Genomic DNA, 56,129 nt, shown 5'->3' on the forward strand with positions numbered 1-56,129 from the left:
TGTATCTCGGCCAGATCGTCGAGACCGGGACTCGCGATCAGATTTTCTCCAACCCCCGGCATCCCTATACCCGTCGGCTGATCGAAGCAGTCCCGGTGCCGGATCCGACGCGGCGGCGGCCGCATTTTCCTCGCCTCGACCAGGAGATCCCGAGCCCCGTGAGGAAGCTGGGCGATGCGCCGGCGCGATTGGTGCTGGTCGATCGCGGCGCCGGCCATCTGGTGGCGGCATGAGCCAGGTCAGCGCCATGTCATCGGCAGATTCCGAAACCGTCCTGACGCTCGAAAACTTTGCGCTGCGCTTCCAGCCGGGCAAGAACCTTGTCGATGGTGTCGGCTTTTCCGTCCGCCGCCGCGAGACGCTGGCGATTGTCGGCGAATCCGGCTGCGGCAAGAGCGTCACGGCGCTCGCCTTGATGGGGCTTTTACCGGTGCCGCCAGCTCAAATCGTCTCGGGAACTGCGCTGTTCGAGAACAAGGACCTGTTTGCGATGGGCTCAGCCGAACGGGCTAATCTGCGGGGCAATCACATTTCGATGATCTTCCAGGAGCCGATGACCTCGCTGAACCCGGCCTTCACTGTCGGTGATCAGATCATCGAGGGCATCCGTCGGCATCGAAAAATCGGCAAGGCAGCGGCGCGGCAGGTCGCGCTGGAGATGCTGCGCAAGGTGCGCATTCCGGCGCCCGAAAGCCGGCTCGATGCCTATCCGCACCAACTCTCCGGCGGCATGCGCCAGCGCGTGATGATCGCGATGGCGCTCGCTAATGCGCCGCAGCTTCTCATCGCCGACGAGCCGACGACGGCGCTCGACGTGACCATCCAGGCGCAGATCCTGGCTCTGATCGACGAGTTGCGGCGCGAAACCGGCACGGCGGTGATCCTGATCACCCACGATCTCGGGGTCGTTGCCGAAAGCGCGGACCGGGTGGCGGTGATGTATGCCGGTCACGTCGTCGAGACCGGCCCGGTCGCCAAGGTCTTCGGCGATCCGCAGCATCCCTATACGATTGGCCTCATGGGGGCGATCCCGTCGTTGGGCACCCGCGTCGCACGTCTCGCAACGATTCCCGGCACCGTACCGTCGATCGAGCACATGCCGGACGGCTGCCGCTTCGCGCCCCGCTGTCCATTCGCGCAAGAGCGCTGCCGTGTCGCCCCGCCGCCGCTCGACGTCGTTGGTGGAAACGATGACCACAGAGCCGCCTGCTTCTTCGCGCCGATCGAAAACCATTTCGCGGAGGTCGCCTGATGGCCGGTGTCTCTCCCATCCTGGAAACCACCGACCTTGTGAAACATTTCGGCGGGGGACGGCAATGGTTGAAGCGCTCACCGTTGGTGCAAGCGGTGAACGGGATTTCGATCCGCGTCTTCGAGGGCGAGACGCTGGCCGTCGTCGGTGAATCCGGCTGCGGCAAGTCGACACTCGGCCGTCTGCTCATCCGTCTCCTGTCACCGACCTCCGGCGACGTGATCTATCGCGGGCGCAATCTCGGCAATCTGTCTTCGACCGAGATGCGCAACCTGCGTCGCGAGCTGCAGATCGTTTTCCAGGATCCATTTGCCTCCCTGAACCCAAGAATGAGCGTTGCCGACATCGTCGGCGAGCCGATCTGGCTGCACGAGGCCCTGTCCACGGCCGAACGGCGCGACCGTGTGCTGGAGATATTCGAGATCGTGGGCCTTCGCCCCGACATGGCCGACCGTTACCCGCACGAATTCTCAGGCGGCCAGCGCCAGCGCATCGGCGTCGCACGGGCATTGGCGGCGAAGCCCACGCTGATCCTCGGCGACGAGCCGGTCTCGGCCCTTGACGTCTCGATCCAGGCGCAGATCGTCAATCTGCTGGAAGAGCTGAAGGATCGGTTGAGGCTGACGCTCGTCATCGTCGCTCACGACCTCGCGGTCATCAAGCACATGAGCGATCGGGTCGCGGTGATGTATCTCGGCGAGATTGTCGAGCTCGCCACGACCGAGGACCTCTACGCCGACCCGCTCCACCCCTACACGCGGGCACTTCTGGCGGCGATCCCACAGGCGAGCGCGGCGGCCAGAGGAACGATCGAGCCGCTGGAAGGCGATGTTCCGAGTCCGACGGCGCCTCCCTCCGGTTGCCGGTTCCACACTCGTTGCCCGCATGCGCGCCCGGTCTGCTCGGTGGAATCGCCGGTCCTCGAGGCCGTCGGCGCCAGCGAGCGCCGGGTCGCTTGTCATTTCTGGAAGGAGATTCAGGATGCTGGCGGCAGCCCGCGGATCATCGCACGGCAAAGCGAGCCACTGAAGCGACGACTTGCCCTCTTCACCGCGTGCCAGACTGGCCGCGCTGAACTGACCACCCCTCTTACCGCAACCGAACAGGGAACCTGACCATGAAGACCTCGATGAAACTGGCGCTGTTCGCCACGGCGTTGTTGACGTCGACCTCCGCCTACGCCCAGGCGTTTCGCATAGGTCTGGCGGAAGATCCGGACGTGCTCGATCCCGACCGCGCCCGCACCTATGTCGGCCGCATCGTCTTCACCTCGCTCTGCGACAAGCTGGTCGACATCACGCCGAAGCTTGATTTCGTGCCGCAACTGGCGACGGAATGGTCGTGGAACGACGACAAGACGGCGCTCACCTTCAAGCTGCGGGACGGCGTCACCTTCCACGACGGCACGACATTCGATGCCGAGGCGGTCAAGGCGAATATCGAGCGCTCGACGACACTCTCGGATTCCAACCGCAAGAGCGAACTGAACGCGGTCGAGAGCGTCACCGTCGACGATCCGCTGACGGTAACGATCAATCTCAAGCATCCCGACGCGCCGTTGCTCGCCACGCTTTCGGACCGCGCCGGCATGATGATGTCGCCGCAGGCCTTCGCCGAGGGCAAGGAATTCTCGCAAGCTCCGGTGTGCTCCGGACCTTACGAGTTCGTTCGCCGCGTCCAGAACGACCGGATCGAGCTGAAGAAGTACGAAAACTATTGGAACGCCGCCGAGTATCCGATCGAGGCCGTAACCTTCCAGCCGATCACCGACGCTACCGTGAAACTCGCCAATCTGCGCGCCGGCGACCTCGATATGCTGGAGCGCCTCGCTCCGTCGGACGTGCCGTCGGTCAAGGACGATACGAGCCTGCAATTCGTGCCGGTCACCGGCCTCGGCTACGGGTCGATCCGCTTCAACGTCAACAATGGCGATAGGGCGAAGCAACCGATCGGCGCCGACAAGCGGGTGCGCCAGGCGTTCCAATACGCCGTCGGCCGCGACATCATCGATCAGGTCGCGGGCAATGGGATCTTTCCCCCGGCCCAGCAGCCGTTCCCACCGTCGAGCCCGTTTCTGAGCGACAAGTTCCCGGTCACCGAGCGCAATCTCGACAAGGCCAAGGAACTCCTGAAGGAGGCGGGCGTCGAGAATCCGTCCTTCGAACTCGTCTTCGGCACCGGCTCGGCCAACCAGCAGCTCGCCGAACTGATCCAGGCGATGGCGGCGGAAGCGGGCTTCCAAATCAATCTGCGCGCCACCGAGTTCGCGGCCATGCAGCAGGAGATGGAGCAGGGCAATTTCGATGCAGCGATCATCAACTGGTCCGGCCGTGTCGATCCGGATGGCAATATCTACACATTCGTTGCCTGCGACGGAAATCTCAACGACTCGAAATACTGCAACGAAGAGGTCGACAAGAATCTCAATGCGGCACGACTCGAGACTGATGTCGCCACGCGAAAGCCGCTCTACGATGCCGCGCAGGCGATCCTGCAGGACGATCTGCCGCTGATGTACACCTACTATCAGCCCTGGCCCTTCGTGCTGGCCACGAACGTCAAGGGCTTCGAGCCCTATCCCGACGGCATGATCCGCCTGAAGGGCATGAGCGTCGAGAAGTAGGCCCAGGCACACCGCGACCGGCGGCGGGCGAGGATCGCCCGCCGCCTCTTTCATGGAGCTTTTCATGGGCCAGTTGATCCTCAGGCGCATCCTCGTCGCCATCCCGACGATCATCATCGTGTCGATGCTGGTCTTTGCCCTGCAGAAGCTTCTGCCGGGCGACCCGGCGCTGATGATCGCCGGCGAGGAACGCGATCCCAAGGTGGTGGAGTTCATTCGCGAGAAATATCGCCTCAACGACCCGCTGCCCGTGCAGTATGGCGCCTGGGTGACGCAGATAGCGCAGGGCGATTTCGGCACGTCGCTCCGCACCGACGTGCCGGTGACGACGCTGATCGCCCAAAAGCTGCCGGTCACCATCCAACTCGCCGTCATGGCCATGATCGTCGCGATACTGGTCGGAGTTCCCGCCGGCATATTAGCGGCCGTTAAAAAGGGCACGATCACCGACTATCTCGCCAACTTCTTCGCCTTGTCGGGCTTGTCGATTCCGAACTTCTGGCTCGGAATCCTCCTGATCTTTCTGGTCTCGGTGCAACTCGGCTGGCTACCGGCGTCCGGCTATGTTTCGCCGGCGCGCGATCTCGGGTTGTCGATCAAGACCATGCTGATGCCGGCGTTTGTCCTGGGCACGGCCCTTGCAGCGACCTTGATGCGCCACACGCGCTCGGCGATGATCGAGGTCCTGGGCGCCGACTATATCCGCACGGCGCGGGCCAAGGGTCTTTATGAGCGCACCGTGATCATGAAGCACGCGATGCGCAACGCCCTGGTGCCGATCGTCACCTTGATGACGCTGCTCTTCGGCGAACTCCTCGGCGGCGCTGTGCTGACCGAGCAGATCTTCTCCATCCCCGGCTTCGGGAAGCTCGTCGTCGACGCGGTGTTCACGCGCGACTATGCCGTCGTCCAGGGCATTGTCCTGTGCACCGCGATCGGCTTCATCGTCATGAATCTCCTCGCCGACGTCGTCTACATTCTGATCAACCCGCGGCTGAGGGGCGCCTGACATGTCCGATGCGCTTCCGATCACGGCCGCAGACGTCAAGGTGCCGGAGATAAATGCCCCGGACGCGGCGTTGCCGAAGGCCGGAAACAGGGCACTGAAGAAATTCCTTGCCAGCAAGGCGGCGATCTTCGGCGGCCTCGTCGTCCTTGTCTTCGTAGCGGTCGCGATCCTCGCGCCGCTGATCGCCACCGACGACCCGTTGAAGACGAGCTTCCTGACGATCCGCAAGGCGCCGTCGCTGGCGAATTATTTCGGTACCGACGAACTTGGGCGCGACGTCTTCAGCCGCATGGCCTTCGGCGCTCGGGCGTCGTTGCTGGCAGGCGTCGTGTCCGTGGCGATCGCGGTGGTCGTCGGGGTGCCCTTGGGCATCCTTGCCGGCTTCTTCGGCGGCTGGACCGACATGGCGATCTCGCGGGTCGCCGACGCGCTCCTGTCGATCCCCTTCCTGATCCTCGCCATCGCGCTCGCCGCCTTCCTGGGACCGAGCCTCACCAATGCGATGATCGCTATCGGCTTCTCGCAGACGCCGATCTTCATCAGGTTGGCGCGCGCGCAGACGCTGTCGGTCAAGTCTGAGGACTATGTCGAGGGTGCCGAGGCGATCGGCTTGCCGAATCGGTGGATCTTGATCCGTTACGTCTTCCCGAACATCCTGCCGCCGCTGATCGTCCAGGCGACGCTGACCATCGCGACCGCCATCATCGCCGAGGCCAGCCTGTCCTTCCTGGGGCTTGGCCAGCAGCCACCTGACCCGTCTTGGGGTTCGATGCTCAACACGGCGAAAAACTACATGGGCCAGGCGCCCTGGATGTCGATTTTCCCCGGCGTCGCCATCTTCCTTCTTGTCCTGGGATTCAATCTCCTCGGGGACGGTTTGCGGGACGCGCTCGATCCGCGTCAGAGCTGATCAGCCTTTATACCAACCTGCGGTGATAGGAACCCATTCGACCGGGACGATCGCCGCAGGTTGGTATGAGGCCGCCAGGAGCCGCCCAAGTGACGTGCGGGCCGGTTTTATCGATCTCGGCTGCCTATCGGGTCTTCGTCGGCGGTGTTACGGCATCTGCAGCGCGGCAATTGCGTCTCGGCGGACAGGCTTTCTCCCTTTTCGGGAAAGGCCAGCGCCATATCTCGGGATGTCTAGTCAATCGTTCGGCCAGTCTTTCGGTCGGCGCGTGAGTCGGACAGGTGATTTGACATTGGACGAGAACCTTGAGGTCGGGCGGTTGCGGCATTCATGATCCGCCTCCTGTCCTACAACATCCACCGCTGCATCGGGACGGATCGCAAGCTGTCGCCGGAGCGGATCGCCGAGGTCATTGCCGAGTGCGACGCGGATATCGTCGCGCTTCAGGAGGTCGATGTCGGCCGCAGGCGGACGGGGGCGGCCGATCAGGCTGCTGACATCGCGCGCCTCCTCGGCATGATGACCCACTTCCATCCGGCGCTCACCGTCCAGGAAGAACAGTATGGCGATGCGATCCTGACGCGGCGTCCGTCACGGTTGATGCAAGCCGGGCCGCTGCCGGGACTTGCGGGGCGGCCGAATCTGGAGCCCCGTGGCGCGTTATGGGTGTCCGTGGATGTGGCGGGAAAGGAGTTGCAGGTGATCAACACCCATTTCGGTCTCAATGGCGGCGAACGCTTGCGTCAGGCCGAGACCGTGCTGGGCGACGATTGGCTGGCGCATCCCCGGTGCCAGGATCCCGCTGTCCTGATAGGCGACTTTAATGCGGTCCCACGGTCCCGAGCCTACCGGCGGTTGGCGCAAGATCTGTCGGAAGCCCGCCATCTGGCCGGGAATTGCGATCCGGGCGCGACCTTCCCGAGCCGGCTGCCGCTACTGCGTATCGATCACGCCTTCCTGCGTGGCGCCGTCTCCGTTCGATCCGTGAGGAGCATCCGGACGCCGCTGACGCGGATCGCGTCCGATCACCTGCCGCTGCTGCTCGAACTCGAGCTGACACCGCTGCCGCCCGCCAACGGAGCCACCTGATGACCGACACCGTCAACGAGGATCGCGCAGTTGCGGGATCGGATGAAGACTCGCAGGGCGACGCGATCTCGTGGCGCATATGGCTGATGCGCGGGATGGTCGTGGCGGGAATGCTGCTGGCGGGTTGGCTGCTCTACCGCACGCTCGGTCGCTACAGCTTCGACGAGCTTGTCCAATCTGTCACGTCGTTTCCGCTCGGTCGGCTCGCGAGCGCCGGACTATTCGCCGCCGCGAGCTATCTTTGTCTCACCGGCTTCGACGCCCTCGCGGTTCGTTACGTCGGCAAGCGCCTGGCTTATCCGCGTGTCGCGCTTACCTCGTTCGTCTCATTGTCATTGGGGCACAGCATCGGCTTCGCCGGCCTCAGCAGCGGTGCGATCCGCTACCGTTTTTATTCCAGATGGGGCCTTTCGGCCGGAGATGTTTCCAAGATCATTCTATTTTCGGGAATGACGGTCGGGGTCGGCCTGGCTACGCTCGGCGGGGTGTCGATCCTCTTACGCCCGGCGCTGGCGGCCAAGCTGATCGGTGTCTCGCAACCGCTTGTCCTGGCATTGGGCATCGGATCCTTGGCTGCGACAGCGCTCTATCTCGTTGCTGCGGCCTTCGTCAAAGGCCGTCTGCGCATCCGGAAATGGACGCTGGAGATGCCCGATCTTCGGCTTGCGCTGGCCCAGGTCGCTGTCGGCAGCCTGAATTTCGCACTGGTGGCGGCATGCCTTCACCAAGCGCTCAGCGCGGTGACCGAGATTCCCTATCTGACCGCCGCCACGGCGTTCGTTCTGGCCAATATGGGCGTCCTCATCACGCATGTGCCCGGCGGGCTCGGCATTATCGAGGCCGTGGTTATGTACCTGCTGCCGCAGGCCAACGTGATCGGGGCGCTTCTGGTCTTCCGCTTCGTCTATTTTCTCGCCCCGCTCGTGATCGGCAGCATCGTGTTCGCGGTGACCGAACTGGTCTGGCGCGGCAAAGCACCGACGGATTCACCGTCCGGCCGATGATCCCCGCTTGTGCCACAGCCAGCTTGACAGGTTGAACGGCCGGGTCGGGTCGAGCAAGCTGGTGAAGGGAATGCGCCGCGACGGTCCGCGATCCGACATCGCCGCGAAGGGACGGAGCCGTCCGGCATCATTCAAGCGGTCGATCGCCCGGACCAGCGATCCCTCCGCCGCGATCGCTTCGGCGACACGTGGGGGATCGACTGCAAGATGTTCGCCCACAAGCTGGTTTCGTAGCCGCTCGATCGCCTGGCGGGACGGCGTGTCGTTTGCCTCGACGCCGATATCGCATTCGGTGTCGAGGCCGAGCGAGCGGTTGTTGAGATTGGAAGAGCCGACCCTGAGAAAGCTGTCGTCAACGACGATCAGCTTGGCGTGGATCAGGATTTCAGCGTCATCGCGGCTTCCATCCGACAGCGGATAGAAGACCCGCAGCCGCTTGAACCGATCGGCCTTGCGCAGGCGGCGAATGAGCCGATCGCGATTCAAGCCCATGGCGATCTGTTCGATGAAACCGTTGAGGGTCTGTGTCGTCACGATCACGATTTCGGGGCCGTCGGCTCGCGCCAGCGCCTTCGCCAGGATGCCGGCGACCATCGGTGCCGCGAGATATTGCGTCTCAATGTAGATGGTATGCCGCGCGGCCGACAGCGCGTCGGCGATCAGTGCCGCCACCTCATGCACCGGTGAATGCCCGTTCCAGCCGGGCAGGGTACAGGCGACGCCGAGGGGAACGTCTTCGAAGACGGGAACCACGTCCTTCGGCCAGAGGTCGACCCGGTCGCTCAGTGGGGCAAGGTCTTCCTTCGTCGCTCGGCACCAACGCAACCGAGCGATGTCGGCCACCTGCGCCGCGGCATCCGAATCGACCACCATCTGCATGTCGTGAACCGGCCTGTAGTTCTCGCCATCGGCACGGCGTGCCGGATCGTCCGGCGCATGACCGGGACTGTCCCAGCGCTCGACGGTGAGGTCGATGCCCCCGGCGAATGCCAGGCTGTCGTCGATGCTGACGATCTTCTGGTGATGCGCGGCATAGAGCGGGTGATCGCTGTCGAGACGCACCGAAATGCGGGGGTGGTCTTGCCAGTCCGCGCCGAAGATCAGATCCATCGAACTGCCGGGCGCGTGCGCCAGCGCCACGCTCCACACGAGGATGCGGACTTCCAGGTCCGGGTTGGCTTCCACCAGCTCCCGCAGCAGGGGACCCAGGGCATCGTGCCCATTCCCGTCTTCGTCGCGCCGCAAGTGAATATGCCCGTCGAAATCCCAGCCGACGATGAAGATCGACCGCCGCGCCATGCGCAGAGATTCCGCGAGACGCGGAAAATATTCGCTGCCATCGACCAGAAGCGCGGCGCGGCGGGTGAGCGTGACATCGCGGCAATTGCGCCCCGCCTTCAGAATCCGGGTCACGGGTTTGCTCGTTTGGCCGGAAGCGATAGATTGTCCTGTGTCGTCGAGATACTGCATGAGTTCCTGAGCCGTGCCATTGTCCGCTTCGCTCATAACAGCCGCTGCGCCCTCTGCCATCCCGGATGCGCCATTTTCAGCGATTTGCAGTGAAGCTCCGATAGTCAGCCATGACATCGGTTCTCTCGCTGGGATCGATCATGCGAAGGCGGAGCGGTCCGCCGCCACGATCTCGCGGATGAAATCCGCCACGGCGGCGATGCGGCGGACGTCCCGGACGCTCTCGTGATAGACCAGCCAGTAGGCCCGGTGGATGGTCTGCTCCGGCAGCACGCGGACAAGGTCCGCGCGCCCAGCGGCCATGAAGCCGTGCAGAATGCCGATGCCGGCGCCGGCCGCCACCGCCTCGGTCTGGCCCAGCGCGCTCGACACCTCGAAACGCGACGGCCACTCGGCGGTGATGTCGCCGTAATAGGCCAGTTTCGAACTGTACAAGAGGTCCTCGACGGCGCCGACAAGGCGGTGAACGGTGAGGTCCGCGAGCGTGCGCGGCTCTCCCCGTTCGGCGAGATAGGCCCGGGCGGCGTAAAGCCCGAGCGCATAGTGGGTGAGCTTGGCGGCGACGAGACGCCCGGTCTCGGGTCGTTCGATGGTGATGGCGATGTCGGCTTCGCGGCGCGAGATCGAAAAGGCGCGGGGCACCGGGACGAGTTGCACGGTGAGGTTCGGATGGCGCTCGGTCAACCGCCAGAGTCGGGGGGCGAGGAACGCAGTGCCGAAGCCGTCCGGCGCGCCGACGCGCACGGTGCCAGACAGCGCGATGTCGGTGCCACCGACTGCGGCCCGGGCGGTCAGCATGGCCGCTTCCATCCGTTCGGCCTGTTCCAGAAATGCCCGGCCGGTGTCGGTGAGTTCGCAGCCGTTCGGCCGGCGGATGAGAAGCCGGGCGCCGAAGGCCGTCTCCAGCGCTGTCAGCCGCCGCCCGACGGTTGCGTGGTTCAGTTCCAGCCGCCGCGCGGCGGCCAGAATCTGCCCGGCCCGCGCCACCGCCAGAAACAGCCGGACGTCATCCCAATTCATGCCCATTCGCTCCGCTCCGGCCTGATGGACGTTACTTTTCGCACAATGGATGCGCGATGCGAAGGATTGGCTTTTCGCCCGCGCCGCGCGAGATAGACGGCAAGGCGAATTCATGAGGAGGAACGACATGGAACAGATCGGTCATTACATTGGCGGCAAGCGCATAGCCGGCACCAGCGGACGCACCGCCGATGTCTTCAACCCCGCCACCGGCGAGGTCCAGGCCAAGGTCGCGCTGGCGAGCGCCGAGGAGCTTCGCGCCGCCGTCGAGAACGCCAAGGCGGCCCAGCCGGCTTGGGCGGCGACTAATCCGCAGCGACGCGCCCGCGTGATGATGAAGTTCGTCGAACTGCTCAATCGCGACATGGACAAGCTCGCCGAGGCGCTGTCGCGCGAGCACGGCAAGACCATCCCCGACGCCAAGGGCGACGTACAGCGCGGGCTCGAGGTCGTCGAGTTCTGTATTGGTCTTCCGCATCTTCTGAAGGGCGAATTCACCGAAGGCGCCGGCCCCGGCATCGACATCTATTCGATCCGCCAGCCGCTCGGCGTCGTCGCCGGCATCACCCCCTTCAACTTCCCTGCGATGATCCCGATGTGGAAGTTCGCGCCGGCGATCGCCTGCGGCAACGCCTTCATCCTGAAGCCGTCGGAGCGCGACCCGTCGGTGCCGATCATGCTCGCCGAACTGATGGTCGAGGCGGGGTTGCCGGAGGGTATTCTCAACGTCGTCAATGGCGACAAGGGCGCGGTCGACGCGATCCTCGACGACCCCGACATCCAGGCCATCGGCTTTGTCGGCTCGACCCCGATCGCCCAGTACATTTATTCGCGCGGCTGCGCCAACGGCAAGCGCGTCCAGTGCTTTGGCGGCGCCAAGAACCACATGATCATCATGCCCGACGCCGACATCGACAAGGCGGCCGACGCGTTGATCGGCGCCGGCTACGGCGCGGCTGGCGAGCGCTGCATGGCGGTCTCGGTCGCGGTGCCTGTCGGCGAGGAGACCGCGAACCGGCTAGTCGAAAAGCTGATCCCGAGGGTCGAGGCGCTGAAGATTGCCCCCTATACGGCCGGCGACGACGTCGACATGGGACCGCTGGTCACCGGCGAGGCGAAAAAACGCGTTCTGGGTCTCATCGACAGGGGCGTCGAGGAGGGCGCGAAGCTCGTCGTCGACGGTCGCGGCTTCAAGATGCAGGGCTATGAGGACGGGTTCTTCGTCGGCGCCTGCCTGTTCGACGACGTCACCCGCGACATGGACATCTACAAGACCGAGATCTTCGGCCCCGTCCTGTCGGTGGTGCGCGCCAAGAACTACGAGGAAGCCCTGTCGCTGCCGATGGAGCACGAATACGGCAACGGCGTCGCGATCTACACCCGCGACGGCGACGCGGCACGCGACTTCGCCAGCCGCATCAATATCGGCATGGTCGGCGTCAACGTGCCGATCCCGGTGCCGCTCGCCTATTACACCTTCGGCGGTTGGAAGGCCTCCGGCTTCGGCGACCTCAACCAGCATGGCCCGGACGCCTTCCGCTTCTATACGCGGACCAAGACGGTCACCCAGCGCTGGCCGTCGGGCATCAAGGACGGTGCCGAATTCAACTTCAAGGCCATGGGCTGATCGCGATATCAAAGCCGTGCATGCGAACGGGCGCCCAAGGGCGCCCGGTTTGCGTCGAGACGTCTGTGCGGCGGAAACAGCCGCAGCCGCGCAGTGGTCAGAATATTTCGAAGCGATAGACGCTGCGATGGCGATAGGTTTCGCCGGGGCGAAGCATCGATCGGCGACGGCGGTTTCGCGGCCTTCGAATTAGCGGAGTCGGCGCAGTTTCTGAGCGAGAATTTCACCGACATGCATCAGAGACCGGTTGAGCGCGACGAGATCCCCTGACGGGATGGAAGTCGCCAGATCGTCTTCCAGACGGTGCCAGATATCGCGAATGGCGACCTGCGCCTCCTCGCCCATCGGCGTCAGTTGAACCATGGTCTGTCGGGCGTCTCGGATATTGGGCGTCCGCGCCACCAGCCCTCTATCGATCAGCCTGTCGAGCATCTTCGACACCGTGGAAGGTCGGACCGACAACCGGTCGGCAAGCATCGACACGCTCGTCGGATTGGCCGGGTCGAGGCTGTCCAGCAATTGATCTTGGCCGGGATGAAGACCAATTTCGGCCAGCAGCAGCGCCTGAAAGGCGCGTGTCGATTTCGCAATCGAAAGAAGCGAGGGGAGGATGGCCAATGACTGGCCGGCATCCATTCTGGCTTCCAATACAAGGGGGACTGTTATGTTCATATCCATGCCGGTTTATTGACCGATAGCCGGCCATCAATCTTTTAACTAGTTTATGAACGAAACCGAAATCGTAAGGGTTCCTTGTCGGCGCCTCTTGGCGAATTTTTTCGCCTGAGGCTTGCCGGGTCGGACGCGGCGGCGGCTTTGCCCAAAATGCTGACACGGAAGGAGTGGACAAATGGCGGATGTGCGGGTCATCTGCGCGATCGGTCGCAGCGGACAGCTTGGCCTGGGCGGGCAGTTGCCGTGGGAGGGACAGCCAGAGCGGGTCTTTACCGAGGACGTCGAGCGCTTTTTCGAGATCACCCGCGGCCATGTGCTGATCGCCGGACCGAAGACGGTCGCCTCCTTTCCGAGCTTTGCCAGGAACGACCGGGTCATCGTCGAGATTCGCTCGTCGGACCATCCAGAAGAGGTTCTGTCCCGCTTTCCCGACCGCGTCGTTTATGTTGGGGGAGGGCCAGCCGTCTGGGATGTCTACGCGCCTTATGTCCGGCACTGGGACATCAATACGCTGCCCTATGACGGCGAAGCCGACACCTGGTTTAATCCCGCCTGGCTCGTGGCGGCCGGCAACCGGCGCGGCTGAGCCATGCGGCCGAGTGGAGCGCCGTCTCCGTCAGTGCGGCTCGACGACGGCGCTCAGCGCCCGCGGATCGATGCCGCATTCGCCTGCGATCGCCTGGCATAGCCCGATCATCAAAGTGGTGAGAGGACCATCCGGCTGTCCGATGTTCGACGGATCGAGCGTCGCGGGCGAGATCAGCCGCAGGCTGTTGGTCAGGAACACCGTGGCGCCCGCAAGATCGGCAAGCCCGAGCGAGCGTTCGCGAACGGCAAGGCCGAATTCTCCGGCATGAGCGAGAACCCAGCGGCGGGTGATCCCGTCGAGAACGCCGTCGGCGAGCGGCGGGGTCGACAGTTCCCCGTCCTTGAGCACGAAGACGTTGGCGAGCGCGGAGCACGCGACGCGATCCTTGGTGTTGAGGAACAAAGCCTCGTCGGCGCCCACCTGCCGGGCCGCGTGATTGGCAAGGACCGCATCGAGATACGCCAGTGATTTCACCCGCGTGGTGGGCGAGGTTTCATTGCGCCGGATCGAGGAAACATCCAGGCGGATCGTCGAGAACATCGCGCTCGGCGTCAGCGGCGCGGACGAGCCGAGAAGGGTCGGACGCGGGTCCGGGGGGAGGGCGATGCCACGTGGTCCCGGCCCGCGCGTGACCGTCAGCCGGATCGAGCCGTTGACCTGTCGCTCCGCCAGCGCGGACATGGCGGCTTGTATATCCTTTCGGGCCACCGGGATTTCCAGACGTCCGGCGGCGCCGGCAAGACGGTCGAGATGCTCGCCCATGCGGAACACCCGGCCGCCGAGAACCAGCGCCGTATCGAAGACGCCGTCCGCGAGGAGCAGCCCGCGGTCGTTCGCGGCGATCGCGCCGTCGCACGGGGCGAAGGCGCCGTTAAGCCAGATGTCGGTCATGCCAGGCCTCAGCGAGGGTCAGGAAGTTCTTAAAGATCAGTTCGCCCTGTTCGCTCAGCACCGATTCAGGGTGAAACTGGATGCCGTAGGTCGGGTCCGCGCGATGGGAAAGCGCCATGATCTCGCCTTCCGCCGAGCGCGCGTCGATGTGCAGGTTCTCCAGCATCACCGGTGTCTCCTCGACGATCAACGAATGATAGCGCCCCACAGTCGTCGGGCTTGGCATTGTCTCGAACAAGCCCGTCGCACCATGATGGAGTTCCGAGGCCCGGCCGTGCATCGGCTTCATCGCGCGAATCACGGTGCCGCCGAAGACCTCGCCGATCACCTGATGGCCGAGACAGACGCCGAGGATGGGAAGTCGCCCGGAAAACGCACGAACCAGATCGCGCGAGATCCCTGCCTCGGCCGGCGTGCAGGGGCCGGGGGAAACGATGATGGACGTCGGCTGCAACGCCTCGATGTCGGCCAATGTCAGCGAGTCGTTGCGCACGACCCGCGTCTGGCCGCCCAGGCGGTCGAGGTAGCGGGCGACGTTGAAGACGAAGCTGTCGTAATTGTCGATGACGAGGATCATCAGGGATTGTCCTCGAACGCCGCGAGGACGCGGGTCGCCTTGGTGAAGGTTTCTTCGTATTCGGCGGCCGGATCGGACAGGACGGTGATGCCGCCACCGGCGGCGAGGCGTGCCTTGCCATTGGTGAAGCTGACGGTGCGGATGGCGATGTTGAGATCCATCGCGCCGTCGAAGCCGAGATAGCCGATGGCGCCGCAATAGGGGCCTCGCGCGGTCTTCTCGATCTCGGTGATGATGTCCATCGCGCGGATTTTCGGCGCTCCGGTGATCGAACCGCCCGGAAAGGTCGCGGCGATGAGATCGCCCGGCGTTATGCCTTCAAGTAGGCGGCCGGTGACGACCGAGACGAGGTGATGCACCGACGCGTAGCTTTCCAGACCGCAGAGCACAGGCACCGCGACCGAATCGGCTTCGCAGACTCGCGACAGGTCGTTGCGCAGGAGATCGACGATCATCACGTTCTCGGCCCGGTCTTTCTCTGACGCCAGCAGTGCCACCGCGAGCGCCTGGTCCTCGGCCGGATCGGCCGCGCGTTTCGCCGTCCCCTTGATCGGGCGGGTCTCGACAGCGCGGCGATCGAGCTTGAGGAGTCGCTCCGGCGAGGACGAGGCGATGGCGAGATCGGGATAATCGAGAAAGGCACCGAAGGGGGCGGCATTGGTGCGCCGCAGCTTCAGATAGAGCTGAAACGGATCGAAGCCGTCCGGCAGGTGTGCCTCGAAGGTCTGGGCGATGTTGGCCTGATAGATATCACCAGCGAGGATGTAGTCGCGCACCCGTTCGATCGCCGCGTGATAGTCGGCGGCGAAGAAGTTCGAACGCCAGTCGAGAGCGGATGCCGGCGAGCCGGAGGGGGCGGATGCCGGGGTTGCGAGCGCCGCCTTGTACGCCGCGATCCGCGCATGTGCGTGACGCTCGCGGTTCGCCTCATCGGCGGGATGGCCGGACGCGATGATGAAAGCCCGATCGTCGACGAGGTCGAACGCAAGAATCGTGTCGTAAAGGTTGAGCCGCAGGCTCGGCAGCTCCGGATCGAGATCCGGAGGCGTTGCGAGCGGCTCCAGATGATGCGCGAAGTCGTAGCCGATGAACCCGATGGTGCCGCCCTGGAACGGCGGCAGGCCAGCGACCGTCTGTGTGCGATACTGCCGCAGGGTCGCGTCCAGCGCGGCCAAGGGGGCACCTTCGAGCCGGCATCCGTCCAGTATCGCGCCGCCCGCGTCGACGGCGAAGCGGGCGAAAGGCGAAGCGGCGACATAGGCGTAGCGGCCCAGCGTCGCGTGTCGCATGGCGCTGTCGAGAAAGGCGAGGCTGCCGAGCGGCCTCAGGCGGGCCGCCGCGACGTCCGGCGCCAGGGGATCGATCTCTTCGTAGACCATGACGGCAATTGCCCAGAAGCGCGTGCGCGCGTCAAACGGGGCCGCAGCCGCACTAACGATCGGGGTTGACCGCAACCCGAATGGGACAACGCATCGCGCTCGACCTGTCGTTCAGCCTTTCCCCACGGAATACGATGGGAGTGTCCGCATCAGCATACCGGGAAAAACGGCCACATGCCGGACCGGTGGCGAACACGCCTGCTTTATCACCCTTGGTGCCCGGCACCTGCTGCTCCAGATAGGGGTGAGGATCGTCATGTTATTGGAGGCAGTTATGCGCGCCACCATCCTATTGCTGGGCATTCTCGTCGGCCTTGCCGGCTGCAATGCCGGTACGCCCTATCCCAATCTATCGCCGATTGCCGGCGCGCAGGTCTCGGCGAACCCTAACTCACGGGGAACGGAGGCCTTCTGCCAGCAATATGGGCGCCAGACGGCGGGAAACAGTTACGAGGGCAGGATCGATCGGGACGAAGACAGCATCGGCGCGGATCTTCTCTATCGGCAGCAGGCGCGAGACGACGGCGCTGCAGCCTACCGACGCTGTCGCGCCGGTCGCGTCAACTGACGACCACCATCGCCTCCAAGGCCATGAAGGCGCTACCCTGCCGGTCTTGGCGGCGCGGCGTTAGACCGCTCTACGGCCGTTTTGTGGATGTTTCGATCGACGGCGGGCCGGTCGGAAACCTACCGCTACGTCGGATTAATCATGTTTATTTAAAGCGCTATTAATGCGTCCGCTGTAAATTGCCCGTGATTATCTGTCGGGTGAGAGCGTTATGCGTATGATCAAGAAATTCGCGGATAGCCAATCGGGTAATTTCGCGATCATGGCGGCATTGCTGGCCATTCCGTTGTTTGGAGCGATGGGGCTTGCCGTCGATTATTCGGCGGCGCTGAGCAACCGGAGCGTGATGCAGGACGCCGCCGACAGCGCTGCGCTGGCGACTGTGAAGGCGGCCGGACTGAAGTTCAGTAAATTGAGCGTATCCGAAAAGGCGGCGTTGATCGCCGAAGGCAAGTCGTTCTTCGCATCGAACGAACAGATCAACGCCGTTTCCGTGGCAATTTCTATCAACCAGGCCGAGCGCAGCGTCACGGTCACCGGTACATACGACTATCCGCTAGCGTTTCCGATCTTCGGGCAAAGCTTTCCGATGGAGGTATTGGCAAAGGCCGTCGTCGGACCCCTGCGGTCGAGCTACTGCATGATCGGCCTATCGCAAACCGCGTCGAAGGCGATTTCCTTCGGCGGATCGTCCGACTTTATCGGTCCGCAATGCTCGGTCCACTCCAACTCGATATCCAGCAGTGCGCTTTTCCAATCCGGGGCGGGTACCGCCAAGGCCAAGGATTTTTGCGCCGTTGGGGGCGGGTCGGGTCAATTCTCACCGAAGGTGACAGGTGGCTGCGATCCTTTGGAGGATCCCTATGCGGACCTGCCGATGCCGGCGAAAACAGGGACCTGCCTGTCCAGCAACGCATCGCTGGGCGACGGTGACTTCACACTCCAGCCCGGCCGCTATTGCGGCGGCTTGAAGGCTCCTTCCTCGGCCAATATCACGCTGGCGCCGGGGACCTACGTCATTTCCGGTGGCCCCCTCGATCTGTCATCCAAAGCCACACTTTCGGGCACCGGCGTAACCCTGATTTTTGTCGATGACCATTCGTATCCAAAGGTGAATGGCGGCGCCAATCTGAACATCTCTGCGCCGACGACGGGCACCTATGCCGGAATCGCAATGGCCGGACGCAGGGACATCGCCCCCGCCAAGGACGCCACGATTGCCGGCGGCGGATCGGTGAACATCAAAGGAACCGTTTATCTGCCGAAACACAACCTGAAGATCACCGGCAGCGGCGAATTGGGCATCGGCTCCGACCAGATGGCGTTGGTCGCCGATACGATATCCTTCACAGGAAACAGCACGACCACGCTTAAGATGACGTTGAATTCGGACTTCGACAAAGCCGGCTACAAAGGAGACCGGCTTGCGAAGGACTACTCCCCCTTGCTGGTGCAGTAAGGCCATGCCGCGTCTTCCCAAACTCACTCGGCTGCGGAACGATCGATCTGGTGCGACCATCGTCGAGTTCGGGTTGCTGGCGATGCCATTCTTGCTGATCGTCTTTGCCACGATCGAGACGTCGTTGGTTTTTCTCGGCGAATTGACCCTCGATCAGGCGGTCGCCCGTGTCAGCCGTACGGTACGTACCGGCGAGATCCAGGCTGCCAATCTATCGGAGGTGGATTTTCGCAAGCGGTTGTGCGGAAAGGTTGGGTTTCTTCTGGATTGTCAAAAACTCCAAATTGATCTCAAGTCCTATTCGAGCTTTGCGGCAATTCCTTCCTCGTCCCCGGTCAGTGGCGGGAATCTCGACACGACCGGCTTCAGCTATGCGCCGGGCGGTCCCGGTTCGATTGTCGCTCTCCGTGTCTATTACAAATGGCCGATCTACACGGACCTGATGCGTAAATATCTCTCGAATATGGGGGATGGGTCGCACCTCCTCGCGGGGATGGCGGCTTTCCGGACGGAGATGTTTTGATGCGGTTGTTCCGCTCGTTACACAGGCATTGGAAAACTGCCGGCGGGCCGTCTGATGGCGCCAGCGGCCGGCGTGGGAACCCAGGGCGAGGGCGCGCGGCCAAATTCCGGGGTGCGACGGGAGCTGTCGCTGCGGTGGAATTCGCCCTGATCGCTCCGATATTGCTGATGCTCTATATGGCCGGATCGGAAGTCGCCATGGCATTCACGCTCAATCGGAAAATCCAACACACCGCCAGTACGGTGAATGACCTCATCACCCAGGCCCCCGAAACGACCAAAGCCGAGATCGGCGCCATCTTCGCTGTCTCGTCCGCGCTGGTCGCCCCCTACGACGCCACGAAGGTCGCGATCAAGGTGACGGCGGTCAAGATCAATGCCGAGGGCGGCGCGTTCGTCAGTTGGTCCCAGGCAAGAGGGTCCACTCCCGATGCCTCCGGCGGGCCCTTCCAGTTGCCCGCCGACCTTGCCGGCCTACGCAGTCAGTCCCTCTTGGTCGCCTCGACGACCTACCAATATTTGCCGTTTGGAGGGTATGGATTGACTACGCCCTTTGAGATGGGGGGGACGTATTATCTTCGGCCCCGCGTCGGGACCGACGTCATTTGCACCGACTGTTAGGGTCGAATGACGTCGTTCTTATATCGGTGCGTCTTGAAACCGACACCAAAGACTGCCTACATTCAGTAGATCAGGGCCATTTCGGCACTGATTGTCTGCCCGTGGAAAGGGAAAACGACACTGAGACCTGCGGCTGAAGCGAAGGACGTCTTCGAGACCACTCCTTCTGACGCGCCCGCCACCGATGTTTCGGTCGGCCGGACTGCAATCGATCTCGTGATTTCGAGCCTGGAAGACTCGAAAGGCGAGGACATCGTTTCCATTGACATGAAGGGCAAATCGGCACTGGCCGATCACATGGTGATCGTCTCCGGACGATCGCATCGCCATGTGACGGCGGTCGCCGACCATTTGCTTCGCGATCTCAAATCCAACGGCTTCGGGATGGCGAAGGTGGAAGGCCTTCAAAACGGCGACTGGGTGCTGGTCGATACCGGCGACATCATCGTCCATATCTTCCGCCCGGAAGTCCGCAGCTTCTATAATATCGAGAAGATGTGGTCCGTCGGAGATGCCGGAGACGCGACGATCCATTGATCAGCGCGTCATTGTTGGAGTGAGGCTTCGGCCGAGGAAAGGGCTCGGCCGATGCGACTGACGATTGCGGCAATCGGGCGGATGAAAGCCGGCCCGGAACGGATGCTCGCGGACCGCTATCTCGACCGCTTGAAGAAAACCGGCGCGCCGCTGGGGCTCGATTACCAGGGGCTTTCCGAATATCCCGAATCGCGGCTTGGCACCGCACCCGAGCGCAAGCGCGAGGAAGCCGAGCGGCTGCGATCCTCGCTGGCGGAGGGCTCAATTCACCTCATTTTGGATGAGCGGGGCAAAACGCTCTCGTCGGAAGAATTCGCCGCCGCGATCGCCACGTTCCGCGACGACGGCCGCCGCGACCTCGCCTTGCTCATCGGTGGTCCGGACGGTCATGACGACGCCTTGCGGTCCGGCGCGAACCTCGTCCTCTCTCTCGGGCGAATGACGTATCCCCATCAGATCGCCCGCATTCTCGTAGCGGAACAGCTCTACCGCGCGGCGACGATCCTCGCCGGACATCCCTATCATCGCGCCTGACGAAACCGGTGTGAGACCGGCTTTCTTTCAGGTGTAGGCCCTCTTCCGGGGCACGATGCGCAGATGCCCGCCGGTCTTGCCACCGGGCAAAGCGGCGATACGGTCGGCCGCGACGAGCAGTTTTTCCAGGTCGAGGCCGGTGTCGATGCCGCCTTGCTGGAAGGCGAAATACAGGTCCTCGGTGGCGGTGTTGCCGGTGGCGCCCGGCGCGAAAGGGCAGCCGCCGAGACCGGCCGCCGCGCCTTCCATCACCGGCACGCCGGCCTGATAGGCAAACAGCGCGTTGGCGACGCCCATGCCGAAGGTGTCATGGCCGTGAAATGCCCAGCCGGTGGCTGTCGGCGCATCGGCCATGACCGCTTCGAACCGCGCCTTGACCGTCAGCGGGTCGGCCCGGCCGGTCGTGTCGCACAGGGCGAATTCTGCCTCGGGCGCGATCGCGAGTGCCTTGGCGAAGGCCCTGCGCACGTCGTCGAGCGGCACGGTGCCCGTGAACGGGCAGTCGAACGAGGTCGCCAGATCGACGCGCAGACGAAAATTCGGATCTCCGGCCATCGTCGCGACCACGGCGCGCAGCTGTGCCAGCGACTGCTCGACGCTCTGGCGGACATTGTTCTGGTTGTGCGCCTCGGAGACAGAAAACACGAAGACCAGTTCGCTGTAACGGTTTTTCAGCGCCAGTTCGGCGCCCTTGGCATTGGGCACCAGCACCGACAGGCGAACGCCGTCCCGGTCTTGAAAATGCGCGGCGATGTCGGCCATGTCCGCCATTTGTGGGATCGCCTTCGGGCTGACGAAGGAGCCGAGTTCCATACGTTTCACGCCAGCGGAGAGCAGAGCCTCGATGATCGCGATTTTCTCTTCGGTCGGCAGCGGCTTGTCGATCGACTGGAATCCGTCACGTGGGGCGACCTCGACGATCTCGACTGACTGGAAATTGCCGGTCATGCCGATCTCCTTTGGTCCGTTCCAGAAGACTGCGCCTTCACCCAGTTGATCACGCCGCCCCGCAGCATGATCTCGATCTGCCGGGGGCTCAGCGCGTGCTGGAACGTCATCTGGCGCGTCTTGCCCGACGAGGAAACGACCGTCGCTGCCACAGATGGGCCGGCAGCCAGTTGCTTCCGCACGGCTTCGATCTGGATGGTGTCGCCGGCGTCGATGCCGGCTGCCGCGTCGATGGTCAGTGGCAGCACACCGAAACTGGCAAGATTCTGCCAGTGGATGCGCGCGAAGCTCTCGGCGATGACCAGCCGCAATCCCAGCAGGCGAGGAACCAGCGCGGCGTTTTCCCGGCTCGATCCCTGGCCGTAATTCTTCGCCGCGACGATCGCATGGCCCCGGCTCTCCTCCGTGGCCCGCTCCGGATAGCTCCCGTCGATTTGCGCGAAGGCGTATTTTGCGGTCTCGAAGACGTTGCTCCAGAAGGGCAGGACATTGCCGGCCGGGATGATGTCGTCGGTCGAGATATTGCCGCCGAGGCGCAGGAGAACCGGGACCGTGAATTCATCGGGAAACGCGTCGAAGTCGGGCAGCGTCGGCGTGTGCTTGGTCTGATAGAGCGCCGGCCGGACACCCGGTTTGGGAAAGATGAAGCCGGCGTCGTTGACGCGCATCGTCTCGGGCTCGGCGATCTTCGGATAGGCCATCTCCAACGTGCGCGGATCGGTGATGACGCCGCTGAGCGCGGACGCCGCCGCCGTTTCGGGGCTCGACAGGAACACCGAATCCTCGCGCGTGCCGGAGCGACCGGGGAAATTGCGCGGCACGGTGCGCAGGCTGTTGCGTCCGCTGGCCGGCGCCTGGCCCATGCCGATGCAGCCATTGCAGCCGGCCTGATGCAGGCGCGCGCCCGAGCGGATGAAGGCGCCGAGCTTGCCAGTTTGCACCAGCGCGTCGAGCACCTGGCGGGAGGAGGGGTTGATGTCGAGCGAGACCCCTTCGGCGGCGGTCCTGCCGTCGAGAATGTCGGCGACGACGGCGAAGTCGCGATAACCGGGATTGGCCGAGGAGCCGATATAGGCCTGGTAGATCGGCTCGCCCGCGGCTTCGGTGACGGGAACCACGTTGTCGGGGCTCTGCGGGCGCGCGATCAGCGGCTCCAGCCTCGACAGATCGATCGTCTCGTGACGGTCGTAGGCGCATCCTTCGTCCGCGGCGAGCGGTACCCAGTCAGCCTCGCGTCCGCGCGCCCGCATGAAGAGCCGGGTTGCCTCGTCGCTGGGAAACACGCTCGACGTAGCACCGAGTTCCGACCCCATATTGGCGATGACATGCCGGTCCATGGTGGACAGGCAGCCGAGACCGGGGCCGTAATATTCGATGATCGTGTTGGTCGCGCCGGAGACACCGTGACGCCGCAGCATTTCCAGGATCACGTCCTTGGCCGAGACCCAGTCGGGCAGCGCGCCGGTCAGTTCGACGCCCCAGATCTTGGGCATGGTCAGGAACAGCGGCTCGCCGGCCATGGCGAGCGCCACCTCGATGCCGCCGGCGCCGATCGCCAGCATGCCGAGCGATCCCGCCGCCGGGGTGTGGCTGTCGCTGCCGACCATCGACTGACCCGGCACGCCGAAACGCTCCATATGCACCGGGTGGCTGATGCCGTTGCCCGGGCCGGAATAGACGATGCCGAAGCGTTCGCAGGCGCTCTTCAGGAAGAGGTGCGCGTCCGCGTTCACCTCGTCGGATTGCACCAGCCCGTGGTCGATATATTGAACGCTCGGGTTGGTGGCGACCCGCTCGATGCCCATCGCCTCGAGTTCGAGCATCACCAGGGTGCCGAGCACGTCCTGCAGTAAAGCCTGATCCATCTTGAGGGCGATCTCCGCGCCCGGCGTCATATCGCCGGACACAAGACGGCTGGCGATGAGCTTGCGCGCGAGGTTCTCAGACATGCGGCATCGTCTCCGAAGACGCAGCCGCGGGGCCGCGTGCGATGTTGATCAGGAACTGCAATCCGAGCGTTCCAAAGCCGATCGGCAGCATGGCATAGGCAAGCCACATGGGGGTGCCTAAAGCGCTCGATACGCGCTCCCCATAGGCCCATGCGTCGTACGCCATCAGCCCGCCGCGCCAGGTGATGATGGCACAGAACACGGCGCCGACGATGCCGATGGCCGTTGTCACCGCCCACCTCCCGCCGGGACGAAGGCCGTCGGCGAGAAACGTAATTCCGATATGCTCGCCGCGCCGCTGAACCTCCGCCGCTGTCATCACCGCGAGGTAGACGACAAGGAACGAGTTGATCTCCAGACTCCACGAGGTCGGCGCCGCGAACAGATAGCGCATCGTGGCGTCGTAGGTGATCGTCAGGGCCATGAAGGCGAGGACGCCCTGGCCGACGATTTCAAGGAGTCGGGCGAACGCCTCGAACAGTTTCAACGGGACGGCGAGCATGGTTTCGCTCCTTTAAGCGTCTTTGCCCATGGCGAGATCGATCGCCTTCTTGCCGACCTCCTCGCCGACTTCTCCGATCCAGGCCTCGCGGACATTCGTGCTGACCTCGCGGAAACGCTCCAGCTCCGCCTCGGTCGGCTCGATGACCTCAAGACCTGCCTCGCGGAACGCCGGCCAGTACTTGGCGTCGAAATAGTCCTGATTGGCGACGCGCGCGCTATTCTCGTCGAACCACTCGACGCCCGCCATCATCGCGTTGCGGACCTCCTCGCTCATCGCCTCCCAGCGATCGGTCTGGACGAAGATGCCGATGCCGAAGGCGGTGACCGGCAGCTTGTAGACCTGGGAGGCCTGCTCCTGGATCTTACGGCCGTTGATCGTCGAGATGTTGGCGACGGCCGCGTCGACGGTGCCGCGCTGCATGGCGAGATAGAGCTCGGAGGAGGGTATGCGCACGGCCGCGCCGCCGAAGTCTTCGATCGCCTTGGTCGCCTCGAAGGAAACGACGCGCAGTTTCTTGCCTTCGATGTCGTCGAGGCTGCGGATCGGCGAGTCCTTGGTGCTCCAGATATATTCCGGCTCCATGATGCCGCCGCCGAGGCTCAAGACGGTCAGTCCATTCTTCTTCAGCTCGTCCTCGACGAGCTGGAACAGGGGCGAGCCGCGCTTGAGGCGATCGGGATTTTCGTAGAGCTCGCCGACCACGCCCGGCAGGCCGGTAATGCCGAGGATCGGCAGCGACCGGGTGACGTAGGACGTCGTGTGGAACATGAAGTCGATGGTTCCGGCACGCAGCGCCGGGAGCTGTTCGTCCGCCGACAGCAGGCGGCCGGAATCGTAGAACTCGATCGTGGCGACGTCACCGTGCTTTTCGTTGACGAAGTCGACGAAGCCCTGGCTGCCATAGGCCAGATCGGCATAGGACGGCGGCAGGTAGGTGACGCCGGTGAGCTTTTGCGCTTCCGCGTAAGCGGCCCTGGAATGAAGGCCGAGCGCCGAGCCGAGCGCCAGCGCGCCGGTGGCGGTCATGAAACCGCGTCTGTTGATGGTCATGTTGTTTTCCTCCTTGGGTTTATTTCATCAGGTTTGGCAGCCAGAGGCTGATCGCCGGGAACAGCACGAAGATGACGAGCATCACGAACTGAACCGCGACGAATGGCACGACGCTGCGGACGATCTCCTCGATGCGCAGCATCGGGGCAACCGCCTTCAGCGTGTAGAGATTGAGACCGACCGGCGGGGTGATCACCGCGATCTCCAGATTCATCACCAGGATGATCCCGAACCACAGCGGGTCGTAGCCGAGCGTCTGGATCAGCGGCAGCAGGATCGGCGTGGTGACGACGATGAGCGAGACCGCGTCGACCAGCATGCCGAGGCCGACCAGCACCAGCATGATCAGGATGAGAATGACCTCCGGCGGTAGCTCGGTTCCGACCAGAAGGCCGGTGATTGCGTCGGGGACACGGACGTAATTCAGGTAGTCGCCGAAGATCCGGGCACAGCCCATGATCAGGAGAATGGCACCGGAAATACGCGCGCTGGAGCCGAGCACCTTCATCGTGCCTTTGACTCCCACCGAGCGGAAGATGAAGGCGGCGATGACGAAGGCGCCGATCGCGCCGAAGGCCGCCGCCTCGCTCGGGGTGGCGACGCCTGAATAGATCGTGCCGAGAACCACGGCGATCAGCAGCACCGCATGCCAGATGCCGGCAAGCGCCCGGAGCCGATCACCCCAGCTGTAATGGACATGTTCTCCTCTCGGGGCTTCCTCCGGATTGAGCAGAACGCGGATATAAAGATAGACCGAAAGCGCCAAAGCGAGGGCGATGCCTGGCACGATACCGCCGATGAACAGGTCGGCGACCGAAACGCTCGAGACCGCGCCGTAGATGATCAGCGGTACGCTTGGCGGAATCAGCATGGCGAGCGCGCCGGAACTGACGACGCTGCCGGCGGCGATCGACCGGCTGTAGCCGCGCTCCAGCATTTGCGGAATGGCGATCGAGCCAACGGCGGCGACACCGGCGATGGACACGCCGCTGACGGCGCCGAACACGGCCGAGGCGCCCACAGTCGCGATAGCGAGCCCGCCGCGCAGCCATTGCAGCCACACCACCGCCGCGTGGAAGAGGTTCTTGCCGACCGGCGTCGCCGCCAGGAAATTGCCCATCAGCACGAACAGCGGCAGTGCCAGCAACTCGAAGCTGTTCAACTGGCCGAACAGCGACGTCGGGCCGAAGAAGAACGCCATCGAGCCGCGTGCCATGTAGAGGCCGGTCAGACCGGCCGCGCCCAGCGCCAGGAAAATCGGCGCACCGATGGCGATGAGCGCCAACAGGATGACGACGACGATGATGGGTTCGATCATCGCCGAGCATCCCCGTCATACGCCGCGTGACGCAAGTCGCCTATGGTCATAGCCGTCGCCCCGCCGCAGCCGGGCCTGCCTGTCGTTCCTGTCACTTGCATCCTCCCCAGGATGGCGCGGCGCACTGGCGCTGCGCTCGTGTTCAAGGCTCAAATGACGCCGTCGGCGTCCAGTCGAGCAATTTCGTTGTCGCTGTAGCCGAGCCATTCCGCCAGCACTTGAGTCGTGTGCTGGCCGAGGGCGGGGCCGGTATGGCGGATCGTTCCGGGCGATGCGGACAGACGTGGAGACACATTCTGCATGGCGATCGAGCGGCCGAGCGTCGGATCGTCCACGCGGGTCACGGATTCGCGCGCCTGGAAATGCGGATCCTCCAGCATGTCCTTCGCCCGGTAGGTCGGACCGGCCGGGACCGCGACCTTCGCCAACTCGTCGACCAGCTCCTTCGCCGGCTTGGTTTGCGTCCACTTGCCGATGATGGCGTCGATTTCCGCCTGATTGCGCCCGCGGGCCTGATGGTCGCGAAACCGTTCGTCGTCGGCGAGTTCCGGCTGCCCCATGAGGGCGGTCAGGCGGCGGAACAGGCTGTCCTGGTTGGCGCCGATGATGATCGTGCCGCCATCCTTGGTCGGATAGGCGTTGGACGGCGCGATCCCCGGCAGGATGCTGCCCGAGCGTTCGCGGATATGACCGCCGCCGTCATATTCGGAGACGAGGCTTTCCATCACGGAGAGCACCGATTCGTAGATGGACGCATCCACCATCTGCCCGTCGCCCGTGCTGTTGCGGTGCTGCAATGCCAGGAGAGCGCCCTGAAAGCCGTTCTGGCCGGCCAGCGTATCGCCGAGCGAAATCCCCATGCGCACCGGCGGTCGATCCGGATGGCCGCTGATCTCACGCAAGCCGCCCATCGCCTCGCAGACCGAGGCGAAGCCAGCGCGGTCGCTATACGGTCCGGTCTGGCCGAACCCGGTGATGCGCACCATGATCAGGCCGGGGTTGATCTTCGACAGGACGTTGTAACCCAGCCCCCATTCCTCCATGCGGCCGGCGCGAAAATTCTCCACCAGGATGTCGGTCTTGGCGACCAGCGCCTTGACGATGTCCTGCGCACGGCTGTCGCGCAGGTTCAGGGTGAGGGATTTCTTGTTGCGGGCAATCACCGGCCACCAGAGCGTATGGCCGTCGGCATCGGTGCGGCCCCATTGCCGCATCGCGTCGCCGGTCTTCGGCGGCTCGATCTTGACGACCTCCGCGCCGAAATCGGCCAGCAATTGTCCGCAGAACGGGCCTGCGATCAGCTGACCCATCTCCAGGACGCGAATACCTTCCAACGGACCCATACGGTCGGTTTCCTCCCTGCTGCTCAAACGAGACGCTCCCGCAGTTCCACCCCGATGTCGCTCGGTGTTCCTCTTTCGAACCGCTTTGCCATGCCGCTAAACCGCATAACGCCGGTCGAACGCCCAGACGTCCTCGAAGCCGATCAACTGATTGAAATCGGCGAAGCTGTAGAGCTCGGTGCGATCCGTATTGATGCCATTCGCCTTGAGATCTGCATAGGTTGTCTGGAGCGCGGCAGCGGCGGACAGGAACCCGGCCGCCGGATGGATCGCGACGGCAAAGCCGAGCGCCTGAAGCTCATCCGCCGGCAACAGCGGAGTCCGGCCGCCATTGACCATGTTGGCGATCAGCGGCCGGTCGATCTCGCGACCGATCCGGGCCATTTCGTCGACGCTTTCCGGCGATTCGACAAAGATCAAATCCGCTCCGGCTTCGCCATAAGCGACGGCGCGCCGGATGGCCTCGTCCAGACCAAGTGCGGTGCGAGCGTCCGTGCGGGCAATAACCAGGAAATCGTCGCTCTGGCGGCTGTCGACGGCAACCTGAATCTTGCGAACCATCTCCTCGCTCGGCACGACCTGACGGGTCGGCGTGTGGCCGCATTTCTTCGGGAACATCTGATCTTCGAGCTGGATCGCGCTGACGCCCGCCGCTTCGTATCCACGCACGGTGTGATGCACGTTGAGAAGGCCGCCATAACCGGTGTCGGCATCGGCTATGATTGGTGTCTCGGTCATCCGCGCCATTTGCGCGATCCGTCCGAGCATGTCTGAATAGGTCGCAATGCCCGCGTCCGGTAATCCGAGCGAAGAGGCCACCGTGCCATAGCCGGTGACGTAGAGAGCCGGAAAACCCATGCGATCGGCGATGAGCGCCGAAATGAGGTCGTAGATGCCAGGCGCAAGAATGAAATCCTTGCGGGCGATCGCAGCCTTCAATGCGGGATTTGCCATTTGATCACCCCCTTAGCGCGCCCGACCGGGCTTCGCGGTCTGGCATCCTGCGATGCCGGACAATTGTCACTGCGGACGCAAACCCGAAGGCGGTCGCCTGTTTTCGGATATGCGTTCCGCCGCGCCTCCCAGCGCTCAACTTGACTGAAAATACGGATTGTATCCAATCTGTCAATCTGATGATTAAATAAGGTTGTAAGAATGCGTTTTTGTATCCAATCATTCGCAATGAAACGGAGCTTCGCGATGGACCGCAACCATGGTGTCTAGAAAACGGGTGCCGAGCGAACGCAGCGCGGATCGTGTCTATGCGGCGCTGCGGGAGGCCATTCTCAAAGGCGATTACGAAAACGGTGTGCGCCTCACCGAAGAGGTGCTCGCCGAGCGCTTTGGCGTCAGCCGGACACCGATCCGCGCGGCGTTGGGCAAACTCGCCGGGGACGGCTTCATCGAGATGGTGCCGCATGCCGGGGCGGTTATCCGGCGCCGGACGATCCGCGAGGTGAGCGAGGTCTACGCGGTCCGCGCGCTCCTCGAAAGCAGCGGCGTCGGTTTTGCCGCCACTCTGCGCGGCGATGCGGACATCGGTGCGCTCGCGGCAATCTGTGACGAAATGGAGGCCAGGGCAGGGGAAGAGAACGCGGTCGAGATCCTGTCCGATCTCAACAAACGACTGCACCATCGGATTCTGGACATCTCGGGCAACCAGACGCTGCGCGATACCGCTGACCGGCTGATGGATATCGGCTTCCTCATCCACACCTACACGAAGTTCCAGCCGCGCGACCTCGGACGAAGTTTTGCCGATCACCGTGATCTCGTCAGCGCCATCGCCTCGCGCGACGCCGAATGGGCCGCGTCGGTCATGCGGGCGCACATTCTTGCCGCTCGCAACACCCTACTGCAGACCATGACGGACTTACGGGACGGTGGGGATCACGACCGGGATGATATCGCGCTTTGATCGGGCGTGGCGCGTCTACCGCAGTTTTGTCCAGCGACTGTCGTCTGACGATGAGCGCACCGCGGCGTCGATGAAGCGCATGGCGTCGACGCCGTCCTCGACCGTCGGAAACATCACCTCGGGCGGAATCGGGCGACCGTCGGCGACGGCCCGGATAGCCGCCGCCGCTTCACGGTAGATCGTGGCGAAGCCTTCCAGATAACCTTCCGGATGTCCGGCCGGAACGCGGGTGACGCGCTGGGCGGCCGAAACGGCGGTCGATCCGCCCCGAGTGATCAGCCGTTTCGGTTCGCCGAACGGGGTGAACCAGAGCTGGTTCGGGCTCTCCTGCGCCCATTCGAGCCCGCCTTTTTCGCCGTAGACGCGAAGGCGCAGGCCGTTTTCGTGGCCGGGTGCGACCTGGCTCGCCCACAGCATCCCCTTCGCCCCGCTCTTAAACCGCAGCATCAGGTGATCATTGTCGTCGAGCCTGCGGCCGGGGACGAAAGCCGATAGATCCGCCGCGACGCTGTCGAGCTCAAGGCCCGTCACGAAGGTCAGAAGGTTGAAGGCGTGGCTGCCGATATCGCCCAGCGCGCCGCCCATGCCGGCCTTGTCGGGATCGACGCGCCATTCGGCCTGTTTGGAGCCCGCCGATTCGGCTGCCTCCGTCAGCCAGTCCTGGGCATATTCGGTCTGCACGACGCGCAGCGGCCCGAGGTCCCCGGTGGCGATCATGTCCCGCGCCTGACGGATCATCGGATAGCCGGTGTAATTGTGCGTCAGCACGAAGACGCGCCCCGAGGCCGCGGCGATCCGTTGCAGCTCCACCGCGTCCTCGATCTTCGCCGTCAGCGGCTTTTCGCAGATGACGTGGATGCCGGCTTCCAGAAACATCTTGGCGGGCGAAAAGTGCAGATGGTTGGGCGTGACGATCGCGACGGCCTCGATACCGTCCTCTCGCCGGGCTTCGGCTTCGGCCATCGCCTGGAAGGTGGCATAAGCGCGGGCCGGATCGATGCCGATCTCTGCACCGGAGGCCGCCGAGCGCTCGGCATCGGAGGAGAAGGCGCCGGCCACCAGCGCGAACTCGCCGTCGAGGCGGGCCGCGATGCGATGAACCGCGCCGATGAAGGCGCCTTGGCCACCGCCCACCATGCCGAGCCGGATGGGCCGCGCCACCGGAATCGCTCGTGCCGCTGAGACCATTGTTTTTCTCCCCGTCGTTTGCCCGAGGCGGACGGGAGCTTCCCGCCGTCAGCGGAGATCTTCATCCCGCATGTTGGCCGAAGATTCTATCGTCTTGATTCGAATCGCGATCATCATACAGCCGCTTTCCCTTGCCCCAGGAAGAGCGGCATCCCGCTAACGTGACGGATGAGCGATCCACGCTCCACGACATGCGTGTCGAGGATGACGCTTTCCATATTCGGATGGCCGTCCCTGAGCTGGAGCAATAGCTTGGCTGCCGCTTCGCCCATGCGTCGATGCGGAACATGCACGGTGGTCAGTTGCGGCTGGACCACTAGGGCCAAATCGATGTCGTCGAATCCGACGATCGAGACGTCGGCCGGAACCGAAATCCCAAGTTCCCTAGCCCCGGTCATCGCGCCGACCGCCAGGACGTCGTTGCCGCAGATCACGGCCGTCGGAGGATTGTGCCGTCGCATCAAGGTCTCGAAGGCGCGGCCGCCTCCGTCAAGCGAGTAGGTGGTCTCCACGACCGGCATCGCCTGTGCGTCCATTCCGGCAGCCGCCAGCGCATCACGCACGCCGCTTACCCTATCGGCGGACCGGTCGTTCGTCTCGGTCTTGCCGGCAATCATAGCGATCATCGTGTGGTTGTAATTGATCACTTTAGTGGCCAGCGCGCGCGCCGCGCTGCGATTGTCGAATCCGGCATAGAGGTTGTCGTCGCCCGGGCGATAATTCCAAGCAATGACATACGGCACCCCGCGCTGGCGCAGGAAACTGTACGTCGCTTCGGGGCGGGTCACGCCGATCAGCAAGAGTCCATCGGCGCCCCGCCCGACGAGCGCGCGGATCTGTTCGCCCTCTCGCTCGGGGTCGTAGCCCGAACTCGCGACGAGCAGCGTCACGCCGGATGCGGCCAAGGCTTCCTGAAACGCTTGGATGCCGCGAGCAAAAATGGCGTTCTCCATGGTCGGAATGACCGCGCCGACGGTGTTGGTCCGGTTCGAGGCGAGAGCCTGACCGCCGAAATTGGGCGTGTATCCCAACTGGGTGACCGCAAGGATGATCCGTTCTCTGGTAGCGGGAAGGACACGCTCCGGCACATTCAGGCAGCGTGACACCGTCGCGGTTGAGACGCCGGCGCGGCGCGCAACGTCTTCAAGTGTCGGTGCAGACCTGCCGCTCATGCTGTTTTTCCTTGCGTCCGTGACCGTCATTATCCAAGAAATTGTTGCCAATCGCAATATGCAAGCGCTTGCATCGATGATTGAAAGGGCATACACCCTGTCGGGGACGCATCAAATCATGGAGGAGACGATGCGTAATTCGGGTGCTGCCGCACTTGCGGCGACCGGTGTCGTGTTTGCGATTTTCGTTGCGAACGTCGTCCTCGGCGCAATGGCTGGGAAGGCTTTTCTCTCCGACGTCGGGGAGATGTTGGTCTTGTCACTGGCATCGACCCTTTTCGTCATTGCCGTGTTGCACCGTGAGCGAGCACGGGAAGGCAGATCTGACGTCCCCAATATTGATAACGGTCGGGAGGAGGCCACCAATGTCCAAGATTCATGAACCCACAGAACTGGAATCCGCGGAGCGCCGGAATTTTCTGCGCCTGACGGGTGCCGGGGCTTTTACTGCAGCCATGATTGCCGGCGCGGCGGGCACGCTTTGGTCGGATGTGGCGGTCGCGCAGGCGGCCAGCGAGGAAAGGGAGCGGGAGGGAGCCGCCGAGCACGTCGTGACGGTGGCGACCGAGTACCAACTTGGCACGACGCGCAGCTACCCGATGATGCAGCTTGACCTGAAGGAGAACCTTCAGAACGCTTCCAATGGCCGGATCTACGTCAAGCTCGCCCCTGGTGGACAACTCGGCGTGGGCAGTGCGCTGGCGCAGAAAGTGCAGGGCGGAACCGTGCCCGTCGGTCAGTTCTCGCTGTCGAATTTCGCCCCCTATGCGCCGGTCGTCGACCTCATCAACATGCCGTATCTGTGCGGCTCCAATCAGCGCTTCGTGAACCTCGTCACGTCCGATATCTGGAAAGAACAGGTCGACGCGAAGGTTGAACAACGTGGATTCCGGCCCCTGTTCTACTTCTGCATCGATCCGCGGGTCGTGGCGGTCAGGAAGGGCGGGAATCCGATCATCACCCCGGGCGACTTGCAGGGCGTGAAATTTCGCGTGCCCGGCTCCAAGATGCTGCAGCAATACTACCGCATGGTCGGGGCCAATCCGACGCCGGTGGCTTGGGGCGAGACGTCCTCCGCGATCAAGCAGGGTGTGGCCGATGCGCTCGATCCCGCGGTCGGCGCTCTTTATGCCTTCGGGTTCAAGGACATCCTCAGCCATGTGACGTTCACGCAGGCTGTTCCCGACAGCCAGTGCTATGCCTGTAACCTCGAATGGTTCAATGGGCTCGGCAAGGACGTTCAGGAGGCGGTCGACTGGGCCTCGGAGATGACCTTCCACCAGAACCTTGCCAAGGTGCCGTCGTCCCGGACCTACGCAATGGCTGAGATGCGAAAGTCCGGTGTGGAGTTTCATTCGCTGAGCGAGGACCAGTTGGGCGAATGGAAGGAAGCCGGCGGCTATCAGCGCAGCGACTGGGATTCCTATAAGTCCGAACTCGCTGGATCGATGGACGTCTTCAAAGGCCTCGAGGAGGCTGCGGGCACGACCGGACGCTACTACGTCCACGACGCTTGACGCATCGCGCGGATGAGTGCGCCTCGAGCGCGTTCATCCGCGATCTCATGATCGCAGGGCGCGGGATAGAGCGCCGTTGACGAGGGTCAGGGTCTGTGCCGGATTTGCCGTTCGTGACGGTGGTCGGCGCCGCTCTGCCGCGAAGGGGAGAGGCGCGTGAAAATTCTGATGCTCCTGGACCGGAACGTCGAGCGATGGGCGCTGCTCATCTTCTACACGGTCCTCGTCGCGACGATGGCGGTCGAGGTGATCCGGCGTGAATTATTCGCCTATTCCTCGATCTGGGGCGAGGAAATCGTCCGCTATTCCTTCATCTATCTCGCCTGGATCGGCGCAGCCTCGGCGGTGAAGGAGCGCGCCCACATCCGCATCGACGTTCTGTTCCATTATGTGTCCGTTCGCGCCAAGGCGCTGCTCTACATCCTCGGCGACCTGGTCATGTTCGTCGTTGCTGGTTTTGCCGTCTACTGGTCGTTCGAGACCGTCGAGGTCTCCTGGAGATTCGGCTCGGTCAGCCACGGTCTGCGGGTTTCCATGGTCTGGTTCCTGATGGCCGTGCCGGTCGGCTTTGCCCTGATGATCTTTCGCCTCACCCAGTCCCTTGTGCGGGACACCGCCGCCCTCGTGAGCGGCCGCCCGCCCTACGAGGGCGAGCGCCTGTTCGATTGAGGCCCAGATGCTTTGGCAACAACTCCAACAGCAGGCGGTGGAACTGGGATGGGATTTTTACGGCCCGGTTCTGCTTTTCGTCGCGCTCATCATCCTGGGCATTCCGGTCTGGGCCGCGATCGGCGCCTCGGCTGTCGCGATGCTGGCCTGGTCGCAGGTGCTTCCGCTGTCGCTGTTCGGAGAATCCCTGTTCGATGGGATCGACGCCTTCGCGCTAACGGCGGTGCCGCTGTTCATCCTGACGGGGGATGTGCTGGTCCGCACCGGTCTCAGTCGAAAATTCCTCGACATCGCCGAAGCGCTGACCTGTTGGGCCAAGGGCGGCTTCGGCTCGGCCACGGTGCTGGTCTGCGGCATGTTCTCGGCGATCTCGGGCTCCGACGCCGCTGGCGCAGCGGCGGTCGGGCGCATGACCATCGACCGTCTGGTGGAATCCGGCTATCCGCGCTTACGCCTGCGCCCTGGTGGCCGCCGGCGCCTGCACCGGCATTTTGATCCCCCCGTCCATCGCCTACATCATCGTCGGTCTGGTGCTCGGCATCTCCGCCTCGACGCTGTTTCAGGCAGCCATCATTCCGGGCATCGCCATCCTGCTCTCGATCCTGTTGACCAATATCGTCGTCAACCGGATTTACGCCTACGAGGGCGGCGGCGCGATCTCCGGACGCGAATGGCTGGGCAATGTCGGCCGGGCGCTGAAGAGCGGCTGGTATGCATTTCTCGTTCCCGGAATCATCTTCTATGGCATTTTCTCGGGCCGCCTGACGCCGACCGAGGCCGGCGCGACGGCAGTCGTCGTGACGATCATCTTGGGGTTCGTCCTGGGGACGCTGAAGCTCTCCGACTTCCCCTCCATGCTGGTTTCGTCCGCCAAGGTGAACGGTGTCATCGTGCCGATCATCGCGATGTCGTTGCCGCTGGCGCAGACACTGGCCGCGCTCGGCGTGCCGCAAGGCTTCGTCTTCGCGGTGACCTCGCTGACCGACGATCCCAACATGCTCATCCTGTTGATGATCGGTATTTTGATCGCTGCCGGATGCGTGATGGAGACGACGCCCAACATCGTCATCCTGGCGCCGATCCTGAAACCGCTCGCCGACGAAATCGGCATGAACGAAATCCAGTTCTGCATCATGATGGTCACCTCGCTCGGGGTCGGATTCATCACCCCGCCGCTGGGATTGAACCTCTTCGTCGTCTCGGGGCTGACAGGCGAATCCATCCTGCCGATTGCCTGGCGGGCGGTGCCCTTCGTCATCTTCATGCTCGCCGTCGTTCTCTTGATCGCCTACGTGCCGGCGATTTCCACGGCGATGCTCCCCGAGATCTATCGTTAGGAAAATTCCATGGCCGAATATCTCAAGAAAGCCAGCAAGACGCCGACATCGGACGCCGGGGATGTGCGCGAAACGGTGCAGGCCATTCTCACCGAGATCGAAGCGGGCGGCGAGACTGCGGCGCGCGCTTATGCCGAGAAGTTCGATCGCTATGACGGCAATGTCGTTCTGACCAGGGATGAGATCGCGGAAGCCGGCTCAAAGGTCTCGCAGAAGCTGAAGGACGACATCCGCTTCGCGTATGACAATGTGCGTCGCTTCGCCGAGGCACAGAAGGAGACGATCCGCGATATCCAGATCGAGGTCGTTCCCGGACTGATCGCCGGCCAGAAGAGCATCCCCTGCCAAGCGGCGGGATGCTACGCGCCCGGCGGCCGCTACAGCCACATCGCCTCGGCAATGATGACGGTGACCACCGCGAAGGTCGCCGGCTGCAGCCACATCACCGCCTGCTCGCCGCCCAGGCTAGGCGTCGGCGTCAATCCGGCGATCACCTACACCGCCGATTTGTGCGGCGCCGACGCGATCCTGGCGATGGGCGGTGTCCAGGGCATCGCGGCCATGGCCTTCGGCCTGTTCGGACTGCCGAAGGCCGATATTCTCGTCGGACCCGGCAACCAGTTCGTCGCCGAAGCCAAGCGGATCCTGTTCGGCCGCGTCGGCATCGACATGTTCGCGGGTCCCACCGACAGCCTGATCCTCGCCGACGAAACCGCCGATCCGGAGATCGTCGCCGTCGACCTCGTCGGGCAGGCCGAGCATGGTTACAACTCGCCGGTCTGGCTCGTCACCTCGCACCGGCCCTTGGCCGACGCCGTGCTTGAGCGGGTGCCTGCCTTGATCGCGGCGCTGCCCGAACTGAACGGCCAGAACGCAGCCGCGGCGTGGCGCGACTATGCCGAGGTGATCGTCTGCAAGGACCGCGAGGAAATGGCCAAGGTCGCCGACGAATACGCGCCCGAGCATCTGTCGGTGCAGGCCGCCGACCCGGATTGGTGGCTCGAGCGGCTGCAATGCTACGGCTCGCTTTTCCTCGGCGAGGAGACGACGGTTGCCTTTGGCGACAAGGCGTCCGGCACCAACCATGTCCTGCCGACCTCCGGCGCCGCGCGGTATACGGGCGGCCTGTCGGTCCACAAATTCATGAAGATGGTCACCTGGCAGCGGGCCACGCGCGATGGCGCGCGACCGGTTGCCGAGGCCACCGCACGCATATCGCGGCTGGAAGGCATGGAGGGCCATGCCCGCACCGCCGACATTCGCCTGGCCAAATATTTTCCCGGCGAGAATTTCGATCTGAGCGCGGCGGAGTGAGGCAGGGAGAACACGTGACCGTGGCAAGCCAGGCGCTTTTCGATGTGAGCGGGCGGGTCGCCTGCGTGACCGGCGCAAGCAGCGGGCTCGGCCGGGCCGCGGCCACCATGCTCGCCGAAGCCGGCGCGGCGGTCGTCGGCGTGGCGCGGCGTGGCGACGTTCTCGACCAATGGAAAGCGGAGACGGGCGGCAAGGTCGACACGGTCGTCGCCGATCTCTCGGATCGGAACGCGGTGAGCAGCGTCGCCGACGCCGTATCGCGGCCGTTCGGTCCGCCCGACATCTTGATCAACGCCGCCGGTCTCAACACCCGTCAGCCGGCGGACGATGTCACTCCTGAGGGCTGGGACGCGACGCTCGCGCTCAATCTGACGGTTCCGTTTTTTCTGGCGCAGGCGCTGGTGCCCGCCATGAAAACCAAGGGCTGGGGCCGCATCGTCAATTTCGCTTCGCTGCAGTCGCGCCGCGCTTTTCCCGGCGGTATCGCCTACGGCGCCTCGAAGGGCGGCGTGGAGCAGCTGACCCGGGCGATGGCAGAGGCCTGGTCCGGCTCCGGCGTCCTGGCCAACGCGCTCGCACCGGGCTTTTTCCCGACCGAGCTGACCGGCCCGGTCTTCGCCGATCAGGCCCTCGCGGCGCGCCATGCGGGCCAAACCTGCATCGGCCGCAACGGTGAACTCGCCGACCTCGCGGGGCCGCTGCTGTTCCTGTGTTCGGATGCCTCGGCCTATGTCACCGGCCAGATCCTGTTCGTCGATGGGGGGTTCACCGCCAAATGAAGGCGCTTGTCTATATCGGTCCCGAGCAATTGCAGTACGACACCGTGCCGGACGCCGTCGCGCGAGCCGGCGAGGCGCTGCTGCGGGTGGACTCGGTCGGCATCTGCGGGTCCGACATGCACGCCTTTCTCGGCCATGACGAGCGACGGCCGGCTCCCCTTATCCTCGGCCACGAGGCCGCCGGCACGATCATCGACGGCCCCGAGGCCGGCCGGCGGGTGACCGTCAATCCGTTGGTGACCTGCGGCCAGTGCGAGGCCTGCAAGGCCGGCCGCAACAATTTGTGCCCCCGCCGCCAGATCATCTCGATGCCGCCGCGCGAGGGCGCGTTTGCCGAGCTTCTGTCGATGCCGCTGGAAAACCTCGTCACGATTCCCGCCGGCGTGAGCTTCGAAAAGGCCGCGCTCGCCGAGCCTATCGCGTGCGGCTGGCATGCGGTGAGACTGGCAAGGAACGCTCTCGCCAAACCGCTGGAGGAGGCGACATGCCTCGTCATCGGCGGCGGCGCGATCGGCCTGGGCGCGGCGCTCGTGCTTGCCGCCGCGGGCGCGCGCGGCATCGCGATCTCCGAAACCAATAAGGGCCGGCACCCGACGCTGACGCGCACCGGCGACTTTCACGTGTTCGATCCCTCTCAGCCCGGCGGTCCCGCCGACGGGGCCGTCGATCTGGTCATCGATGCCGTCGGCTTTGCGGCGACCCGGGAAGCAGCCTGCCGCGCGGTGCGTCCGGGCGGCGCTATCGTCCATATCGGTCTCGGCGATGCCAATGGCGGCCTCGATATCCGCAAGATGACCTTGCAGGAAATCGCCTTCATCGGCACTTACACCTATACGCCGATGGACTTTCGCGAGACCGCCGCAGCAATCTTCGACGGACGTCTGGGCGCGCTCAACTGGACCGAGACCCGCTCGCTCTCGGATGGCCTCGGCGCGTTCCGCGACATCCGCAACGGCGCGGCGGCTGCGCCCAAGATCATCCTCAAACCCTGAGCGTCAAGCTGCTGGTTCGATGGATGGAATTCGCGCCGCGTCGGTGAACCCTCGCGGGCGATCTTGACTGGTCAACGAAGATCGGACTGGTAATGGAAACCGTCGGTCACGCATCGGGACAGGCGCCATTCGACCGGCGAACCGTCGAGCGCGAAGGCGACCCGCTCGATGGACAGTACCGGATGGCCAGGCTGGCAGTTCAGCCGCGTGGCGGTGGTCGCGTCGGCGCCGGTCGCCTTGAGTTGTTCCAGAGCCCGCCCGATCGTGATCGAGAAAACCTCCGAATAGAGCGCGTAGACGTTGTTCGGTAGGTCGCGGATTTCCGCCAGCGAAGGGAATTTTGCGACGGGGAGGGTGATCTGCTCGGCGATGACCGCCCGGCCGCCCAGATGCCGGACACGGTCGATCCGCCAGACGGCGTCGTTGCGCGCAAGCTGCAACGCCTTCGCGGCAGCGGCGTCGGCGCGCCCGCGAAGGCGCGACAGCACCTGGCTATCGGGGAACAGGCGAGTACCGTCGTCGGCCGCGAGCCGGAAGAACTGGAACAGGATGCGGCCCTCCTCGGGCAGCGCAACGAAGGTTCCGCGTCCTTGCCGCCGGACCAGGAGATGTTCGGCCGCCATCGCGTCGAGGGCCTTGCGCACCGTTCCCTGACTGACGCCAAGATCGGCCGCGATCTGGAATTCGCTCGGCAGCATCAGTCCCGGCGTCCACACGCCGTCGATCAGCCGGCGGACCAGGGTCTCGCGCACCTGCTGATAGAGCGGTCTGAACGCTGGGGCATTCTCTCCGTCCGTCATGCGTCACCGTCCCGTTTCCAAAGACCCTAAGCCACTTGACATAATTGGGTAAAGGTAATTTATGTCTTATACAAGACTAGCGCGGATCGCACATTGGCCGATCCGCTTGGAGTCAGCTCGATCAGCTGCTTTTCACGTCTGCATCAACCGTAACCCTCGGAGGAATCAATCATGAGCATCCCGCAACTGCTCGTCCACGATCACAAGGACAATGTCGGTGTCGTCGTCGTGGAGGACCTCAAGGCTGGCACCGAGATGTTGTGTGTCGTCACAGCGGACAACTCGTCCTTCAAGCTGATCTGCAACGACAATGTGCCGATCGGCCACAAGGTCGCGCTGAAGGATCTGTCGACGGGCGATACGGCGATCAAATACGGCGAGGATATCGGCCGCATGAAGGCGGACGCGAAGAAGGGCGGACACGTCCATGTCCACAATCTGAAGACCAACCGCTGGTGATCGCGCTGGGGCGGTGACGCCGTCCCGCCTTCGACCCCTTCGTTTATCCGTCAGTTCAGGAAAGAGACCCGATCCATGCCGATCAACACCAATCGCAAATTCATGGGCTACCGCCGTGAGAACGGCCGCGTGGGCGTCCGCAATCACATCGTGATCCTGCCCGTCGACGACATCTCCAACGCCTGCTGCGAGGCCGTTGCCAACAACATCAAGGGTACGCTCGCCCTGCCGCACGCCTATGGGCGGCTGCAGTTCGGCGAGGATCTCGACCTGCATTTCCGCACCATGATCGGCACCGGCGCGAACCCGAACGTCGCCGCCTGCATCGTGGTCGGCATCGAGCCGGGCTGGACCCAGAAGATCGCCGACGGCATCGCCGCGACCGGCAAGCCGGTGGCCGCCTTCTCGATCGAGCAGAACGGCGACCTGAAGACGATCATGGACGTCTCCCGCAAGGCCAAGGAATTCGTCCAGTGGGCGACCGAGCAGCAGCGCGTCGAATGCGACGTGTCCGAGCTCTGGGTCTCGACCAAATGCGGCGAGAGCGACACCACGACGGGTCTCGGCTCCTGCCCGACGGTCGGCAACATGTACGACAAGCTGATCCCCGAGGGCATCTACGGCGTCTTCGGCGAAACCTCGGAAATCACCGGAGCCGAGCACATCTGCAAGGAGCGTGCGATCGACGCCGAGACCGGCGAGCGCTGGTACAAGATGTGGAAGGCCTATCAGGACGACGTCATCTTCGCCCACGCCACGGACGATCTGTCGGACAGCCAGCCGACCAAGGGCAATATCGAGGGCGGCCTCTCGACGATCGAGGAAAAGGCGCTCGGCAATCTGGAGAAGATCGGGCGCGAGTGTAAATTCATCGACATTCTCGAACCGGCCGAGGCGCCGCAAAAGGGCAACGGCCTCTATTTCATGGATACCTCGTCGGCGGCGGCCGAATGCGTGACGCTGATGGGAGCGGCTGGATATGTCATCCACACCTTCCCGACCGGCCAGGGCAACGTCGTCGGCAATCCGATCGTCCCGGTGATCAAGATCACCGCCAATCCGCGCACCGTGCGTACGATGTCCGAGCATGTCGACGTCGACGTGACCGGAATCCTGCGCCGCGACAAGACCATCGATCAGGCCGGTGACGATCTGATCGAATGCATCATGCGCACGGCGAACGGCCGGGTCACCGCGGCTGAAGCGCTGGGACATCGCGAATTCGTCATGACCAAGCTCTATCGCAGCGCCTGAACCATCGTCGCCGGGCGCCTCCACGGAGGCCCGGCGTGATACCTGTTCGGCGGCCGTCTTGTCAGAGACGGCCGCCTGAGCTTTTGTGGGAAGGGAGCCCATTGCCCGAGATTGTCATTACCGAGTTCATGGACGAGGCCGCCGTCGATCGGATCCGGGCCCGGCTTGAGACCCTCTACGATCCGCAACTCGTCGATCGCCCGGACGATCTCATCGCCGCGGTCGCCGGCGCCAACGCCCTCGTCGTGCGCAACCGGACCAGGGTCACTGCCGCGCTGCTTGCCGCCGCCCCCGGCCTGCGCTGTGTCGGGCGCCTCGGCGTCGGTCTCGACAATATCGATCTCGATGCCTGCAAGGCGCGCGACGTGAGGGTCTATCCGGCATCGGGCGCCAACGATGTCGCCGTCGCCGAGTATGTCGTCACCACGGCGCTCACGCTGCTACGGCGCGCCTATGCCGCGACCGAAGACGTGATCGCCGGTCGCTGGCCGCGCCAGCAATTGATCGGCCGGGAAGCGCAGGGCAAGCGCCTCGGGCTGGTCGGTTACGGCTCGATCGCCCGGCAGACGGCCGCACGGGCGCGGGCCTTCGGCTTTTCGATCGCGGCCTACGATCCGTTTTTGCCGGAAAGCGATGCCGCGTGGGCCGATGCCCAACGGCTCGACCTCGACGATCTGCTTCGCCTCTCGGATGTCGTCAGCCTGCATGTGCCGCTGACGGACACGACACGCCACATGATCGGCGCGGATGCGCTGTCGGCGATGCGGCCCGGTGCCGTCTTGATCAATTCAGCGCGCGGCGGCGTGGTCGACGAGGCGGCGCTGGCCGACGCGCTGCGTCAGGGCAAGATCGCCGGCGCGGCGCTCGACGTATTCGAGACCGAGCCTCTGACCGCCGAAGCCGGTCGCGTTTTCGCCGGCATCGCCAACCTCATCCTGACGCCGCATATCGCCGGCGTCACCGACGAATCGAATGTCAGGGTCAGCCGGGTGACGGCCGACAATATCCTGCGCCATCTGGAGACGCGTTCGTGACCGAAAGACTGTCGATCGCCGAGGCTGAAACGCTCGCGTCCGACGCGCTGCAACGCGCCTCGACCGGCCCGTCGCAAGCCGCCTCGGTTGCGCGCGGGCTCGTCGCCGCGGAAGCCGCCGGCCAGAGCGGGCACGGGCTGCGGCGCCTCGTTGCCTATTGCGCCCAAGCCACGGCCAGAAAGGTTGCCGGCGCGGCGGTCCCACAAGCCGAGCGAACCCGATCGGCGCTGCTGCGCATCGACGCAGGCAACGGCTTCGCCTTTCCCGCGCTCGATCTCGCCGTTGAACAGCTGCCCGCCATCGTGCGGGAGACGGGCGTTGCAAGCGCCGCCATTCATCGCTCGCATCATGCCGGTGTGCTCGGCCTGACCGTGGAGCGGTTCGCCGAGGTCGGCCTCGTCGCTCTGATGATGGCCAATTCGCCCGGCGCCATGGCGCCTTGGGGCGGCACCCGCGCCCTGTTCGGCACCAATCCGGTCGCCTTCGCGGCCCCTTTGGGCGACCGTGAGCCGATCGTCATCGATCTGTCCCTGTCGAAGATCGCGCGCGGCAAGGTCATGGCCGCCAAGCAGAAGGGCATTTCCATTCCCGCAGGCTGGGCATTGGACCATGCCGGACAACCGACGACCGATCCCGACGCGGCGCTCGCCGGGACCATGTTGCCGATGGGCGATGCCAAAGGTGCCGCGCTCGCCCTGGTCGTGGAAATGCTGTCGGCCGGACTGACCGGCGCGAACTACGCCTATGAGGCGAGTTCCCTGTTCGACGACAAGGGGCCGCCGCCGGGTCTGGGCCAGTGGATCCTCGTCATCGATCCGGTGGCGATGGGCGGCGATCACGCCGTTGAGCGTCTGGCCGCGCTGGTGGGGGAAATCAGCGCCGAGTCGGGAACCCGGATACCGGGCCGCAAGGGCCGCGCCGCCCGGCGTGAAGCGCTCGAAACCGGTATCGCCGTCGACGACGATCTGCTGGCCGCGATCCGCGCGATCTGAAACGCCGGACTCAGGTCCGGCTTGATCAGTCCAGAAGCTCGCGCTTGAACAATTCGTAGAGCGCGGCCTTCGCCTCGAAGCCGACGCCCGGAACGTTTGGCAGGCCGACCCGGCTGTCTCGCACCTCGGTCGCGTCGGCGAAGCCGCCGAAGGGCTGGAACACGTCCGGATAGGATTCATTGCCGCCGAGATGCAGGCCGGCGGCGATGTTGAGCGACATCTGATGGCCGCCATGCGGCACCACCCGGCGGCTCGACCAGCCGTTGTCCTTCAGCATGTCGAGAGTGCGCATATATTCGACGAGCCCATAGGAGAGGGCGCAGTCGAACTGCAGGACGTCGCGGTCGGGCCGCATGCCGCCATGGCGGATCAGATTGCGCGCGTCCTGCATGGAGAAGAGGTTCTCGCCGGTGGCCATGCGGCCCGAGTAATGGTCGGCCAGCTCCGCCTGCAGAGCATAATCGAGCGGGTCGCCGGCTTCCTCGTACCAGTAGAGATCGTAGGGCTCGAGCGCCTTGGCGTAGGCGATGGCCGTCGAAAGGTCGAACCGGCCGTTGGCGTCGACGCAGAGATTTTGTCCCTCGCCGACGACGGCGAGCGCGGCCTCGACGCGCTTCAGATCCTCATTCAGCGGCGCAAGGCCGATCTTCATCTTGCAGACCGTATAGCCGCGGTCGCGATAGGACCGCATCTCGTCCTTCAGACCCTCGACCTCCTTGCCGGGATGGTAATAGCCGCCGGCCGCATAGACCCAGACGCTGTCGTCGGCTTCGCCGCCCCGGTAGCGGTCCGCCAGCAGCCGGTAGAGCGGCTTGTCCGCGATCTTGGCGACCGCGTCCCAGACCGCCATGTCGATCGTCCCGACCGCCACCGAGCGCTCGCCGTGACCGCCCGGCTTCTCGTTGGTCATCATCGCCGTCCAGATGGCGAAGGGATCGAGATTGTCGTGCTCGCGGTCGATCAGCGTCTCCGGATCGGCTTCCATCAGCCGCGGGATGAAGCGTTCGCGCATCAGCGCGCCCTGGCCGTAGCGCCCGTTCGAATTGAAGCCGAAGCCGACGATGGGCTTGCCGTCGCGGACCTGGTCGGTGACTACCGCGACGACGGAACAGGTCATCTTGGAAAAGTCGATGAAGGCGTTGGCGATCGGGCTGGCGATCGAGACGGTCTTTTCCCGGATCTCGGTGATGCGCATGACGATGCTTTCAGAATCGAATGACGGCGGGAGGCGTGGCGGCGACAGTCGCGATCGCGGACGACCCGACCCTAGAAGAACAGGCCGCGCGGCATCGGGATCAGCAGGACGTTGGCCATGATCAGGTAGAAAGCGGTCAAGATGGCGACACCGATCACGCCGAGGACGGCGCCTTCGCGCAGCGTGACGCGCTCATGGCTGGCGACGGCCATGATGGCGAAGAAGGCGATGAGGCTGGCGACGAAGAATCCGAGGATCGGAATCAGCCCGACCCACGCGGCCATGGCGACCAGAAAGCCGATGCGGCGCGGCATCGACCCTTGCGTCTGCTCCGTCTCGCTTGCCGTTTCGTCGGCCGCCTCGACGGAGGGGCGCCGCGCCGCGATGACGAAATTGCGAAGGATCAGGATCGCCGAGAACACGATCATCGCGGCGGAGATGGTGATCGGAAACACCGAACCCATCGGCGTCATGCTGCCGGTCTGCAGGATGAGCACCACGCCGAGACCGACGAACAGGGCGGCGGCGATGGTTCCCGGCAGGTCGTGCGGCTTCTTAAGGACGGCCATCTCGACTCTCCACGATGATGTCGGTCTTTGACTTGCGGGCCCGCCGCGCCCCGATCGCTCCGACGATCAGGGGATAGAACAGCGTCAGCACCGAGAAGGCCACGATGGCCAGCGAAATCGGCCGGGCGAAGAACATGCCCGGAACGTTCCCCTGCGCGTTGCCGATCAGATAGCTCTGCACGAATCCCTGCTCGGCGATCTGCCCCAGCACCAGCCCGAGCACGATCGGGGAGGGGGCGAAGCCGACCCGGTTGAGGATCCAGCCGATGACGCCAAGACCGAGCATCACGGCGACGTCGTTGAGATTGTTGTGGATCGCGAAGCTGCCGATGACCGTCATGAAGGCGATGGTTGGCACCAGCGCGGCTTTCGGGATCGCGATGATGCCCTTGTAGGCGTACCGCCCGACCAGCAGGCCGACCGGCAGCATCAGGATCGTGCCGATGAGCAGACCGAAGATGAAGGTGTAGACGATCGACCCTTGCGTGGTGAACAGCGTCGGGCCGATGCGGATGCCCTGGACGAGCAGCGCGCCGAGGATGACGGCATCCGGCGGCGTGCCGGGAATTCCCAGCACCAGCGTCGGGATGAAGCCGCCGCCGACGGTGCCGTTGTTGGCCGCCTCGGTGGCGATGATGCCGCCCGGCTCGCCCGTGCCGTAGCGTTCGGGATGCTTGGCGGACCGGCGGGCCTCGGAATAGGAGACGAGGCTGGCGACCGAGCCGCCGGCGCCGGGCAGAATGCCGACGAGCGTGCCGATCACCGAGCTGCGGATCAGGTTGAACTTCTCCCGCATGACGATGGCGAAGGCTTCCTTCAGCCGATAGCCGCTGGTGTCGCTCTCGACCTTGAGATGCGGGTCCTTGGTCGCGACGAGGTCGATCAGGACCGGGATGCAATAGAGCCCGATCAGGCCGGAGACGATGTTGATGCCGCCGAGCAGCGCATGACTGCCCATGGTGAAGCGCACGTCGGCGCCGATGACCGCGACCCCGATCATCGACATGAGCAGGCCGAGGCAGGCGCCGATCATGCCCTTCATGAGATTGCCGACCGACAGCGCCGAGATCAGCGTCAGGCCGAAGACGGCGAGCCAGAAATATTCGGGCGGGCCGAAGGCGAGCGCGACCCGCGCCAGCGGCGGCGCCAGGAACATCAGCATCAGCGCCCCGACGATGCCGCCCGACACCGAGGCCAGGGTGGCGATGGAGATGGCCAACGCGCCGTCGCCGCGCTTGGCCATCGGAAAGCCGTCGAAAGTGGTGGCGATGGCCGAGGGCGTGCCCGGCGTGTTGACCAGGATGGCGGAATAGGAGCCGCCGTAGATCGCCCCGGTATAGATGGCGCCGAGCACGATGAGGCCGGAGGCCGGGTCCATCGTGAAGGTGAACGGCACGAGGACGGCCACGGCCATCGTCGCCGACAGGCCGGGCAGCGCGCCGATGACGATGCCGGCCAGCACGCCGCCGAGCGCCAGAACGAGGTTGAACGGCGTCAAGGCCTCGGCAAGATAGACGAGCTTGTCCATGGCGATCGCTTCAATGGAATGGAAAATGGCAGGCGGAAGCGTCGACCACTCCCGCCTGGGCTGGGCTGGCGCCTATTTCTGGGCGATGCCCATCTGCTCGGCGACCGCCTGATACTGCTCGCGGCGCTCGTTCATGAATGCCTCGACTTCGTCGTAGGGAACATTGATGACGACGAAGCCGCCGTCTTCCATCTTCTTGATGAAGTCCGGGTCCTGATTGACCTTGTCGAGGGCGTCGGAGACCTGCTTGCGGACGTCTTCGGGAGTCGAGTTCGGCACGGCCACGCCGCGATAGGCGCCCCCGACCATGTCGTAGCCGAGTTCCTTGAAGGTCGGAACGTCCGGGAAGCTCGGCACCCGCTCTTCCGATGCGACGGCGAGGACTCGCAGCGCGTCGCCCTGATTGATGGCGGAGGTCGTATAGCCGAAGCTCGCCAGAACCTGGTTGCCGAGTACGGCCGCGATGGACGGGCTCGTGCCGGAAAACGGCACATAGGTCGTGGTGATGCCGGCAAGACCGTCCAATTTCGTCTTCGCGACGTGATTGGCCGAATTGGTCCCCGAGCCAGAGAAAGTCACCAGCCCCGGATTTTCCTTGGCGTAGTTGACCAGATCCTCCAGCGTCTTGAACTGGCTGTCGGCCGGCACGACGATGGCGTCCGGCGTGTACTGGAAGAAGTAGACATTGGCGATGTCGTCGGTCTTGTAGCCGACTTCCTGCGCCATCGGCTGCAGGATGATATGGGGCAGGTTGGTGCCCATCAGCGTGTAGCCGTCGCCGTCCATGCCGTTGAGCTGCGACCAGGCCTGCGCGCCCCCGGCCCCGGCCATGTACTGGACCACCATGCTCTGCCCGGTGAGGCGCTCGAAGACCGGCTGCTGCAGCCGGGCGGCGATGTCGGATTCGCCACCGGCGTTGAACGGAATGATGTAGTTGACGGGCTTCGTCGGATAGTCCTGCGCGCTCGCGGAACCGGCCGTTAGTCCGACCGCCAGGACGACGCCTGCCATCAGTGACGTGAGTTTCATAGTATTCCTCCCAGTGAATGTCTCCCGACCGGCCCACTTGCGTCGCGCGCACCCTCCAGGCGCGAAACGGCGGCGACCGATCTTTTCCAATCTGTGACCACGCCACCGGCAATGTCAATCATGCGTCCGAAGATGCATGCAAGAAAGCGTTCGATTTGCTCGGCGAGCCGTGTAGGGTGGCGGGAAGGCTCTCGCAGCAAGAGGGAAAATCACGATGTCGAACGCGCCGACGCTCCTCGGCATTGAAAGACCGGAGCCCAAGCCGTCGCTGGTCGAAGCGGCCTATGACGCCGTCAAACAGGCGATTCGCGATGGCGTCTTCCCTCCGGGCTTTCAAGGCTCCGAACAGGAGATGGCGCAACGATTGGGGATGAGTCGGACGCCGGTTCACCAAGCGATCATCCGTCTGCAGAGCGAGGGCATGGTCGAGCTGCGGTCGAAACGCGGCGTCGTCATCAGCGCGCTGTCGCCTGACGACATGAAGGAGGTCTACGACGTCATCATCGCCGTCGAAGGCATGGCGGCGCTGCTCCTGGCCGAACAGCCGCGCGAGGCGCGCGAACCTGTTTGCCGCGACATGGAACGGCTGAACGCCGAGCTAGCCGAGGCCCTTGCTAGGGATGACCTTCCCGGGTGGGCCGATCTGGATGCGCGGTTCCATGCCTGCCTCGTGCATGGCGCCGGCAACGGCAGGCTGGAGCGAATCGCGACAGTCAATATCGACCAGTCCTTCCGGGCGCGCCGGCTGACCTTGCATCTGCGGTCGAAGCCGACGGGCTCTATCGCGGAGCACCAGCGTATCGTCGACGCGATCCGCGCCGGCGAGCCGGGCGAGGCGCGTCAGATGGCCCAGGAGCACAAGATCCGGGCGCGAGATATGATCGTGGACCTCCTGCGGCGCTATGACATGAAGCATCTGTAACGCGGCTGTCAGGCCCGGCCGCGCTCATTCGGTTACGTCGGAAAATCCGCCGCGACGTCGCCGAGCCCGTCGATCCAGCCGCGCACCGGCGTGCCGCGTTCGATGAAAGGCATGCCGTTCAACGAGCCGGTGATGACCACCTGACCGGGACTCAAGCCGCCGCAATGCGACCCGATCATGCGGGCCAGGGCGCAGAAGGTCGCGAAGGCATCGCCGCCCGGCACATCCGCACGACCATCGAGGACGGTTTGCGAATCGAGGTCCAGCCTGGCGTTGACCGTCGTAAGGTCCAACGCCTGCCAATCCGCGCGCGGCGCCCCAATAACGACGGCGCCATTGAGCTGGTTGTCGGCCAGCCTGAGCAGCGGCGGCGCCGCGTCGATGTCGGTCAGGCGCGTGTCGACGATCTCCAACGCGGCGACGGCGGACACGCAGTCGCGCGCGCGCCTTTCAAAATCCGCATCCGCAACATCGGGCAGGGGCCTGTCCACGATGAAGCCGACTTCCAGTTCGATGCCGATGCGGTCGATGTCCGCGCGGGTGAAGACGGCGGGGCTCGCCCGCACGTCCTTTTGAAAGATTGGCGCCATGATCTGGTCCTGGCCGGGACGACGGCCGGTCTTGAAGCCGCCGACCGGACCCACGGCATCCGCCACGCGGCGCTGGATCGCATAGGCGTCGGACGCACTGGCAACGCTGTCCGACATGTCGGCGGGAGGCACGCGCAGCCCGCCGTTCCTGGCCAGGATCAGCCGGTCGGCGAGGCCGAGATGTGCCATTCCCGCTACGCCGTGGGGCCGCGGACGGCGCCGGATTCGAGCATGGCGTCGATGGCCTTGTCGTCGTAGCCGGCCTCCGAAAGGACTTCGCGGCTATGCTCGCCGAGCAGCGGCGCGGGGCGCGTGACGCCGCCCGGGGTTTCGGAGAACTTGATGGGCAGGCCGATCGCCTTCACCGGGCCGGCCTTCGGATGCTCGGTCTCGACCACCATCTCGCGGGCGAGCGTTTGCGGGTCGCGGTGCATCTCGCCGACGTCGAAAACGGGACCGGCGGGAACCCCTGCCGCCTCCAGCCGCTCCAGCCACTCCGCCGATGACTGTCGTGAGAAATAGCCGTTGAGGATGTCCTCGAGCGCGGCGAGGTTATGCATCCGCCCGCTGTTGTTCGAGAAGCGTTGGTCGTTCGCCAGTTCCTGTGCGCCGATGACCGCCAGCATCCGCTCCCAGTTCTTCTGGTTGGCCGCCCCGACGGTGATCCAGCCATCGGCGGTTTGGAACGCCTGATAGGGCGCGTTGAGCGGATGCGCCGAGCCGAGCGGGCCAGGCGAAACGCCGGTGGCGAACGCGATCGCCGACTGCCAGTAGGTATGGGTAATGCCGGCCTCGAACAGCGAGGTGTCGACCTTCTGGCCTTCGCCGGTCTGAAGTTTGCGCGCATAAGCGCTGGCGCAGCCGAGCGCCGCGAGGATGCCGGCCGTGATGTCGGTGACCGGCGCGCCGGATTTCACCGGCGGCCGGCCGGGTCCTTCGCCGGTGATCGACATCAGCCCGCTCATGCCTTGCGCGATCAGGTCGAAGCCGCCGCGCGATGCGTAGGGACCGCTGCGGCCGAAGCCGGAGATCTCGCAATAGATCAGACCCGGATTCGCCTTGCGCAAATCCTCGTAGCCGAGGCCGAGCTTTTCCATCGTCCCCATGCGGTAGTTCTCGATGACGACGTCGGCGGTCTCCAGCATTCGCCGCAACACCGCCTTGCCGTCGTCGCTCTTGAGGTCGAGGACGACCCCGCGCTTGTTGCGGTTCATCATCATGTAGGCGGCGGATTCGCCGCCGATATCGGGCGGCAGGAAGCGCCGGCTGTCGTCGCCTTCGGGCTTTTCGACCTTGATCACGTCGGCGCCCATGTCGGCGAGCATCATGCCGCAGACCGGACCCGCCATGATATGGGCGAGCTCAATGACCTTCATGCCCTCCAGCGGGCCTTTCGCGGAGGGCGTCATCATCGGCCTTTCCACTGGGGTTTGCGCTTGCCGAGAAAGGCTTCCATGCCTTCCTTGAAGTCCTCGCTCATATAGGCCTTGACCACCAGGTCGCGGTCATCGGCGCCGGCGCCATCGATGCGCAGCCGCCGCAGCGCCTCCTTGGTCGTGGCCAGGGTGATCGGCGCGTGTCCGGCGAGCTGCGCGGCCAGCGCCTCGGCGCGGGCGATCAGCGCGGCGTGATCGGGCACGATCTCCGAGACGAGGCCGATCGCCTGCGCCTCGTCGGCGCCGACGAGCCGCGCCGTAAAGATGACCTCCTTGGTTCGGCCGGCGCCCATCAGGCTGGAAAGCCGCGAGAGATTGGCGATCGACAGACAATTGCCGAGGGTGCGCGCGATCGGAAAGCCGAAGCGGAGATCCGCCGTGGTGATGCGGATGTCGCAGGCGGCCGCGATCCCCGCGCCGCCGCCGGTGCAGGCGCCCGAGATCGCCGCGATGGTCGGCACCGGGCAGGCCTCGACCGCGCCGAGGACGACGTCCATCCGGTGTTCGTAGTCGAGCGCGTCCTGATCGGTGTTAAAGCCGCGGAACTGCGTCATGTCGGTGCCGGCGGCAAACGCCTTCTCGCCGGCACCGGTGACGACAAGGCATTTGACCGAGCCGTCGGTCGGGACCGTCCGGCATATCTCGGCGAGACCGTCATACATGCCGAAGGTCAGCGCGTTGCGGGACTGCGGGCGGTTCAGTGTGACCCAGCCGGTGGTTCCGCGGACCTCGTAGAGGAGTTCGTTATCGGACATGAAATCACCTGTAGAAGTATTCGACGAGGAACATCGGGATGGCTGGCACGTAAGTGCTGATGATCAGGACAAACAGGAGCACGCCGATCAGCGGCAGGTTCCACTTCGTCACCTCCCAGATGTTCGCCTTGGCGATCGAGCAGGCCGTGATCAGCACCGAAGCAACCGGCGGCGTCTGCTGGCCGATGGCCAGATTCAGCGTGACGACCAGACCGAAATGCACCGGATCGATCCCTGCCTGCTGGATCAGCGGGGTGATGATCGGGACGACCAGGATAATCGCCGCGGCCGAATGCAGGAAGAAGCCGATGACCAGGAAGAAGACGTTGAGGATCAAAAGAATGAAGTACTGGTTGCTGGTGAGGTCCAAAATCGCCGCCGCAATGTCTTGGGGAACACGGGCGGTGGTCAGGAACGAGCCCATCAGGACGGAGGTCGCGACCAGCAGCATGACGACCGCCGTCTGCATGCCACCCTCCAGCATCGCCTCCTTAAGTTGGCGCCAGTCGACCTCCCGGTACCAGGCACCCACCAGGATCGCCGCGACGACGGCGATGCCGGCTGCTTCCGTCGCCGTCATGAACCCGCCGAAGATGCCGCCGAGAATGATCACCGGCAGGGAGAATGTCGGTAGCGCGTCGATGAAGGTGGCGCGCAGCGCTGGGAGATTGAAGGCATCCTCGGTCGGCCAGTCGTATTTGACCGCGTAGTAGTAGGCCACACCCATCAACCCGGCCGCGCCGAGCAGCCCCGGCACGACACCCGCGACGAACAGCTGTTCGATGCTGGCGCCGGAGGAAACACCATAGAGGATCATCGGGATCGATGGCGGGATGATGATCGCCAGCGAGGCCGAGGATGAGGTGATCGCCGCCGCGAAGGGGGCGGGATAGCCGCGCCGCTTCATCTCCGGAATGATGATCGAGCCCATTGCCGCTACGTCCGCGACCGCCGAGCCCGAGATTTCGGCGAAGAACAGCGACACGCCGACATTGACCATCGCCAGGCCGCCGCGCACGAAGCCGATGATCGCCGAGACGAAGGCGATGAGGCGCCGGGTGATGCCCGTCGCGTTCATGATCGCGCCGGCCAGCACGAACATCGGGATGGCGATCAGCGAGAAGGATTTCGCGCCCGAATACATATCGAGCGCGATCGTCACGAGGGCGCCGGCTCCGTCGGTCAGCCCGATGGCAAGGACCGCCGCCAGCGCCAGTGCGATGGCGATCGGCACGTTGATGCAGACCATCGCGACGAGCGCGATGAAGATAGCGAACATGAACATCAGGCCTGATCCTTGTCGGGCGTTGCGCCATGCGCCATGACCGCGTGTTCCACCGAGCGTCCGGCCATCACGTCGCGCCAGTAGTCGGGCAGACTGAGAAGTTCGGCGACGATGAACAGGATGGCGCCGATCGGGATGATCGATTGGGTGAGAGAGACCGGCACCCATGTCAGGCTGACCAGCGTCTCGCCTTCGAGGATGCTCAGGACCTCGAGCCCCGCCCAGGCGAGCAGCGCGAAGAACGAAATCACCAGGGTTTCGGCGACGATCACCGCCGCGCCGCGCGCCTTCCGCGGCAGCGCGAGGAGCACGTCATCGAAGCCGATGTGGCCGCGCCTGAGCGCGGCGAGAGCGGCGCCGTAATAGGTGGTCCATGCCAGGAGCACCGAGGCGACCTCGTCATACCAGGAGAGCGAAGCCCCTGCCTTACGGAAGATCACCGCCACCACGACCACGGTCGTGAGGCCAACCATGAGGGTAATGACCACCCAGGTCAGAACCTCGCCCAGAAGCTTCGCCATCAGGCGCAATTCGGCCTCCCGCGCCCGTTCGGGCGCCCCATTTGTCGATGATCAATAATGATAGGACGGGCGTCCGCCGGACGGGCCGTGCCGCATGAAGGATGGCCGGTGGCGCGGGCGCCACCGGCGTTCAGTTTATGAGCTGGAGGCGAGCGCCTGGATGTCCTCGATCAGCTTCTGGCCACCCTCGACCTGCTGACCGAATTCCTCGTAGATCGGCTTGGAGGCCTCGATGAAGGCATCCTTGTCGGCCTCGTTCACTTCGACGCCGGCTTCCTTGATCTTGTCGACCAGTTCGCCGTCGAGCTTGGCCGATTCGTCATAGGCGAAGTCGCTGGCCTTGACCGCACAATCCTGGATCGCGGCCTTCAGCTCGTCGTCCCAGCCTTCCCACTGCTTGGCGGAGCTGGCCAGATAGGCCGGCGAATAGACGTGCCCCGTCATCGACAGGTATTTCTGCACTTCTTGGAACTTGCCGGAATAGATCTGGGCGAGGGGGTTTTCCTGCCCGTCGATGACGCCGGTCTTCAGCGCCGTGAACACTTCCGAGAAGGCCATCGGTGTCGGGTTGGCGCCGTAGCTCTGGAACATCTTCACCCGCCACTCGCCCTTCGGCGTACGCAGCTTGATGCCTTCCAGATCGGCTGGCACGGTAACCGGCCGGACGTTGTTGGTCACGTTGCGGAAGCCGTTTTCCCAGAAACCGATGATCCGGTAGCCCTTGTCGCTGGCCGCGTCGACGAAGGTGCTCCCCATCTCGTCGCGGACCTTGCGCATGTGGTCGCGGTCCTTGATCAGATAGGGCATCTCGAAGATGCCGAAGGTCGGCGACACGGAGCTCATGATCGAGGAGGGGATCGAGAAGGCGATTTGCCCGAGCTTGAGCTTCTGCAGCATCTCCTCGTCATTGCCGAGCTGCGACGAGCCATAGACCTCGACGGTCGCCTTGCCGCTGGCGTCGACGCATGCGGCGAAGTTGTTGCCGGTCGATTCGTAAAGCGATCCCGGCGCGCCGACATGGCCCAGTTTCAGGACCTCCTGGGCGCTCGCCGTCGTTCCCCAAAGCGCCGCTGCCGCGACGCCCATCATCAATGTGCGAATTCTCATTGTCTTTCCTCCCGGTTATTTTCGGACGGGCGGTTTCCTCCGCCCGATTCTTACTCTGCTGCTTGTTGTGCCTGCCTCTCCGTCGCCGAGGCGAGCACCTCCATCGCCGCCTCCACGCCGCCTGCCTTGTGCCGCACGCCCGCTATCCGCAAGCCCATCTCGACGCCCCCCAGCGTACCGACAAGCATGAGATCGTTGAAGTCCCCGAGATGGCCGATGCGGAAAATCTTGTCGGCCACCTTCGACAGTCCGGCACCGAGCGACATGTCGAAGCGCTCGAGGATGATCTTGCGCAAAGCGTCGGCGCCGCTCCCGTCCGGCATCAGCACAGCGGTCAGAGCGCCCGAATGCTCGGCCGGCTCGGCGCACAGAACGTCCAGGCCCCAAGCCGCGACGGCCGCGCGCGTCGCCGCGCCGTGGCGTTGATGCCGGGCAAAGACGTTGTCGAGCCCTTCCTCGTGCAGCATCCCGATCGCCGCATCGAGGCCGTAGAGCAGATTGGTCGCCGGCGTGAACGGAAAGAAACCGTTCGCGTTGGCCGGCAGCATCTCGTCCCAGGCCCAATAGGATTTCGGCAGCGTCGAGGATTTCGACGCTTCGATCGCTTTGTCAGATAGGGCGTTGAATGACAGGCCGGGCGGCAGCATCAGTCCCTTTTGCGAGCCGCCGACGGTGACGTCGACGCCCCATTCGTCGTGGCGGTAGTCGATCGAGCCGAGCGACGAGATCGTGTCGACCATGAGAAGGGCCGGATGGCTCGCCGCATCGATGGCCTTGCGGACATTGGCAATGGACGACACGCAGCCGGTCGAGGTCTCGTTATGGACGACGCAGACCGCCTTGATCGCGTGGCCCTTGTCGGCCGCAAGGCGTTCGCCAATCGCCTGAGCGTCGGCGCCGTGGCGCCAGTCGCCAGCAATGAATTCCGTTTTCAGACCAAGGCGTTCGGCCAGTTTCTTCCAAAGACTGGCGAAATGCCCGGTCTCATACATCAGCACCAGATCACCGGGCGACAGCGTGTTGACTAGGGCCGCTTCCCAGGCGCCGGTTCCGGAGGCCGGGTAAATGACGACGGGATTCTTCGTCTTGAAGATCGTGCGGATGCCCGACAACACGCGCTGGCCCAGAACTTGGAAGTCCGGGCCGCGGTGGTCGATGGTCGGTCTGTCCATCGCTCGCAGGACGCGATCGGGAACGTTCGTCGGCCCCGGAATCTGAAGGAAATGCCGTCCCGGTTGATAGCTCACGATCAGTCCCCCTGAGATCGTGACGCCTTGCCGCATCCGATCCCTTTCCTGCGATGCGCTCTTGCCGGCACATCTTAATTGCGGTCATATTGAATTATGAATTCATTATTTCTGTCAAGCGGCGAATGGCGCTTTCCCGCAGTGGAGATCCGAAATCGTGGGTGAGATGATCCGGCCGGGCCTGTCCCGCAGGCTGTCGAAAGAAATTGCCGGGGAGGTGCTGTTCGACCGCTTTTCTCGCGGGCGCTACGCGACCGACGCCTCGATCTACCAGATCATGCCGGCCGGCGTGGTGGTGGCGAAGACGACGGACGATGTCGCCGCCGCGCTCGACGCGGCTCGCGAGGAGGGGCTGCCGCTGACGATGCGGGGCGGCGGCACGTCGCAATGCGGCCAGACGTTGAATTCGGGGCTCGTCGTCGACACCTCGAAATATCTCAACCGGTTGCTGGAACTGGATGTCGAAGGCCGCCGTGCGGTTGTCGAGCCGGGCATCGTGCTGGACGACCTCAATCGGCTGTTGAAACCGCATGGCCTGTGGTTCCCGGTCGATGTTTCCACGGCTTCGCGGGCGACGATCGGTGGCATGGCCGGCAACAATTCCTGCGGCTCGCGTTCGCTGCGTTATGGCACCATGCGCGACAACATCATCGCCATCGACGCGATCCTCGCCGACGGAACCAGGGGCCGCTTTGCCCGCCTTGATCAGGACGCCCCGGACGAGCCGTCGCGCGATCTCGTCGCCGCCATGCTGGCGCTCGGCCGGCGCGAGGCCGCCGAGATCGAAGCGCGGTTCCCGAAGGTGCAGCGGCGGGTCGGCGGCTATAATCTGGACGCGCTGATGCCGGCCACCGAGCCGATCAATCTCGCCCATCTCCTCGTCGGCTCGGAGGGCACGCTGGGAATTTCGACGGTCATAGAGATCGCTCTGTCGCCACTGCCGAAGACCACCAAACTGCTCGGCGCCTGCCATTTCCCGACCTTCCGGGCGGCGATGGAGGCCGCGCAGCACATCGTCGCGCTGAAACCCACCTCGGTCGAACTCGTCGAT

The 56,129-nt window shown here is 64.3% G+C and carries 56 protein-coding genes and 1 pseudogene (1 of these 57 running past the window's edge); 30 read left to right on the forward strand and 27 right to left on the reverse strand.

Annotation, left to right across the window (positions count from 1 at the left end):
• The 8 genes from VQ044_RS07385 to VQ044_RS07420 form a co-directional block, all read left to right on the forward strand.
• Positions 1–233, forward strand: a 233-nt coding sequence (locus VQ044_RS07385) for an oligopeptide/dipeptide ABC transporter ATP-binding protein (RefSeq protein ID WP_331827657.1), incomplete at its 5' end; no start/stop codon positions are given.
• A complete protein-coding gene (locus VQ044_RS07390; RefSeq protein ID WP_327646203.1) occupies positions 230–1,252 on the forward strand; it encodes an ABC transporter ATP-binding protein in 1,023 nt (340 codons plus the stop codon). The genes VQ044_RS07385 and VQ044_RS07390, both read left to right, overlap by 4 nt.
• Positions 1,252–2,367, forward strand: coding sequence for an ABC transporter ATP-binding protein (locus VQ044_RS07395; protein WP_327646204.1), 1,116 nt, complete (start codon positions 1,252–1,254; stop codon positions 2,365–2,367). Before VQ044_RS07390 ends, VQ044_RS07395 begins: the two co-directional genes overlap by 1 nt.
• A 2-nt stretch (positions 2,368–2,369) precedes the next feature.
• Positions 2,370–3,875, forward strand: a complete 1,506-nt coding sequence (locus tag VQ044_RS07400; protein ID WP_327646205.1) for an ABC transporter substrate-binding protein — start codon at positions 2,370–2,372, stop codon at positions 3,873–3,875.
• A 64-nt stretch (positions 3,876–3,939) separates the two neighbouring features.
• Entirely contained in the window at positions 3,940–4,884 is a 945-nt protein-coding gene (locus VQ044_RS07405) for an ABC transporter permease (protein ID WP_442872880.1), read from the forward strand.
• Position 4,885: 1 nt separating this feature from the next.
• The gene (locus VQ044_RS07410; protein WP_327646208.1) at positions 4,886–5,794 is read left to right on the forward strand and encodes an ABC transporter permease; all 909 of its coding nucleotides are present in this window, start codon (positions 4,886–4,888) and stop codon (positions 5,792–5,794) included.
• A gap of 330 nt (positions 5,795–6,124) precedes the next feature.
• The gene (locus VQ044_RS07415) at positions 6,125–6,883 is read left to right on the forward strand and encodes an endonuclease/exonuclease/phosphatase family protein (RefSeq protein ID WP_327646209.1); all 759 of its coding nucleotides are present in this window, start codon (positions 6,125–6,127) and stop codon (positions 6,881–6,883) included.
• Positions 6,884–6,948: 65 nt separating this feature from the next.
• On the forward strand, positions 6,949–7,887 hold the full coding sequence (locus VQ044_RS07420; RefSeq protein WP_442872882.1) for a lysylphosphatidylglycerol synthase domain-containing protein: 939 nt from the start codon (positions 6,949–6,951) through the stop codon (positions 7,885–7,887).
• Here the strand turns inward: VQ044_RS07420 and VQ044_RS07425 are convergent.
• Positions 7,870–9,300: a phospholipase D-like domain-containing protein gene (locus VQ044_RS07425; protein WP_327646211.1), complete on the reverse strand. Its 1,431-nt coding sequence runs from the start codon at positions 9,298–9,300 to the stop codon at positions 7,870–7,872. The genes VQ044_RS07420 and VQ044_RS07425 overlap by 18 nt on opposite strands.
• Before the next feature lie 195 nt (positions 9,301–9,495).
• Positions 9,496–10,377 (reverse strand): LysR family transcriptional regulator, encoded by an 882-nt coding sequence (locus VQ044_RS07430; protein WP_327646213.1) that lies wholly within the window; start codon positions 10,375–10,377, stop codon positions 9,496–9,498.
• Positions 10,378–10,504: 127 nt separating this feature from the next.
• On the opposite strand from VQ044_RS07430, the gene VQ044_RS07435 reads away from it, so the two are divergent.
• Positions 10,505–12,004 (forward strand): CoA-acylating methylmalonate-semialdehyde dehydrogenase, encoded by a 1,500-nt coding sequence (locus VQ044_RS07435; RefSeq protein ID WP_327646214.1) that lies wholly within the window; start codon positions 10,505–10,507, stop codon positions 12,002–12,004.
• Between the two features lie 189 nt (positions 12,005–12,193).
• Here the strand turns inward: VQ044_RS07435 and VQ044_RS07440 are convergent, their stop codons facing one another.
• On the reverse strand, positions 12,194–12,640 hold the full coding sequence (locus VQ044_RS07440; protein ID WP_327646216.1) for a MarR family winged helix-turn-helix transcriptional regulator: 447 nt from the start codon (positions 12,638–12,640) through the stop codon (positions 12,194–12,196).
• Between the two features lie 214 nt (positions 12,641–12,854).
• On the opposite strand from VQ044_RS07440, the gene VQ044_RS07445 reads away from it, so the two are divergent.
• Positions 12,855–13,265 carry a dihydrofolate reductase gene (locus VQ044_RS07445; protein WP_327650897.1) on the forward strand — a complete coding sequence of 137 codons (411 nt, stop codon included), beginning with the start codon at positions 12,855–12,857 and terminating at the stop codon, positions 13,263–13,265.
• Between the two features lie 30 nt (positions 13,266–13,295).
• On the opposite strand, the gene VQ044_RS07450 is transcribed toward VQ044_RS07445, so the two are convergent.
• From VQ044_RS07450 to pabB, 3 genes are read right to left on the reverse strand one after another with little or no spacing between them, the layout of a single operon-like run.
• The gene (locus VQ044_RS07450; RefSeq protein ID WP_327646218.1) at positions 13,296–14,159 is read right to left on the reverse strand and encodes an aminotransferase class IV; all 864 of its coding nucleotides are present in this window, start codon (positions 14,157–14,159) and stop codon (positions 13,296–13,298) included.
• Entirely contained in the window at positions 14,140–14,736 is a 597-nt protein-coding gene (locus tag VQ044_RS07455) for an anthranilate synthase component II (protein WP_327646219.1), read from the reverse strand. Before VQ044_RS07455 ends, VQ044_RS07450 begins: the two co-directional genes overlap by 20 nt.
• Positions 14,736–16,115, reverse strand: coding sequence for an aminodeoxychorismate synthase component I (gene pabB / locus VQ044_RS07460; RefSeq protein ID WP_327646220.1), 1,380 nt, complete (start codon positions 16,113–16,115; stop codon positions 14,736–14,738). Before pabB ends, VQ044_RS07455 begins: the two co-directional genes overlap by 1 nt.
• 274 nt (positions 16,116–16,389) lie before the next feature.
• Between pabB and VQ044_RS07465 the strand changes: the two genes are divergently transcribed.
• The 6 genes from VQ044_RS07465 to rlmH all read left to right on the forward strand — a co-directional run bounded on the left by VQ044_RS07465 (position 16,390) and on the right by rlmH (position 20,356).
• Positions 16,390–16,683 (forward strand): hypothetical protein, encoded by a 294-nt coding sequence (locus VQ044_RS07465; RefSeq protein ID WP_327624510.1) that lies wholly within the window; start codon positions 16,390–16,392, stop codon positions 16,681–16,683.
• 217 nt (positions 16,684–16,900) lie between these two features.
• Positions 16,901–18,142, forward strand: coding sequence for a TadE/TadG family type IV pilus assembly protein (locus VQ044_RS07470; protein WP_327646221.1), 1,242 nt, complete (start codon positions 16,901–16,903; stop codon positions 18,140–18,142).
• A gap of 4 nt (positions 18,143–18,146) precedes the next feature.
• Positions 18,147–18,665 carry a TadE/TadG family type IV pilus assembly protein gene (locus VQ044_RS07475; protein WP_327624512.1) on the forward strand — a complete coding sequence of 173 codons (519 nt, stop codon included), beginning with the start codon at positions 18,147–18,149 and terminating at the stop codon, positions 18,663–18,665.
• Between the two features lie 134 nt (positions 18,666–18,799).
• Positions 18,800–19,285 (forward strand): TadE/TadG family type IV pilus assembly protein, encoded by a 486-nt coding sequence (locus VQ044_RS07480; protein WP_327646222.1) that lies wholly within the window; start codon positions 18,800–18,802, stop codon positions 19,283–19,285.
• 87 nt (positions 19,286–19,372) lie between these two features.
• A complete protein-coding gene (gene rsfS, locus VQ044_RS07485; protein ID WP_442872881.1) occupies positions 19,373–19,822 on the forward strand; it encodes a ribosome silencing factor in 450 nt (149 codons plus the stop codon).
• Between the two features lie 51 nt (positions 19,823–19,873).
• Positions 19,874–20,356, forward strand: coding sequence for a 23S rRNA (pseudouridine(1915)-N(3))-methyltransferase RlmH (rlmH, locus tag VQ044_RS07490; protein WP_327646223.1), 483 nt, complete (start codon positions 19,874–19,876; stop codon positions 20,354–20,356).
• 27 nt (positions 20,357–20,383) lie between these two features.
• On the opposite strand, the gene VQ044_RS07495 is transcribed toward rlmH, so the two are convergent.
• From VQ044_RS07495 to VQ044_RS07525, 7 genes are all read right to left on the reverse strand, one after another.
• Positions 20,384–21,304, reverse strand: a complete 921-nt coding sequence (locus tag VQ044_RS07495) for a hydroxymethylglutaryl-CoA lyase (RefSeq protein WP_327646225.1) — start codon at positions 21,302–21,304, stop codon at positions 20,384–20,386.
• Complete coding sequence (locus VQ044_RS07500) at positions 21,301–23,253, reverse strand: aconitate hydratase (protein ID WP_327646227.1); 1,953 nt, start codon at positions 23,251–23,253, stop codon at positions 21,301–21,303. The genes VQ044_RS07495 and VQ044_RS07500 overlap by 4 nt, the downstream gene beginning before the upstream one ends.
• Positions 23,246–23,755, reverse strand: a complete 510-nt coding sequence (locus VQ044_RS07505; RefSeq protein ID WP_327646228.1) for a TRAP transporter small permease — start codon at positions 23,753–23,755, stop codon at positions 23,246–23,248. Before VQ044_RS07505 ends, VQ044_RS07500 begins: the two co-directional genes overlap by 8 nt.
• Positions 23,756–23,767: 12 nt before the next feature.
• Positions 23,768–24,808, reverse strand: coding sequence for a TRAP transporter substrate-binding protein (locus tag VQ044_RS07510; protein WP_327646229.1), 1,041 nt, complete (start codon positions 24,806–24,808; stop codon positions 23,768–23,770).
• Between the two features lie 19 nt (positions 24,809–24,827).
• On the reverse strand, positions 24,828–26,126 hold the full coding sequence (locus VQ044_RS07515; RefSeq protein WP_327646230.1) for a TRAP transporter large permease: 1,299 nt from the start codon (positions 26,124–26,126) through the stop codon (positions 24,828–24,830).
• A gap of 149 nt (positions 26,127–26,275) precedes the next feature.
• Complete coding sequence (locus VQ044_RS07520) at positions 26,276–27,496, reverse strand: CaiB/BaiF CoA transferase family protein (protein ID WP_327646232.1); 1,221 nt, start codon at positions 27,494–27,496, stop codon at positions 26,276–26,278.
• A 69-nt stretch (positions 27,497–27,565) separates the two neighbouring features.
• The gene (locus VQ044_RS07525) at positions 27,566–28,423 is read right to left on the reverse strand and encodes an isocitrate lyase/PEP mutase family protein (protein ID WP_327646233.1); all 858 of its coding nucleotides are present in this window, start codon (positions 28,421–28,423) and stop codon (positions 27,566–27,568) included.
• 259 nt (positions 28,424–28,682) lie between these two features.
• On the opposite strand from VQ044_RS07525, the gene VQ044_RS07530 reads away from it, so the two are divergent.
• Positions 28,683–29,387, forward strand: coding sequence for a GntR family transcriptional regulator (locus tag VQ044_RS07530; protein ID WP_327646235.1), 705 nt, complete (start codon positions 28,683–28,685; stop codon positions 29,385–29,387).
• 15 nt (positions 29,388–29,402) lie between these two features.
• Here the strand turns inward: VQ044_RS07530 and VQ044_RS07535 are convergent, their stop codons facing one another.
• Positions 29,403–30,575, reverse strand: coding sequence for a Gfo/Idh/MocA family protein (locus tag VQ044_RS07535; protein ID WP_327646237.1), 1,173 nt, complete (start codon positions 30,573–30,575; stop codon positions 29,403–29,405).
• A gap of 113 nt (positions 30,576–30,688) precedes the next feature.
• Positions 30,689–31,747, reverse strand: a complete 1,059-nt coding sequence (locus VQ044_RS07540) for a LacI family DNA-binding transcriptional regulator (protein ID WP_327650895.1) — start codon at positions 31,745–31,747, stop codon at positions 30,689–30,691.
• Between VQ044_RS07540 and VQ044_RS07545 the strand changes: the two genes are divergently transcribed.
• From VQ044_RS07545 to VQ044_RS07575, 7 genes and pseudogenes are all read left to right on the forward strand, one after another.
• The gene (locus tag VQ044_RS07545) at positions 31,746–32,129 is read left to right on the forward strand and encodes a hypothetical protein (RefSeq protein ID WP_327650894.1); all 384 of its coding nucleotides are present in this window, start codon (positions 31,746–31,748) and stop codon (positions 32,127–32,129) included. The genes VQ044_RS07540 and VQ044_RS07545 overlap by 2 nt on opposite strands.
• Positions 32,113–33,264, forward strand: a complete 1,152-nt coding sequence (locus tag VQ044_RS07550) for a TRAP transporter substrate-binding protein (protein ID WP_327624527.1) — start codon at positions 32,113–32,115, stop codon at positions 33,262–33,264. Before VQ044_RS07545 ends, VQ044_RS07550 begins: the two co-directional genes overlap by 17 nt.
• 156 nt (positions 33,265–33,420) lie before the next feature.
• Positions 33,421–33,933, forward strand: coding sequence for a TRAP transporter small permease (locus VQ044_RS07555; protein WP_327624528.1), 513 nt, complete (start codon positions 33,421–33,423; stop codon positions 33,931–33,933).
• 7 nt (positions 33,934–33,940) lie between these two features.
• Positions 33,941–35,270, forward strand: a pseudogene (locus VQ044_RS07560) (TRAP transporter large permease).
• 9 nt (positions 35,271–35,279) lie between these two features.
• Positions 35,280–36,584 carry a histidinol dehydrogenase gene (gene hisD, locus VQ044_RS07565; RefSeq protein ID WP_327646238.1) on the forward strand — a complete coding sequence of 435 codons (1,305 nt, stop codon included), beginning with the start codon at positions 35,280–35,282 and terminating at the stop codon, positions 36,582–36,584.
• 20 nt (positions 36,585–36,604) lie between these two features.
• Entirely contained in the window at positions 36,605–37,363 is a 759-nt protein-coding gene (locus VQ044_RS07570; RefSeq protein ID WP_327646319.1) for an SDR family NAD(P)-dependent oxidoreductase, read from the forward strand.
• The gene (locus VQ044_RS07575; protein ID WP_327646240.1) at positions 37,360–38,355 is read left to right on the forward strand and encodes an alcohol dehydrogenase catalytic domain-containing protein; all 996 of its coding nucleotides are present in this window, start codon (positions 37,360–37,362) and stop codon (positions 38,353–38,355) included. Before VQ044_RS07570 ends, VQ044_RS07575 begins: the two co-directional genes overlap by 4 nt.
• Before the next feature lie 71 nt (positions 38,356–38,426).
• Here the strand turns inward: VQ044_RS07575 and VQ044_RS07580 are convergent, their stop codons facing one another.
• Positions 38,427–39,155 (reverse strand): GntR family transcriptional regulator, encoded by a 729-nt coding sequence (locus tag VQ044_RS07580; RefSeq protein ID WP_327646241.1) that lies wholly within the window; start codon positions 39,153–39,155, stop codon positions 38,427–38,429.
• A gap of 171 nt (positions 39,156–39,326) precedes the next feature.
• On the opposite strand from VQ044_RS07580, the gene VQ044_RS07585 reads away from it, so the two are divergent.
• The 4 genes from VQ044_RS07585 to VQ044_RS07600 all read left to right on the forward strand — a co-directional run bounded on the left by VQ044_RS07585 (position 39,327) and on the right by VQ044_RS07600 (position 42,894).
• Positions 39,327–39,614 (forward strand): UxaA family hydrolase, encoded by a 288-nt coding sequence (locus tag VQ044_RS07585; protein WP_327646242.1) that lies wholly within the window; start codon positions 39,327–39,329, stop codon positions 39,612–39,614.
• Positions 39,615–39,689: 75 nt separating this feature from the next.
• Positions 39,690–40,868 (forward strand): UxaA family hydrolase, encoded by a 1,179-nt coding sequence (locus VQ044_RS07590; protein ID WP_327646244.1) that lies wholly within the window; start codon positions 39,690–39,692, stop codon positions 40,866–40,868.
• 101 nt (positions 40,869–40,969) lie between these two features.
• Positions 40,970–41,902 carry a hydroxyacid dehydrogenase gene (locus tag VQ044_RS07595; protein WP_327646245.1) on the forward strand — a complete coding sequence of 311 codons (933 nt, stop codon included), beginning with the start codon at positions 40,970–40,972 and terminating at the stop codon, positions 41,900–41,902.
• On the forward strand, positions 41,899–42,894 hold the full coding sequence (locus VQ044_RS07600; RefSeq protein WP_327646247.1) for an Ldh family oxidoreductase: 996 nt from the start codon (positions 41,899–41,901) through the stop codon (positions 42,892–42,894). Before VQ044_RS07595 ends, VQ044_RS07600 begins: the two co-directional genes overlap by 4 nt.
• Positions 42,895–42,919: 25 nt before the next feature.
• On the opposite strand, the gene VQ044_RS07605 is transcribed toward VQ044_RS07600, so the two are convergent.
• The 4 genes from VQ044_RS07605 to VQ044_RS07620 form a co-directional block, all read right to left on the reverse strand.
• Complete coding sequence (locus VQ044_RS07605) at positions 42,920–44,089, reverse strand: mandelate racemase/muconate lactonizing enzyme family protein (protein ID WP_327646249.1); 1,170 nt, start codon at positions 44,087–44,089, stop codon at positions 42,920–42,922.
• Positions 44,090–44,160: 71 nt separating this feature from the next.
• On the reverse strand, positions 44,161–44,658 hold the full coding sequence (locus VQ044_RS07610; RefSeq protein ID WP_327646251.1) for a tripartite tricarboxylate transporter TctB family protein: 498 nt from the start codon (positions 44,656–44,658) through the stop codon (positions 44,161–44,163).
• Entirely contained in the window at positions 44,645–46,186 is a 1,542-nt protein-coding gene (locus VQ044_RS07615; protein ID WP_327624538.1) for a tripartite tricarboxylate transporter permease, read from the reverse strand. The genes VQ044_RS07610 and VQ044_RS07615 overlap by 14 nt, the downstream gene beginning before the upstream one ends.
• Before the next feature lie 72 nt (positions 46,187–46,258).
• Positions 46,259–47,215 carry a Bug family tripartite tricarboxylate transporter substrate binding protein gene (locus VQ044_RS07620; protein WP_327624539.1) on the reverse strand — a complete coding sequence of 319 codons (957 nt, stop codon included), beginning with the start codon at positions 47,213–47,215 and terminating at the stop codon, positions 46,259–46,261.
• Positions 47,216–47,429: 214 nt separating this feature from the next.
• Here VQ044_RS07620 and VQ044_RS07625 point away from each other — a divergent pair, with 214 nt between their 5' ends.
• Entirely contained in the window at positions 47,430–48,137 is a 708-nt protein-coding gene (locus VQ044_RS07625) for a GntR family transcriptional regulator (RefSeq protein ID WP_327646253.1), read from the forward strand.
• Between the two features lie 32 nt (positions 48,138–48,169).
• On the opposite strand, the gene VQ044_RS07630 is transcribed toward VQ044_RS07625, so the two are convergent.
• The 7 genes from VQ044_RS07630 to VQ044_RS07660 form a co-directional block, all read right to left on the reverse strand.
• Positions 48,170–48,916 (reverse strand): fumarylacetoacetate hydrolase family protein, encoded by a 747-nt coding sequence (locus VQ044_RS07630; protein WP_327646254.1) that lies wholly within the window; start codon positions 48,914–48,916, stop codon positions 48,170–48,172.
• Between the two features lie 5 nt (positions 48,917–48,921).
• Positions 48,922–50,136: a CaiB/BaiF CoA transferase family protein gene (locus VQ044_RS07635; RefSeq protein ID WP_327646320.1), complete on the reverse strand. Its 1,215-nt coding sequence runs from the start codon at positions 50,134–50,136 to the stop codon at positions 48,922–48,924.
• Positions 50,136–50,918 carry an enoyl-CoA hydratase/isomerase family protein gene (locus VQ044_RS07640; protein ID WP_327646255.1) on the reverse strand — a complete coding sequence of 261 codons (783 nt, stop codon included), beginning with the start codon at positions 50,916–50,918 and terminating at the stop codon, positions 50,136–50,138. Before VQ044_RS07640 ends, VQ044_RS07635 begins: the two co-directional genes overlap by 1 nt.
• A gap of 4 nt (positions 50,919–50,922) precedes the next feature.
• On the reverse strand, positions 50,923–52,203 hold the full coding sequence (locus VQ044_RS07645; RefSeq protein ID WP_327646256.1) for a TRAP transporter large permease: 1,281 nt from the start codon (positions 52,201–52,203) through the stop codon (positions 50,923–50,925).
• Positions 52,203–52,724 carry a TRAP transporter small permease gene (locus VQ044_RS07650; RefSeq protein ID WP_327624546.1) on the reverse strand — a complete coding sequence of 174 codons (522 nt, stop codon included), beginning with the start codon at positions 52,722–52,724 and terminating at the stop codon, positions 52,203–52,205. Before VQ044_RS07650 ends, VQ044_RS07645 begins: the two co-directional genes overlap by 1 nt.
• Positions 52,725–52,859: 135 nt before the next feature.
• On the reverse strand, positions 52,860–53,831 hold the full coding sequence (locus tag VQ044_RS07655; protein ID WP_327646257.1) for a TRAP transporter substrate-binding protein: 972 nt from the start codon (positions 53,829–53,831) through the stop codon (positions 52,860–52,862).
• Between the two features lie 50 nt (positions 53,832–53,881).
• Positions 53,882–55,078 (reverse strand): pyridoxal-phosphate-dependent aminotransferase family protein, encoded by a 1,197-nt coding sequence (locus tag VQ044_RS07660; RefSeq protein ID WP_327646321.1) that lies wholly within the window; start codon positions 55,076–55,078, stop codon positions 53,882–53,884.
• A gap of 166 nt (positions 55,079–55,244) precedes the next feature.
• Here VQ044_RS07660 and VQ044_RS07665 point away from each other — a divergent pair, with 166 nt between their 5' ends.
• Positions 55,245–56,129: the beginning of an FAD-binding and (Fe-S)-binding domain-containing protein gene (locus tag VQ044_RS07665; RefSeq protein WP_327646322.1), read on the forward strand. 2,055 nt of this gene lie beyond the right edge of the window; the window shows 885 of its 2,940 coding nt (coding positions 1–885); the start codon lies at positions 55,245–55,247; its stop codon lies off the right edge, out of view.

This window comes from Aurantimonas sp. C2-5-R2 (assembly GCF_036549495.1).
GTDB lineage: Bacteria > Pseudomonadota > Alphaproteobacteria > Rhizobiales > Rhizobiaceae > Aurantimonas > Aurantimonas coralicida_A.

What these genes read in the sequence shown, in the direction of transcription:
- rlmH (WP_327646223.1), top strand. Translation starts at nt 19,874, where the DNA reads ATGCGACTGACGATTGCGGCAATCGGGCGGATGAAAGCCGGCCCGGAA.
- VQ044_RS07505 (WP_327646228.1), bottom strand. Translation starts at nt 23,755, where the DNA reads ATGCTCGCCGTCCCGTTGAAACTGTTCGAGGCGTTCGCCCGACTCCTT.
- VQ044_RS07575 (WP_327646240.1), top strand. Translation starts at nt 37,360, where the DNA reads ATGAAGGCGCTTGTCTATATCGGTCCCGAGCAATTGCAGTACGACACC.
- VQ044_RS07590 (WP_327646244.1), top strand. Translation starts at nt 39,690, where the DNA reads ATGCCGATCAACACCAATCGCAAATTCATGGGCTACCGCCGTGAGAAC.
- VQ044_RS07640 (WP_327646255.1), bottom strand. Translation starts at nt 50,918, where the DNA reads ATGTCCGATAACGAACTCCTCTACGAGGTCCGCGGAACCACCGGCTGG.
- VQ044_RS07650 (WP_327624546.1), bottom strand. Translation starts at nt 52,724, where the DNA reads ATGGCGAAGCTTCTGGGCGAGGTTCTGACCTGGGTGGTCATTACCCTC.
- VQ044_RS07610 (WP_327646251.1), bottom strand. Translation starts at nt 44,658, where the DNA reads ATGGCCGTCCTTAAGAAGCCGCACGACCTGCCGGGAACCATCGCCGCC.
- VQ044_RS07655 (WP_327646257.1), bottom strand. Translation starts at nt 53,831, where the DNA reads ATGAGAATTCGCACATTGATGATGGGCGTCGCGGCAGCGGCGCTTTGG.
- VQ044_RS07475 (WP_327624512.1), top strand. Translation starts at nt 18,147, where the DNA reads ATGCCGCGTCTTCCCAAACTCACTCGGCTGCGGAACGATCGATCTGGT.
- VQ044_RS07625 (WP_327646253.1), top strand. Translation starts at nt 47,430, where the DNA reads ATGTCGAACGCGCCGACGCTCCTCGGCATTGAAAGACCGGAGCCCAAG.
- VQ044_RS07535 (WP_327646237.1), bottom strand. Translation starts at nt 30,575, where the DNA reads ATGGTCTCAGCGGCACGAGCGATTCCGGTGGCGCGGCCCATCCGGCTC.
- VQ044_RS07415 (WP_327646209.1), top strand. Translation starts at nt 6,125, where the DNA reads ATGATCCGCCTCCTGTCCTACAACATCCACCGCTGCATCGGGACGGAT.
- VQ044_RS07510 (WP_327646229.1), bottom strand. Translation starts at nt 24,808, where the DNA reads ATGACCATCAACAGACGCGGTTTCATGACCGCCACCGGCGCGCTGGCG.
- VQ044_RS07550 (WP_327624527.1), top strand. Translation starts at nt 32,113, where the DNA reads ATGTCCAAGATTCATGAACCCACAGAACTGGAATCCGCGGAGCGCCGG.
- VQ044_RS07445 (WP_327650897.1), top strand. Translation starts at nt 12,855, where the DNA reads ATGGCGGATGTGCGGGTCATCTGCGCGATCGGTCGCAGCGGACAGCTT.
- VQ044_RS07495 (WP_327646225.1), bottom strand. Translation starts at nt 21,304, where the DNA reads ATGACCGGCAATTTCCAGTCAGTCGAGATCGTCGAGGTCGCCCCACGT.
- VQ044_RS07585 (WP_327646242.1), top strand. Translation starts at nt 39,327, where the DNA reads ATGAGCATCCCGCAACTGCTCGTCCACGATCACAAGGACAATGTCGGT.
- VQ044_RS07400 (WP_327646205.1), top strand. Translation starts at nt 2,370, where the DNA reads ATGAAGACCTCGATGAAACTGGCGCTGTTCGCCACGGCGTTGTTGACG.
- VQ044_RS07470 (WP_327646221.1), top strand. Translation starts at nt 16,901, where the DNA reads ATGATCAAGAAATTCGCGGATAGCCAATCGGGTAATTTCGCGATCATG.
- VQ044_RS07405 (WP_442872880.1), top strand. Translation starts at nt 3,940, where the DNA reads ATGGGCCAGTTGATCCTCAGGCGCATCCTCGTCGCCATCCCGACGATC.
- VQ044_RS07645 (WP_327646256.1), bottom strand. Translation starts at nt 52,203, where the DNA reads ATGTTCATGTTCGCTATCTTCATCGCGCTCGTCGCGATGGTCTGCATC.
- VQ044_RS07440 (WP_327646216.1), bottom strand. Translation starts at nt 12,640, where the DNA reads ATGGATGCCGGCCAGTCATTGGCCATCCTCCCCTCGCTTCTTTCGATT.
- pabB (WP_327646220.1), bottom strand. Translation starts at nt 16,115, where the DNA reads ATGGTCTACGAAGAGATCGATCCCCTGGCGCCGGACGTCGCGGCGGCC.
- VQ044_RS07430 (WP_327646213.1), bottom strand. Translation starts at nt 10,377, where the DNA reads ATGAATTGGGATGACGTCCGGCTGTTTCTGGCGGTGGCGCGGGCCGGG.
- VQ044_RS07620 (WP_327624539.1), bottom strand. Translation starts at nt 47,215, where the DNA reads ATGAAACTCACGTCACTGATGGCAGGCGTCGTCCTGGCGGTCGGACTA.
- VQ044_RS07580 (WP_327646241.1), bottom strand. Translation starts at nt 39,155, where the DNA reads ATGACGGACGGAGAGAATGCCCCAGCGTTCAGACCGCTCTATCAGCAG.
- VQ044_RS07410 (WP_327646208.1), top strand. Translation starts at nt 4,886, where the DNA reads ATGTCCGATGCGCTTCCGATCACGGCCGCAGACGTCAAGGTGCCGGAG.
- VQ044_RS07450 (WP_327646218.1), bottom strand. Translation starts at nt 14,159, where the DNA reads ATGACCGACATCTGGCTTAACGGCGCCTTCGCCCCGTGCGACGGCGCG.
- VQ044_RS07515 (WP_327646230.1), bottom strand. Translation starts at nt 26,126, where the DNA reads ATGATCGAACCCATCATCGTCGTCGTCATCCTGTTGGCGCTCATCGCC.
- VQ044_RS07435 (WP_327646214.1), top strand. Translation starts at nt 10,505, where the DNA reads ATGGAACAGATCGGTCATTACATTGGCGGCAAGCGCATAGCCGGCACC.
- VQ044_RS07500 (WP_327646227.1), bottom strand. Translation starts at nt 23,253, where the DNA reads ATGTCTGAGAACCTCGCGCGCAAGCTCATCGCCAGCCGTCTTGTGTCC.
- VQ044_RS07615 (WP_327624538.1), bottom strand. Translation starts at nt 46,186, where the DNA reads ATGGACAAGCTCGTCTATCTTGCCGAGGCCTTGACGCCGTTCAACCTC.
- hisD (WP_327646238.1), top strand. Translation starts at nt 35,280, where the DNA reads ATGGCCGAATATCTCAAGAAAGCCAGCAAGACGCCGACATCGGACGCC.
- VQ044_RS07395 (WP_327646204.1), top strand. Translation starts at nt 1,252, where the DNA reads ATGGCCGGTGTCTCTCCCATCCTGGAAACCACCGACCTTGTGAAACAT.
- VQ044_RS07390 (WP_327646203.1), top strand. Translation starts at nt 230, where the DNA reads ATGAGCCAGGTCAGCGCCATGTCATCGGCAGATTCCGAAACCGTCCTG.
- VQ044_RS07630 (WP_327646254.1), bottom strand. Translation starts at nt 48,916, where the DNA reads ATGGCACATCTCGGCCTCGCCGACCGGCTGATCCTGGCCAGGAACGGC.
- VQ044_RS07530 (WP_327646235.1), top strand. Translation starts at nt 28,683, where the DNA reads ATGGTGTCTAGAAAACGGGTGCCGAGCGAACGCAGCGCGGATCGTGTC.
- VQ044_RS07455 (WP_327646219.1), bottom strand. Translation starts at nt 14,736, where the DNA reads ATGATCCTCGTCATCGACAATTACGACAGCTTCGTCTTCAACGTCGCC.
- VQ044_RS07605 (WP_327646249.1), bottom strand. Translation starts at nt 44,089, where the DNA reads ATGCGCATCACCGAGATCCGGGAAAAGACCGTCTCGATCGCCAGCCCG.
- VQ044_RS07465 (WP_327624510.1), top strand. Translation starts at nt 16,390, where the DNA reads ATGCGCGCCACCATCCTATTGCTGGGCATTCTCGTCGGCCTTGCCGGC.
- VQ044_RS07525 (WP_327646233.1), bottom strand. Translation starts at nt 28,423, where the DNA reads ATGGCAAATCCCGCATTGAAGGCTGCGATCGCCCGCAAGGATTTCATT.
- VQ044_RS07635 (WP_327646320.1), bottom strand. Translation starts at nt 50,136, where the DNA reads ATGACGCCCTCCGCGAAAGGCCCGCTGGAGGGCATGAAGGTCATTGAG.
- VQ044_RS07545 (WP_327650894.1), top strand. Translation starts at nt 31,746, where the DNA reads ATGCTGTTTTTCCTTGCGTCCGTGACCGTCATTATCCAAGAAATTGTT.
- VQ044_RS07540 (WP_327650895.1), bottom strand. Translation starts at nt 31,747, where the DNA reads ATGAGCGGCAGGTCTGCACCGACACTTGAAGACGTTGCGCGCCGCGCC.